Below are 57,671 nucleotides of genomic sequence, written 5' to 3' on the forward strand. Positions count from 1 at the left end.
CTTCGGAACCCTACGAGATTACTAAGGCATTGTCAGGTCGAGAGGCGCTAGCACTGCTTCATACGAAGCAATGGGATTTAATTGTTGCAGACGTGATGATGCCGCACATGTCTGGTTATGAATTCACCCGTTGTGTGCGGACTCGGTTCTCAGTAGCGGATCTACCTATCTTATTGTTGACAGCACGTAGTCAGGCGGAAGACGTATACTCGGGATTTATGTCAGGAGCCAACGACTATGTAACGAAGCCTGTGGACGCACTCGAATTGAAGTACCGAGTAAAGGCGTTAATTACGCTAAAGCAGTCGGTTAGTGATCGTCTGCGCATGGAGGCTGCTTATCTTCAAGCACAAATCCAACCTCACTTCTTATTCAACTCGTTAAATTCCATTATGGCGTTAAGCGAGATTGATACGGTTAAGATGCACAAACTGATCGAAGCATTTAGTGCCTACTTGCGGATCAGCTTTAACTTTTGGAACTCTGAGCAGTTAGTGCCGCTTGAACATGAGCTTAATCTAGTCCGATCCTATCTGTATATTGAAAAGGAGCGCTTTGACGAAAGATTGCATATCGTCTGGGAGGTGAACAGCGACATGGCGCTGCAGCTGCCTCCGCTGACGATTCAGCCCTTGGTAGAGAATGCTGTTAAGCACGGCATATTAAGCCGTTTTAAAGGGGGAACCGTGCATATACAAATTACGGATGTCGGTAACCATGTTACATTTACAATCAAAGACGATGGCATTGGCATGGATGAAGCGATTATAACAAATGTGTTAGACAGTGACAGAACGAACAAAAAAGGAATCGGACTTTACAACACGGATCGAAGACTAAAACAACTTTACGGACAAGGTTTATCTATCCAAAGCGAGCCAGACGTAGGAACCACGCTTTCTTTTGTGATCCCGCGGAACACGTAACGGTACTTATGTTAAGGATAAGATAATGTTCAGCGTTTAGTACACTGCATATGCGGGAGCCTTGCATCTTACTGGCATACATGATGAGAGTCAGACGGCGATGAAGCTAATCTAATAACACATTCCAACTTTATACAGAGGATGAATTGTCATGAAACCTATTACCATACTAATTGCGGACGATGATGTGGAAATTGCTGAGTTGATCGCGCTACATTTGCGTAAGGAAGGGTACCATTGTATTCAAGCGGCTGATGGTCAGGAAGCTATTCAGGCTGTACAGACGCAAGCTATTGATTTAGCTATATTGGATATTATGATGCCAAAGTGGGACGGCTATGAAGTAACTAGACGAATTAGAGAGCGGCATCGAATGCCTATCATTTTTTTGAGCGCCAAGACAAGCGATCTGGACAAGATTGAGGGATTGGTGAAAGGGGCGGATGACTATATGACCAAGCCCTTTAATCCGATGGAATTAGTTGCACGAGTGAATGCTCAATTGCGGCGTTATATGCAGCTCAGCCAGCCGGCAGCGGACGGTCATTCTGTCTTGGAGGTAGGTGGTTTAACCATTTATCCCGATCAAAGGATGGTACATATATATGGAAAGTCAATCGAACTGACGCCAAAAGAGTTTGATATTTTGTATTTACTGGCGAGTTACCCAAAGAAAGTATACAGTGCAGATCATATTTTCCACCAGGTATGGGGCGAGGCCTATTATGAAGGCGGAAATACGGTGATGGTTCATATTCGAACGCTGCGAAAAAAACTTGGGGCAGAAAAAAATAAATTTATTAAAACGATCTGGGGTGTGGGGTATACATTTAATGGTTAAGCTAGGGCGCAGCTTTCGAACTAAAATGATATTGTATTTAAGTCTGAGCATGTTTTTATCCGCTACTATTACTTTCGTGCTTTACAAGCTGCTTCAACTGTATTATACAACGCAAGTGAGATTAGAAAATCCACTCACCCCGATTCGTTATTTTATGAGGGAATTGGGTGATATCTACTTTTTCTTACTTATATTTATCCCACTCTCCATTCTGTTTTTCTTTATGTTTACGCGGCGTTATGTTGCCTATTTCCAAGAAATTTCTAAAGGGATACACTATCTGGCCAACGGGGACTTTAATAGCAGAATTAATCTTGTTTCCCGTGATGAGTTTGGTGATATTGCGAAAGACATGAATCTGGCAAGCGAGAAGCTGCAGCAGGCAGTAGAAAAAGGTGCTTTTGCGGAAAGCAGCAAGGATCAGCTTGTATTGAATCTGGCACACGATTTGCGGACGCCCCTTACATCGGTGTTAGGTTATTTGGATTTTATTTTAAAAGATGATCAACTGACCGCTGTACAAGTTCAGCATTATGCTACGATCGCATATACGAAATCCCAACGGTTGGAAAAGCTGGTTGATGAGCTATTCGAAATTACCAGAATGAGCTATGGGATGTCGGAAGTTGAGCATCATCCGATTGACTTGAGTGAACTGCTGATGCAGTTGCACGAAGAGTTATATCCGATGTTAGAAAAGAGTCAGCTGATCGCCAGACTAGATGTGAGGCCTCATTTGAACATTACAGGTGACGGGGAATTACTGGCTCGAGTATTTGAAAATTTGCTCATGAACGCGATTCGTTATGGCGCGGATGGACAGTTTATCGATATTTGTGCGGATCGGATGGAAGGGGAGGTAGTTGTTCAAGTGATTAATTACGGAAACTTCATTCCCCCAGAGCAATTGCCTCATCTCTTTGACATGTTCTATATTGGCGACAAGGCGCGCAGCCACCAGGGAGAGAGCACAGGTCTCGGGCTGTTTATCGCTAAAAATATAGTTACGCAGCACCAGGGCATAATTACAGCTCAAAGCAGTCTTATTCGTACGGTTTTTGAAGTACGATTGCCGCAGGCAAGCGAAATATTGGAATCACCTTTGAAACAAACACATCCCTAATTTAAGAAATACTTTATTTTTACCCCACTTCTTTTTTAATCAGTGATCTTTATCCTTTGTTTATCAGGATAAGCAGTCGCTGTGAGAAAAGAAGTTTTTTTATGTTCAGGCGACTCCATCTGTTTTCCCTCACCCAGTACGAGGGTCATATGAGAAGCTTGACTGAGCGAATATTAATTGAGTGAGGAAGTAATCAAGCTAATTTTTGAATAGAGCGCGACATAGTAAACAGAACATTCACAGAAAAGACGATGTTACTACCTATCGAAAGAATGGCATCTCATGGGATTTTGGTTTGATACTCACAATTAAAAGGAGTGAACAAAAAAATGAAAAATAAATGGATAGAAGTGGCTATATCGTGTGTGTGCTTGATGATGATTACGGCTTGTGGTACTGGTGGGGATAGGGATAATGACAAGAAGGAAAAATCAAGCACGAAAGAGGGAAAGGTAATCGTAACCTTATCAATAAGTGAGCCCGAGCCCTTTTACGAGGCTGCGGAACGTAAATTTGAAGCAAAGTATCCTCATATAGATTTGCAAATTAAATCGTTTAAAAAGCCTGGTGAGAAGTGGGAAGCAGGTGAAATGGATAAATATAAAAAATCTATTGACGTGGCAATGCTAGCCGGAACAAGCGCAGATCTGATCGAATTAAGTGGATTGCCTGCTGCCAAGTATGTGAGCAAAAAGCTGCTTCTAGACTTGAACGAGAAGCTTAAGCAGGATCAGACACTGTCTCAGCAGGATTTACAAATGAACATTGTCGATGCATTAAAAAAAGACGGCGGCTTGTATACACTACCTGCCTCATTTTCTTTAAGAACGTTTGTTGGAGATGAGGCATTTCTATTACAATCAGGTGTAACGATAGATGACGAGAACTGGACATGGCAGCAATTTGAGCAGACCGCAAGAAAGCTGGTAGAGCTATCAGGACAGGATGGAAAGGAACCTCGTTATGCGTTGACCGCACAGCCTGCTGATCTTACACTGGTGGAGCAGTTGTTTGATAGATACTCTCAGTTCGTCAATCGCAAGAACCAGACAGCTTCCTTTGATTCCCCCGTTTTTATAGACATGATGGAGCAGGTTCAGCAAATGTACAAAGATAAAGTAATCACGGATGAGTCAACTACTGAGAGCAGTCAACTATTTTATTCTGACATTCTGGCTTCGGCTGACGATTTCATAAAGATACCGTACATGTATTTCTCACAACCCAAGTTCTTACAAAAACCGCATGCTAAAGGTGAGACAGGCAAAGCACGTATTATTCTCCCACTGGAACTAGGCATACAAGCCAAGTCTGCAGTTAAAGAGGAAGCATGGACATTTATTGCATTCTTGCTGTCAGAAGATGCACAATTATTAAGCGAACGAGACGGCTTCTCGATGCTGCGATCTCTAAATGATAAAAAGCTGGAAGACATGAAGGCACAAGTTAAGAAAGGAGCGTACAAACTAGCAGATGGAAAAGTAGCCCAAGTAGCAGAAAAGCAGTTTGATCAGTTTAAAACGGTTATAAACACGGCAGATAACTTGCAAGAGTTGGATGCTAAAGTACTGTCTATTATATACACGGAAGCCCCATTTTTCTTCAGTGGACATAAGTCAGCTAAGGAAGTCGCACAATTAATACAGAACCGGGTTAACACTTACTTAAAAGAGTAAGGACGATAGAGCTATACATAAATAGTACAATATTATAGATGTTGCCGTATTTGAAGTATTTGAAGTATTGGAAGTATTGGGAGCATCTAAGCTTTGATCCAATCGAATGATATGAAAGAATGACAGATAAACATTAAAAAATTCATGGAAAATAATTACCCACTGGATAATTCCAATATGGATGTTAGATAACCAAAGGGATGACTGAAGTACATGGGGATTAAAATAAGGTCTATCAATCATATCGTATAGCTTCATCTGATAGAGGAAAATGAGAACTATGGGCATTACTGTTTAAATACTCAAAGATTTGAGTATTTTTTTTTTGTCCAAGGGGCATTAAGTTGGTAGTAGACGATGTTCTCACATTTTGGGCTGAATTCATCAAGAGCCCCCTTTTAACGACATCGTTAATCTTGTTTTCTAGTCATTGTTCAGCGGTATCAGACAGACAGAAATCTATCTATATTTTTAAAGTAAAAGCGCTTTTCAATTTGCCTGCGTTAATGAAGTGATGATGGAATTCGCATCGAAAGGATACTGCCTATGAATGACAACTTACGCCGCTCGGGTGTCCGTAAGGTCATGTCGCTGCTGCTTGCCAGCTTGTTGATGCCTATTCCTATTTCGTATGCCTCAGCTGACTTTTATGAACCTCGGCTGCTGCAAGCGGCATGGCTCGTCAAGACGGTTACCGTAATCATGATGGTTGCGGGGCTGTATATGTTGTTCAGAAATGTTGTAGATTACATCCGCTGGCGACGTAACGAAGTAGACAAAGAGTCAATCAGGGGGCGTTGGTGGTGGATCGTCATCACGGGCTGCATATGGATTGGCGCATCAACAATTCTTATTCCGTATTATGGAAGCGTTACCAACAATAATTGGAGTCAGTTTGTCGTAACCTTGCCTACCCAAGTAGCAGAAGCAGTTGGGTGGTGCGCTGCTGCAATAACGGTGTTTATCGCAAACAGTTTTTTTTCCAGTACACGTCCCACCCCTCACCTCAAGACCTACCTTCCACTCATTTTGTTGAGCATTACAAGTGGGCTGACGAACTCACTTATTATTTTTATCGTTAACCAAGCAGTAGTAGTCGAGGCCTCCGCCAAACAAGCTCTCTTTCTTTGTTTTGGACTGGCGCTTGCGTCTTATTTTTTAGCACAGCGGATCGTGCGAGCCTTAATGATTCGGCTAACAAACCGGATCGTTTACGAGAGACGAACCCGGATGCTGGCTCAGCTGGCACGAACACGTTATCAGCAATTTGAACAGATCAGCCGTGAAAAAATATTAACAAGTCTCAATAACGATGTTGAGGTCGTCAGCAATTTTGCGAATCTGATTGTGACGGTATCAACCAGCATGATGATCATATTGTTTGGCTTCGTATACTTGGGCTGGCTGGATATGTATGGTTTTTTGTTTTCACTTGGTGTTGTCGTGCTCAGCTCCCTATTGTACTTCGCAGTGGGACAAAGAGCTAACCGGTTATGGGAAGAAACAAGGGACCTGCAAAATGTATTTTTTCGTTTTGTGCAGGAACTGGTTTCCGGCTTCCGAGAGCTTTCACTTCACCGAGGCAAAAAACATCAATTTGAACAAGAATTAACGGCTTCGTGTCAAGCATACAGTGACAAGCGGACGACTAGCGGTCTTATGTATGCGAAAGTTATTTTGACAGGTGAGCTTATGTTCATGTTGGTAATCGGTTCAGTTGTATTTGTATTTCCATTGTTGTTTCCAGGTGGATCAGATGAAGTGCTGCGGGACTACGTATTTATTTTTCTGTATATGACAGGACATGTTTCATTTGTATTAAATACTATTCCAGAATTTATGCACTTTCGAGTCAGTTGGAGAAGGCTGCGTCTGCTAGAAGCAAGTATTACAGAGCTGGAAGAATCAGATGATGCAGGTGAAGTGGTGCGTGGCAATTACACACTTGAACTGGAAGGTGTTCGTTTCAGTTACCCTAGTCAACAGGCCGAACCATTCGCCGTTGGTCCGTTCAACTGTACTTTTAACAGCGGGGAGATCACCTTTATTACGGGAGGCAATGGCAGCGGCAAGTCCACTTTGGCAAAATTGATTCTAGGGCTGTATGCACCTGATGAAGGCAGAGTAGTCATGAATGGACAAGCGATAACACCCGATGAGCTTAGTCAAAGCTTCTCCGCCGTTTTTAGCGATTTCCATTTATTTGATCGTTTATATGGCTTGGATAAAGGGTGGGTTGCCGAACGGCTGCCTGAATATATTCGATTGCTTGGTCTGGAAGGCAAAGTGACGCTGGAAGCGGATCGCTTCAGTACAACCTTATTATCCACGGGGCAGCGGAAGCGTCTTGCCTTGCTAATCTGCTTATTGGAAGATCGCCCATTCTGCTTGTTGGACGAATGGGCTGCCGATCAGGATCCTGAATACCGGCAGTTCTTTTATGAAGTACTACTGCCTGATATGAAGCAGCATGGTACTTGTGTAATCTGTATTACGCATGATGATCGGTACTTTGACCATGCTGACCAATTAATCAAGCTGGAGCATGGCCTGATCACATCTCGTACTGGCAATGTGCGCGACAAGCGAGTGGAGTATTCCTTATAACTAAGTTGTACTGGGGGCGGTTAAGCATGGAACCGATACGTCATTTAGCAGAATTGCTTCTAAAGTGTGATACGAATTCAGCCGGAATCACCTTCTTACAGTCAGGTCAAGATCAGAGCTATACATACAGCGAATTGCACAACAGGGCCGCTGCGGTACTTGTCATGCTGCAGGAGCGCGGCATTCCTGTTGCTTGTCCGGTCATTATTCAGACCGAGGACAATGAAGCTTTTATCATCCTATTCTGGGCATGCGTGCTTGGGGGTTATGTGCCAGTTCCAGTAACGGCTGCTCATAACGATGAGCAGCGCAACAAGCTGCTCCAGATCTATAAGGAGCTCGGAGTTGCTTATGTTATCGCTGCTAGTGAAGCCATAAGCAGTCTGGGAACATATAGCAGCCGAATCGGGGCAGAAGAGCTGTATCGGTGCCTCGTAACAAGAACCGTGCTGTTGGAAGAAGTGCTGTCGGCAGATTTAACGTTAGCAGCTTGTGCCAAGCTGCACACCCCCCGGAGTGAGGATACGGCATTCATTCAATTCTCTTCCGGCTCGACAGGCAATCCCAAAGGCGTTGTACTAACACATGACAATTTACTTGCTAACATGTCCGCTATTCTTGCCGGCTCCAGAACGACGGAATCGGACAGCTCGCTAAGCTGGCTGCCGTTAACCCATGATATGGGGTTAATCGGTTTTCATTTGACCCCAATACTTGGACGGATTCATCAGTACCAAATGACAACGTCTGCGTTTGTTCTCCATCCGATGAACTGGCTCCGCACTGCGTCAGAGCGGCGCATTTCGTGCCTGGCATCGCCCAACTTTGGGTACTCTCATTTCTTGCAGCACTTTAAACCAGAGCAAGCAGTGGGGGAGCAATGGGATTTATCCTGTATCCGGTTAATATTTAACGGAGCTGAACCGATCTCTGAAGCCATATGTCGTCAATTTCTGGTGTCTCTTAAGCCATACGGGCTTCCTTCTAACAGTCTTTTTCCGGTCTATGGACTTGCTGAAGCGAGTCTTGCGGTAACCTTTCCCGACCCAGAAGAAGAGCTTCGAGTCTCCTATCTGGATCGTGAACAACTCGGCTTGGGATCTCCTGTATGTCTAGTCGAAGCGGAATCCAAACAAGCAGTCCCGATCTTGGATCTTGGGTATCCTGTGAAGGACTGCGCGGTATCGATTCGAGACGAGGATCAGATTCAGATGGATGAAGGTCGCATTGGACTTATTTACATTCAAGGCCGGAATGTGACAGCGGGTTATTATAACCTACCTGACGCCAACAAGCAGTTGATTACACCGGATGGCTGGCTGAATACGGGAGATCTAGGATACGTGGTGGGTGGACGTTTGTTTGTAACGGGACGGATGAAGGACATTTTGTTTGTAAATGGCCAGAATCTGTATCCACACGATTTGGAGCAGATTGCAAGCGAAGCCCAAAGCCTATCACTCGGTAAAATAGCAGTATGCGGCGTTCAAGATCCAGTTTCGAAGCAGGATGAGATTGTAGTATTCGTTCAGCATCGAGGCAAACTAGAATCTTTTACTGGTATACGGGCGGATGTTAAGAGTTTGCTGAATCGTGCAACTGGACTGGACGTGACGACCGTACTGCCGATACGACAAATTCCAAAGACGACTTCAGGTAAAATACAGCGTTATTTGCTGGCCGAGCGGTTTGCTAGTGGTGAATTTACGGAAGCTGCGACCAAGCTAACCATTTGGGAAATAGAGACATTGCTGCCTGCTGCCGGAGACAATTCAAGCCTTCAAGGGCAGGACATCGCAATGACGGACACCGAAATTCGCATCGCCGACTTTTGGAGCGAGGTGCTTGGCATCTCTCAGCCAAGTATGAATGCTCACTTTCTTGAGTTGGGCGGCAATTCGCTGAAAGCTGGGATGATAGCAAGCCGCTTGCAGGATACATGGGCAATTGAAGCAAGCCTAGGAGAGGTGCTGCAGCACGAAACAATCCGATCGCTTGCAGCATGGGTGGATTCCTGCAGTGGGAACAAGCAAGCAGAGCAAGCAATCCCAATTATTCCCGTCGGAGCAAGAGCATACTATCCGCTCACCTCGGCGCAGAACAGATTGTACGTACTTCAGCAGATCAATCCGTCGCTGACTCATTACAACTTGCCTTATGAGATCTCGCTAACAGGGGCCTGTGATCAAACCAAGCTTGCTGCGGCATGGCAAGACTTGACGAGAAGGCATGTAATGCTCCGTACCTCCATCAGCATGTTAGACGGAACAGCCGTTCAGTATGTAGCAGAGGAGGTGGAGCTGCCGCTCTTGTGGGTAGATGGGACAGATTGGACGGAGGAGCAGATTCGTCATTATTCAATCTCCTTTGTACGTCCATTTAAAATGGAACAGGCGCCATTATTCCGTGTTGAGATCGTCAAACTGGCTCACGACCGGCATCTCATGCTGTTGGATATGCATCATATCATTACGGATGGCAGCTCTATGGGAATATGGATACGCGAATTTGCTGCGCTATATGATGGGGTTGAATTGCCAGCCCAGCCATTACAATACACCGATATTGCATTGTGGCTGGACATGCAGCGCAATACGTCGGAGTGGGAGCGTTCCCGCCAGTATTGGCAGACGACTTTTACAGACGGCTGTCCGCGTCTGACACTGCCTTTAGACCAAACGCGTCCGCTTACGCCATCGTATAGTGGACGTGTAGAAAGCGTCCGGGTGGATGCTGCCCTAGTTAACAAGCTTAATAAATTGGCACATACTTCAGGATGCACGTTATATACGGTTTTGGTTTCCCTTTATTATGTTCTTCTTAGTCGTTACAGCGGTCAACAAGATATCGTCATCGGGACCGCTGCAGCAGGGCGTACGCGTACGGAAATGGAACAAGTGGCAGGCTTATTCGTTAATATGATACCGCTGCGTCTTCGCAGAACCGATGTTTCTCCGAAGATACAGGAGACGAATACCAGCCCGCTTGCTGTTATCGAGCAGAATGCAGATCAAACCCACATACACGAGTCAAGCTCAACTGTTGTCGATATAACGCTCAACGCATGGTTCCGAGCGGTACAGGAGCAGCTCTCCGAGGCTTTACGTCATCAAACACTGCCATTTGAAGAGATGATGGAGGCTGCCGGCCATATTAGCGAAATGGGGCGTCATCCTTTATTTGATACCGCGTTTACTTTGCAGAACATGGATCTTCCTGAATTGAGGACGAAGCAATTTACGTGCGAGATAGCACCACTTCACACGTCAACTTCAAAGTTTGACATGAGCTGGGAAGGATACGTGACAGCACAAGGATTGGACCTGCATGTTGAGTTCTCGCTTGAATTATTCCGCTCAGACAGCATAAGGCAAATGCTGCGCTGCTACACCTATCTTTTGGAGCAAGCAGTTGATAATTCCGTACAAACTCTGAATAAGTTGGAACTAATGAGTGAGCCGGAGCAAGCACAATTGATTATGGAGTGCAGCGAGATGACGGATTCCCGGCATCGGGATATGGCGCTGCACGAATGGTTTGAATGGCAGGTGGATGAGCAGCCGGAAGCAATCGCATTGGAGATGGGCGAGCACAAATGGCATTATGCCAAGCTCAACTCAGAAGCTAACCGTCTAGCCCGCTGGCTGATGGATAAGAGCACGGTTTCACAAGCAGCTGCAAATGCAAGAAGAGAAGGTGCACGTCCGTGTGTGGCACTAATTATGGATCGTTCTATGGAAATGATCGCTGCTATGTTGGCTGTCTTAAAGGCGGGAATGGCTTACGTGCCAATAGACCCATCATTTCCAACCGAACGGATACGATACATGTTCGAAGACGCACAGATCAGTGCCGCACTGGTCAACGGAGACAGATTACAACTACGGCGTGAGCTGGAGGAGTCAGGAGCATTGCCTTCTGTCTGGTTTCATGTTACCGAGCAGCAAATGGAATATATAAATTATGACGAAAGCAATCTGGCGGTTGCAACAAATGTAGACGATGTCGCTTATATGATGTACACCTCGGGAACGACGGGGCGGCCTAAAGGCATTTATACCACCCATGCAAATGTAACCCGGGTTGTCAGGCATACCAACTATTTGGAGCTGACTGCACATGACACATTGCTGCAGCTTTCCAATTATGCTTTTGACGGGTCCACGTTTGATATTTATGGAGCGCTGCTGAATGGCTCTAGATTAATAATGCTGCAAATGGACGAGATAGCAGATCCTTTCCGAATTATGGAGCAGATCGTTAATAAAGGTGTTACTGTCTTTTTTGCAACAACCGCCTTATTTAACATGCTGGTGGATCATGATCTAGCAGGGCTTATGCAAGTAAGGCATGTGCTGTTCGGAGGCGAACGTGCTTCCATGTCTCATGTTCGCAGAGCGTATGATGCTATGGGTCCAGGTAAGCTGCTTCATGTGTATGGGCCTACTGAGACCACCGTATTTGCATCCTGCTATCCTATTCTGTCTTGGAATTCAGAGCAGGTGACGATTCCAATTGGACAGCCGATTACACGTACTGAGCTCTATGTACTTGATGCTGAAGGACGCATGGCAGCAAAAGGGGCCGCAGGAGAGCTTTATATCGGGGGAGATGGACTTGCTCTTGGGTATGCAAATTTGCCTGCGATGACGGCAGAGCGCTTCGTGAAGCATTGTACAGATTCTACGCGCCGAATGTACAGAACCAGCGATCTTGTGCGATGGAATGCCGATGGGCAATTGGAATATTTGGACCGATTGGACAAACAGGTTAAGCTGCGGGGATATCGCATCGAACTTGGCGAAATCGAGAGTGCATGGCTCAGGCTGCCTGATGTTAGAGAAGCGTATATTACAACAAGAGAGCTTGGGGGCGACCTGGCACTATGTGCTTATATTGTAGCCGATAAGCCCATAGTGGTTGCCGAATATGTGCAGGAGCTACGTCGCGTGCTGCCTTATTATATGGTGCCTGCCGCAGTTATCCAACTGGATAAGCTCCCCTTGACATCGAATGGAAAAGTAGACATGCGGGCTTTACCTGCTCCTGAGGCAGCGTTTATGGTGTTGCAACCGGAGACAGAAACAGAGCGGGATCTGCAGCTATTGTGGCAAGAAGCGCTTAACGTTGATGAGATTGGGGTAACAGACCATTTCTTTGAACGCGGTGGGCACTCGTTAAAAGCTTCAAAACTGGCATCTTTGATTTATAAGCATTTTCATCTTCAAATGCCTATCCAGCAAATCTTTTCACTTCCAACGATTAGGGAACAGGCAGCGTGGATCGATGGGCATGACAAAGTAGACAGATCCGGTTATCGCTCTATTCCAGCGGCTGTACGTATGCCAGCATATCCAACGTCCCCTGCTCAACAGCGGATGTATCTGCTAGATCAGTTTGAGGGAGTTGGAACAACATATCATATGCCCATCCTTTTCGAAGTGGAGGGTGAGCTGACTCTAGATCTGGCCGAAGCAGCGTGGCAGAAAATGATAACGACACATGAGCCGTTTCGCACTTCATTTCGAATGTATGAAGGGCACATACAGCAGTTGATTCACGAATCTGCTGCATTTCAAATGAATCAGATTGTGCTGCCAGATAAGGTTGAGGGCTGGGACAAGAAAGAACTGACAACCTATTGTCTGCGCTACCTTCGTCCATTCTGTTTATCAGAAGCGCCGTTATTGCATGGATATTGGATTATCGCGCAGTCCAAACGCTATATGTTAATCGATATCCATCATATAGTGGCTGACGGCATTTCGCTCCAGACGCTGATCTCAGATTGGGCAAGATGCGTGGCTGGATATGTGAGTCAGCCGCCTGAAGTGCAATATAAGGATTATGCGGTCTGGTTAAATGGAGAGCAAGCTGTAACAGATCTTAAGCGCAGTGAAGCCTATTGGCAGCAGCAACTGCCGCAAGAGCTGCCTGTACTAGAGCTTCCGACTGACTTTAGCCGAGGCGATCAACGATCCTTTAGAGGTGGATTGGTGCCATTCGAGCTCTCATCACAGACGGGTAAACGAATGGCTGAACATTGCGAACGCCGCGGACTAACGATGAACAGCTTCTTATTTTCCCTGTATAGCTTGCTATTGCATCAGTTTACCGGACAGGATGAATGCATAATTGGCTCACTTGCATCTGGTCGAACACATCCGGATACAGAGCAAATGATTGGGATGTTTAACGCCTTTTTGCCCATCTTTATCGGTATAAATTCCGGGCGTACGGTGGATGAACATACAAAGTATGTGCAAGACCAGTTGTCTGGTGCTTATTCGCATCAGGAATTCTCTGTTGAAAGTTTAATAAATCTTGACCAACGACCAGTTCCTTATGATCGTTCACGGAATCCTTTATTTGATACAATGCTGATCGTCCACAACCAGATGGATGCAGAAGAGCAGGTATGTGGGCATGGCTTCAAGCTTAAGCCGCTCCCACTCCATACAGCCACTGCCAAGCTGGATGTGAAACTGGATATTTTCTTGTACGGGGATGGACGCATTAGCGGTGCGATGGAATACAATACAGATCTTTTTAAAGAGGAAACCATCAGCCGATTAGTCGCGCAGTGGCTTCATCTAATGGAGCAGGCCTTGCAGCAACCGGAGCAAGGATGCTGCGAATTACTCCGTGCATCAGAAGCGGACACGGTACTGCTTAGCGGCTTTAATGAGACATCTGCTCCGTTTCCATCCCACATGCTGCTTCACCAGTGGCTGGAAGAACAGGCTCGGGCTCATCCGGATCGTACCGCGGTACGCTGTGCCGAACAGGAGCTTACTTATCGTCAGTTAAATGAAAGAGCGAATCAGTTCGCTCGTGTTTTGCGGGGTTATGGTGTCAAGGCGGACACGGTAGTGCCTGTTGTGGCCGAACGATCATTAGAACTTTTTGTCGGGATATTTGCCATCTTAAAGGCAGGTGGAGCGTATCTGCCGATTAGTCCGGAATATCCAGAAGAACGTATTCGTTACTTCTTGGAAGACAGCCAATCTAAGCTGGTGTGCACACAGCACAAATGGAGGAAATCACTTCCGTTTTATGGGACTGTCATTGAGTTGGATGACGAAACATGCGGCAGAAGCAAAGATCGGCACGACCTTGTACCTGTATCAACCCCTCAGCATCTCGCATACGTCATTTATACATCAGGTTCGACGGGCATGCCAAAAGGAGTCATGGTGGAGCATTGTGCCATCGTCAATCGTATTCACTGGATGCAGCAGGCGTACCCCCTCACAGAAGCGGATATCATTTTACACAAGACGCCGATTACGTTTGATGTATCGGTATGGGAACTGTTCTGGTGGAGTGCGGCGGGCGCCACGGTGTATGTGCTGGAGCCTGGTGGAGAAAAAGATCCAGTAAGCCTTATTGAAACGATTGATTTGCAGCGTATTACGATTATGCACTTTGTACCTTCCATGTTGGGACTGTTTTTGCGTAGTGCAGATCAGCGATGTGGTGATGATGAGTATGGCATGCTGTCTAGTCTCCGCTTTGTATTTACAAGCGGAGAGGCACTTATGCCGCAGCATGTGGAGACGTTCCGCAAAATATTTAAGGATAAACGTACAGCAGCCTTGGTTAATTTGTACGGGCCAACGGAAGCAGCAGTAGATGTGACTGCCTATGCTTGTGATGCTTATTGTAAAGGATCTGTACCGATCGGAAGCCCGATCAGCAACATTCAGCTCTACATTGTGAATGAGGAGTTGGAGCAGCAGCCGATCGGTGTGCCTGGACAATTGTGTATTGCTGGAACAGGGCTAGCGAGAGGGTACTGGAACAAGCCAGCGTTAACAGCTGAACGGTTCGTCGAGCATCCGCATCAGCCCGCAACACGAATGTATTTAACAGGGGATCGCGCAAGATGGCTTCCAGACGGCAATATCGAATACCAAGGACGTATGGACCAGCAGGTCAAAATTCGCGGGATTCGCATCGAATGCGGGGAGATTGAGCATGTGCTGCTCCGACATTCGGGGATAGCTGAAGCTGTCGTTACAGCGGTAGAGGACAAGCTATTGGAACAGGTGCTCTGTGCTTATATCGTGCCTCAAGCAGCGGGCAAGGTTAGTCAACAGGGAGACCATCAACTGGAGCAGCTTGTTACTGATCCAGACACAGTATTCTCCAGCCAAGCAGATATGTTTGATGATGAAGAATTAATGACCTGGATGCAGCGCTTGCTGCCTGAGTATATGATACCCGTCTACATTATACGGCTTGACCAATTGCCATTAACGCCAAGCGGAAAGCTGGATCGACGAAACTTACCGCTGCCAAGTTGGAAGACTGGAGGCAGTGGTGAGGCACCGCAGACTTCCACAGAGCAGCAGCTAGCAGCAATTTGGCAGCAGGTGCTGGCAGTGACAGCACCTGCCCGAGACGATCATTTCTTCATGCTTGGAGGCCATTCATTACGCGCTGCTCAATTAGCTGGATTGGTCGAACAGCAGTTCCAAGTGCAATTTACGCTGCAGCACGTGTTTCAAGCACCTGTACTCCGACATATGGCGACCGTTATAGAAACAGCGGGTTGTATGACAAGTATGCCGCTAGAACCAGTGGAGAAAAGACCCAACTATCCGTTGTCACTGGCTCAGAATCGACTGTTTATTTTGCAGGAAATGGATCAGGAGCAGACTGCTTACAACTTGCCGTTTGCCGTACACATTAAGGGAGCGCTTGATACAGAGACACTCGAACGTGCGCTCATTCGACTGGTTGAGGAACATGAGCCGCTCCGTACTAGTTTTAAATGGTACGAAGGTGCACCTGTCCAATGTATCGTAGAGTCCGAGCATGTAGAAATGCGGCTGGAGCACTACAATCAGTCCAAGCGGCATCAATCGCTTGATGAAGCAATGCTTGAGGCTGCTAAGACGTTTATACGACCGTTCGACTTATCTAAAGCACCACTCATGCGGGCTTGTTTAATGGAGCGGGGCAGTGACGAGTTCACACTTATGATGGATATGCACCACATCGTATCGGATGGCATTTCCATGAACATTATGGCTGATCAATTGGTGCGCGAATATGAATATTTGCACGGCATGAACAATGGCACAAGTAAGGCGAATGACGATAGACATAGTCTGACTGCTGCGAAGCCGTTGCGGATTCAGTATAAGGACTATGCAGTATGGCAACAGCAATGGATGAGCAGTGAAGCACGTACGAAGGAAGAGACCTACTGGCGCGAAGCGTTAGAAGGTTCATTGCCACTGCTTCATCTGCCTTTAGATTATACACGTCCTGCGCTGCAGTCTTTTAAAGGCGAGTGTGTGTATGCTGAGCTGACACAATCACAGCTGGAATTGGTAAAGGCAGCTGCCTCTAAGTTGGACATGACACTTTTTATGTATGTGCTGACGGCTTTTCACGCACTGCTATTCAAAGTAAGCGGTCAAGAGGATATTATCGTCGGGACACCGATTGGAGGTCGGCTGCACACTGACACAGAACCACTAATCGGCATGTTTGTAAATACGCTCCCGATACGAACGCGCCCAACTGCTTCTATCACATTTTCTGCCTTTGCACATCAGGTGAAGCACCAGACAGTACAGGCTTTTGCGCATCAGACACTGCCATTTGAACAGATTGTGACTGCCTTGCAGGTTCCGCGGGATTTAAGCCGCAATCCTATATTTGATGTCCTGTTTGTCATGCAAAATATGGGGCTTCCTAGCACTGAAGTTGAGGGATTACAGTTTGATTCCCAATTGCTGAATGCAGGTGTGTCGAAGCTTGATTTAACCGTTGAAGTAACAGAAATAGAAGGCGGCCTGCACATACGAGCAGAATATGCAACTGCTTTGTTTGAACGAACGAGCGTACTTCGCCTGCTTGATTATTACATGCATGTGCTGACAAGCGCCGCGGCTCAACCTGATGCTGCGCTTGGTGAGCTGCGGCTTATGACTCATGCTGAAGAATGCAGTATGTACGGCTTATTTAATTGTACAAGGCATCTCTTCCCAGTCGATATGACATTGGGTGAAGCGGTAGAGCAGTACGCCAAAGATGAGCCTGCACGAACGGCACTGTTAGTTGGTGATCGGGAAGTAACTTACGGGGAGCTTCAACATCAGGCGGAGCATCTCGCACATCTGTTGCGCTCAAAAGGAGTTAAAACAGACAGTTTGGTTGCGATATGCATGGAACGCTCGCTTGCGATGATTGTGGCCATCTTAGGAATCTGGAAAGCTGGCGGAGCGTATGTTCCGATATCCCCGTCTCAGCCATTGGATAGGATGCGTTTTGTGCTTGAGGATTCGAATACTAGCCTTGTGCTTGTGGAGACCGGTAGTGAGATGCTGCAAGCAGATCTTGGAGATGTTGTCCTTGTGCCGGTATCCGCATGTATGTTTGCTTCCGATAGATTAGATGACATGGTGGCTATGAGCATGGGTGAAACTCAATGTTCTGAACAGACGATCCATTCTGATAATAGGCAGGCAATCACAGACAATGCCACTTCCAACGATGCGGCGTACGTTATTTATACTTCGGGCTCAACTGGGCAGCCAAAGGGTGTGCTGGTTGAGCACCAAGCAGCAGTAAATCGGATTCATTGGATGCAAGAAATGTACCCGCTTCATGCGGAAGACGTTATTTTACAAAAGACGCCGTATACATTCGATGTATCCGTTTGGGAGCTGATTTGGTGGGCATTTGGCGGGGCTAAAGTGGCTTTGCTGGAGCCTGGCGAGGAGAAGGACCCGAGTGCGATTGTGGCGGCGATAGCGCGATACCGTGTGACGACGATTCATTTTGTTCCCTCTATGCTGGAGTTGTTTTTAGCCCATTTGGAGCATAACCCGCACGCTAGACACGGTTTAAGCAGCTTGCGTTATGTCTTTACAAGCGGCGAAGCGCTCAAGGCTGAGCATGTGGAGCGATTTAAACAGTTGATGACGGATTATTCGAATGCAGCCCTCATTAATCTTTATGGACCAACCGAGGCAGCTATTGATGTAACCTATTATGATTGTAGTGAATGGCAGGGGACACTTGTTCCAATAGGAAAACCGATTTATAACACGGAGCTGTACGTTGTAAATGATCAGTTCCAGCGACAGCCGATTGGCATCCCAGGTGAATTATGCATTGCTGGTACATGTTTAGCACGCGGATATGTGAACAGAGAGGAGCTTACGGCGGAACGATTTATCGTGAATCCTTATGTTCCAGGCAGCAAAATGTACCGTACGGGTGATATGGCCAGATGGTTGCCTGACGGTAATATAGAGTATTTGGGGAGATTAGACAACCAAGTTAAAGTGCGCGGCTTCCGCATCGAGTGCGGGGAGATCGAGCATGCTCTGCTGAAGGAACCTTTTGTGCGGGATGCAATTGTTGTGAAGTTGGAGGACAGCACGAGAGCTGATTATTTATGCGCATATTTGGTCACAACAGCAACCGTAACAGCAGCTCAATTACGTGCCTCTTTACAACTGCGGCTGCCTGAGTATATGATACCTGCCGTTTATGTGGAACTGGAGAGCATGCCGCTTACATCCAACGGAAAGGTAGATCGACGGCGCCTGCCGCGACCGGAACATCGTGTAGATTCAGGTCAGGAATTCGTAGAGGCAAAAGATGGTACAGAAGAGGTAGTGGCTAGTGTATGGCGGGAGTTATTGGGGCGCGAGCGCATCGGTTCGCGAGACAACTTCTTTGACTGCGGAGGTGACTCCCTGCTTATCATTCGTATGCATCACATGCTGGACCGACGGTATCCGGGATTGCTTAAAGTGACGGATCTATTTAATTATCCGACGGTATCCGGCCTTGCAGCCTACATCGATGTGATGCAGACCGGTCATCTCAGTGCTGACTGGAGTGGGCTCCAAGTACCGGAGCAGCTGCTAAATCGAACTTCTTCAACAGAGTGGAATGGTTTGTACCGCTTTGAGGTCGATAAGATGTTGCTGGACGGCTTAAGGAAAGTGAGCCATGCAGAGGGAATCCGTGTGAATGAACTTATGCTTGCTGTGTTGGCTTGGTACTTTAAGCAGGCGACAGGTTCGCAGAATGTTCAAATGCTTCATATGAATGATGAGCGGGAGGCGCGGCTCATTAAGATTGATTTTACCCAGACGCAGGACTTTCACGAACTAGTCAGTGTCGTGACAGAAGGGGACCAGGTGCTTAAGCGACTAGAACAATGGCGTAAGCTTCCAACTGGAGAAGGATCCAAAAACCAGTCGATCGCTCCGTTGTTCTACGAAGGGGCACCGCATAAGCTCGCTGTCAACTATGAGTTGCTGCAAGCGTATGAACTGATCGTGTCCTTGCCGGTTGTAACTGTGGAACACGCCGTGTTAAAGGGCGAATGGGCGTTTAATGGGCAACGGATGGATAAGGAGAGAATGAGGCATTGGCTGCAAGGGTATGTGAAGCTGCTGAGACTGGTTGTACAGCAATTTGAGCATACCGTTCATTCAATCGGTGCAGAAACGGCCGCTTCCACAGATAAAGGATAACGTTAGTTAGACAAGTTAAGAAAGGAAGAATTGCTGATGAAAAAAGCAATCTGGATGATAGTAAACGTCGTCGTATGCATCGGATTATTTTTCCTTGTCCTGAATGTACACGGCTCCGCTTATAAAGTCCCTGCACTGCAAGCGTATACCGAGTTTATGATACGAAATCAGACGGTATTTATGGCAGTTACTTTTATACTTACCTTGCTTCTGTACGTGGTTTATTTTCGGATACAGGCAGGACTGCGCCGAGATCCGCAGCTCAAGCTGTTTAAATCCTTTCGTATGGATCGGCTCAGCAGCAAACAATTTCTGCTGTTATTGGCGATGGGGATCGCCGGCTGCACGTTTAGTATCGGACTTGTACTCATCGATTGGATTGAAGCTCATATGGCCGCGATTCCTGCGCTGGTCAGCAACTTGATGCATGCGGATTCGATTGTCTATGTCATTATAGGGGCAGGCGTGATCGCCCCTGCATTTGAAGAAATTTTGTTTCGAGGCATTGTATTTAACCAACTGCGTACGATGATGCATACAAGTCTGGCTCTGCTCATTCAGGCACTGCTGTATGCTGCGGTTCAGCCTGGATTAGAAGTGGCCCTGATTGGATTTGGCTCAGGCCTAATATACGGCATGTTATATGTACGCATGCAATCCATCTGGGCTCCGATTACAGTGCAGGTGGTGGCAATGAGCTCAATCTTCCTCGCTAAATATGCGGGACTGTTCGAGTGGGCAAATCGTTTAGGCCAAACAGCGCTTATCGTGATTACGCTGATTAGTCTGCTCTTCTTGTTTGGAGCTTCATGGCGAGTATGGGTACATGGTGCTAGAAGTGTGGAAACAGGGGCTGCAAAGCGTCCATCTGCTCCAACCGGCGCTTAGTGACATTGGAGGCTCCCGTTAGCGGGAGCCAGGTACCCCCATTTATAAGTCGAAAGGAGCATCATCTATGATTAAAAGAGTGGGGCTCATGTTAGTCTCCGTACTTCTGATCGTTGGTATTTACTTTGCTTGGTTTTATACCGTTAATCATCTATTTTTCACGTATTTGTATTCGCTGTCCCCTTGGTTTGAACGTAATACGCTGTTTATCATCATCTTAAACGATATCGTTGGATTTCCATTAATGGCCTTGGCATTATGGTTTTTGCTGCGCAAGTCTATATTCAAAGTAGCCCGCTATCAACGAATTGCGGCTGTGCCTGCTGTTTATGCGTGTATCATTGGGGCAGCGGCAGGAATATTCACGATTGCCTTCTCTATGCTGCCCGCTTTCCGGGGACCGGAGGGCAGTACGTTTATAGTGCTTCTGGATTATATCAACCGAGCAGAATGGTATGTCTTCCTTGCATTTTTACTGTTAGGAAATATTTATAAAGAGACTTTGTTCAGAGGCCTGCTGCTCAACGAATTTCGCACGGTGTTTCCAGTATGGATGGCGATCGTACTGCAAGGTATCATGTATGGTATTTTGTTTTTCCAAGGGGATCCGGTGTTATCCTTGTACGGCTTCCTTGGAGCTGTGATATTTGCTTTGTTGTATGTATGGTTTGATTCGATTTGGGCTCCTGTCATTGCGCAGATCGCTTGTCAGGGCGTGCAGTATGTCATGTGGAATTCGAATTTGGCGTTAAAAGGATTGCCTTTGCAAATCACTGTCATGGTTGTATCCATTCTGATTATTGGTGTATGTATGCGATACGCTCGGCGCCATCGCAAGGCGAGCCCGCCGAATATAAGTTATACGCAGCATAAAGGAGTGCAGGCAGTATGAAGCAGGTAGCGGCAGTGGCAAGAGTGCTAATGTTTGTCGTCCTGTACGTTGCTGTAATGTTTGCTGTCAATGCGGTCCTTTATCAAGGAGCCATTTATGCACCTTTGCATGCATTTGTACAACGTAATGCCACGATCGTGATGGCGGCCGCAGATCTAGTCGCCTTGCTGCTGTTTGCGGTATTACTGCCACTATTCGGTACAACGCTAGTTCGTATCGGTTCCTTTAATCGCTGGAACACATCACAGGTGCTGCCGGTTATTGGGCTAGGATTAAGTCTTGGCGTATTTATTCTTTCCTTTACGAGAATACCGCTTATTGCGGAAGTCGCTCCCTCGATTGCCAACTTGGTGACGTTTGTAGCTCAAGGAGAGCTCCTGTGGCTTGTGCTGCTTAACAGCGCTATTATCGGAACGTTATTCGAAGAATGGCTATTTAGAGGAATCATTTATAACAGCTTGCTTGAGAAGTTTAATAGCATGGTTGCAATTATAGGTCAGGCTTTATTGTTTGGTGTTGTATTTATGGATGTTGTCGTAGGAAGCTTTGCTGCGCTTGGCGCCATATTATATGCCCTTGTGCGGTATTTTACTGGGTCACTGTGGCCTGTTCTGATTACACATGCAGCCAGCACAACTACGATTATTGTGCTATCGCTACTTATAGATGGAACGGATTCGGGCGTAGCGATGAAAATGCTGATCGTAAGTGTGCTAATCCTTGTTGGCTGCATGGCCGCGATTTGGCGTAATGGAAGGAGGAGCTTGGATGTTTCAATTACAGCTGTTGGAAAATGAGACGTTAGAAAAGATGGAAGACGATAAGCTGGACGGATACATAGCAGAAGCTTCCTTACACGATATTGCCATCATTGGGATTTCGGCGAAGCTGCCTCTTTCCGCAACGTATGACCAGTTCTGGGAGTGTCTGCAGCAAGGGGTGGATGCTGTGGGTCCATTCCCTGACAGTCGTCGACTTCAAATGAAACCTTACCTAAACAAACTGCGGGTAAACGAGGAACGAGTCGTTTTTTTTGAGGGTGCTTATCTGGAGGACGTGTCCGAGTTTGATTATGCATTTTTCCGTCTATCGCCTCATGAAGCCGCTCTGATGAGCCCTAACCAGCGTATGTTTCTGCAGACTGCATGGCGGGCGATCGAGGATGCTGGTTATGGCGGCGATGGACTACGCGATACGAGAACAGGTGTATTTGTGGGTCATAATGCAGATACACTTCATGATTATAAACGTGTGCTGGAAACGTTGAGCCCACAATCGCTTTCTTTGGCGGCAGCAGGCAACTTGAGCCCGATGATTGCAAGCCGCATCTCTTATTTGCTTAATTTTAGAGGGCCGAGTCTCAGCATAGATACGGCATGTTCGTCATCTCTGGTCGCGATTCATCTTGCGTGCCAATCACTTAGAAACGGAGAATGTGACACGGCGCTTGCAGGAAGTGTCAAATTAAACCTGCTGCCGATGGATACGGGCATCCGGCTCGGCATTGAAGCGAGTGATTATCGGGCAAAGCCGTTTGACGAGGCTGCAGACGGAACGGGAATCGGTGAGGGTGTTGTGGCTTTTGTTCTAAAGCCGCTTCATAAAGCAGAGCAGGACAACGACTATATTTATGCTGTTATTAAGGGTAGTGCTATGAATCAGGATGGTGCGTCTGTCGGGATTACAGCGCCAAATGCGGTGGCGCAGGAAGACGTTATTATTCGGGCTTGGCAGGATGCGGGTATCGACCCTGAGACGGTCAGTTATATGGAGGCCCACGGCACGGGGACAGCACTTGGCGATCCGATTGAAATTGAAGGCATGACGCGGGCATTCCGCCGCTACACTGAGAAGCGGCAGTTGTGCGCTATCGGCTCAGTGAAAAGTAATGTGGGCCATTTGGATCATGCAGCAGGCATGGTCGGCATGCTGAAAGCGGTATTAGCGCTGCGGGCCAGGCAGTTACCGGCCACCTTGCATTTTCAGCAGCCGAATCGCAGTCTATCTTTGACAGAATCGCCCTTGTATGTCAATGACCGACTTTCAGCGTGGAAGCCGCATGAGGAGCATGCGGCAACACCTTTACGCTGTGGGGTGAGCGCATTTGGTATGAGCGGTACCAACTGCCACATCGTGTTGGAAGAGGCAACGCAGTTAGATGTATGCGCAGATCATCCCGCACTAAACACCAGCGAGAGTCGTTTCACAACACAATCAGCAGCTGCAAAAAAAGAGGGGCGTTGGCAGTTGTTTACGCTATCTGCCCAAACAAAAGCCGCATTAAGAAGGATGGCAGCAGAATATGCGCTGCGGATTGCATCAGCTCCAGCCAGTTGGAGTCTGGCCGACGTTTGTTACACTGCGCACATAGGACGCGGTCATTATGCATACCGCCTTGCCATTTTAGCCTGTGATCTGCAAGAGCTTGTCGTTAAGCTGCGATTGGCAGGTGAACAGTCGGATTTTATCGATAAAATGATGATGGTAGAGCAGGAATGTCCGTCAAGCTTCTCGTTTGCTGATATGTCTACTACGGCTATAACAGATCCCAAGCTTGAACAGGTGCATTCAACCTGTGGTGAAACCATCATGGATGGAATCTATGGCGGGCGGGTGTCCGAATTTCTATTTGCTGAGGCTGGGGCACAGAATTCGACTGTATCCGACCAACTGCTTCTAGCAGACAAGCTGACAAATGTGAGTCCTGATTGGCTGGAAGATAACCGTCTGGTACAGAAGTTAGCTCAGTCGTATATACAAGGGGCCTATATATCTTGGGATCGTTTATACGGCAACCAAGTTTACCGCAAGCTACCGCTGCCGGGATATTCCTTCGAACCGACGCAGTGCTGGGTGGAACCTGCTGCTGTGTCTTCTTGGGACTCACTTTTCTTGACAGGGGATCCTGGACAAGAGACGGAGCTGCCGCCAGAGCTGGCGGTGGAAATGAAAACAATTCTTGCTGACTGGCGGCGCAGATATGAGACTTGGCTTAGCACTCGTAATCCTGTTCTACCGCATGTTCGGCTCATTGCTTCACGGAGCTTGACAGGCAGTGATTATGACACAGCCCAAGTTCTGGTGATTGGCGAAGACTATAACTCGGTGGAGCAGCAGATTGCTGACTGGTGGGGAGATACGCTCGGTTATGAGGAGTTGGAACTGAACCGTTCCTTCTTTGAGCTTGGTGGCGACTCGATAATGGCACTTAAGGTGATGAACCTTATTTATGATAAATGGCAGATCCGACTTGAAGCTGCTCAATTATTTGCTTCGCCAACGATTAAGCTGCTGGCTCTCCTCGTTGCGGAACGAATAAATGAGTCGTTGCACGACGATCCCATTCCGCGGCTGCCTGAGCAGGAGACTTATGCTGTATCGCCAGCGCAACGCCGCCTATATCTGCAGCAGCAAGCAGCTCCTGCGGACAAGAGTTACAACTTGCCGGAAACGCTGCGATTAGAAGGAGCACTCGACGTTATCAAGCTGGAGCAGGCGCTGCAGACGTTAATCGCCAGACACGAAATGCTTCGAGGTTCATTCCTGATCGAAGACGGCGAGATTCGGCAGCGCATTTCAGACAAAGTGCCTTTTCATCTCCCTCTGATCGAGGCTAATGAGTCGGAAATGTCTGAGCTGCTCAGATCACACCATGCTCCTTTTCAGTTGGAGCAGGCTCCGTTGCTGCGGGCGGCGCTGTTCAGAATCTCTGAAGTTGTGTATGTACTATTTCTGGATATGCATCACATTGTATCAGATGGAACTTCAACAGGCTTGTTAATTAAAGAAATAATGACGTTATATACAGACGGTGAACTGCTGGAACAGAGTGTCTCTTACCGCGATTATGCCGCATGGCAGTTGGAGCGGAGCCATACGGAGGCGATGGAAGCACATCGCCGATTCTGGCTTAATCAAGGTCTCATGGACATGCCAGTGTTGGAACTTCCGACGGATTTCGCCAGACCTCCTGTGAAAAGTAATGTAGGCGAGACGTTTGACGTGTACGTATCGGCTGAATTAACGGCAAAGCTGCACCGTTTGGCACAAGCACAGCACTGCACCTTGTTTCCAGTACTTTTATCAGCTTATTATACGCTGCTCGCCAATTACTCCAATCAAACTGACATTGCGGTAGGAACGCCGATAGCAGGTCGATCGCGAACCGAACTGGAATCCGTGATTGGTATGTTTGTTAACACAGTTGTCCTGCGCAGCTATCCAGAATCAGACAAGACGTATCTCGAATATGTCAAAGAGGTTCAGGATACGATCCTGGCATGCATGGAACATCAGTATTATCCATTCGAAGAGCTGGTGTTAGGTCATGAGCGTTTTGATCCAAGCCGCAGCCCGTTGTTTGATACGATGTTTGTGATGCAAAATCTGGATATGCCGGAACTGAAGCTTGGAGAGGTACAATGCATCCATCAGCGATATGATCATCGGACGGCTAAATACGATCTAATGGTTCAGGCAGTTGAACGAGGGGAGCAACTGAGGCTAGTTGTGGAATACAGCGCAGCCTTGTTCCGACGCGAGACAGTACAGGTAATGATGAACCGTTATGTATATCTGCTTGAGCAGATGGTGGAGGCGCCACACTTAACATTAGGCAGTTATCGTATATTAACTGCTGAGGAAGAACTAGAATTAAGAACTTCGATCTGCTCCAACGTGGGGCCTTCGTTTGGTGAGATAGAGGGGATTCATCGGCGCATGGAGCGAATGACACAGCTTTATCCAGCGCGTACAGCGGTTGAATGTGGGCCAGACAAGCTCTCTTACCGGGAAGTGAATGAGCAGGCTAATCGTCTCGCTCGCGCACTGAGAACGAATGGGGTCAGTAAAGGGACTATTGTTGCCGTTATGGCTGAACGTTCCGTTAGACTAATTGTCGGTTTACTTGCTGTACTTAAAGCTGGAGGGGCATATATGCCGATTGATCCTTCTAATCCTGCAGATCGAAAAATGTATATGCTGCAAGATAGCGGGGCATCCGTTCTCTTAATAGAAGGGGAAAATCAGACGCTCCCATTTGCAGGAGTAAGTATCGATTTAGCAAGTGATCAATGGCTTGCAGGAGAGGCAAGTAATTTAGATTTGCCCACAGATCCGGATGATCTGATGTACGTCATTTATACGTCTGGATCCACGGGACGTCCGAAAGGGGTAATGATTGCTCACAGCAACTTTTATAACTTTGCCTACTCTATGAATGCTCTCTATGAAAATACGATCACACCTGAAGATCGGTTTTTGAGTTTGACCAATCTATCCTTTGATGTCAGTGTGTGCGAAATGTTCACACCGCTTATGTTTGGAGCAACACTTGTATTTTATCCGGATAGCGGTGTGCTGGATGTAAGAGCCATTGCTCGCAGCATCAGCGGATCAGGCATAACCTTTGCATATTTACCACCCACCTTACTGGGTGAGTTGGCTGCCTTACTTGAGAAACATTCGGATTCACTACGCTTGAACAAGCTGCTCGTCGGGGTAGAACCGATTAAAGACAGCACATTAGCCAAATTTAAGCGTTTAAATCCGGAAATGCGCATTATAAACGGGTATGGACCGACGGAATCTACCGTGTGCTCCAATATGTACGTATTCCAGGAACACGTAGTGGAAGGTCGCAATGTGCCAATTGGCAAGCCTATGCACAACGTTGAAGTGTACTTGCTCGGATATGGCAACAAGATCGTACCGACAGGCATTACTGGCGAATTGTGCATAGCCGGTGCTGGTCTTGCCCGTGGTTACTGGAACAAGCCGGAATTGACAGCGGAACGGTTTGTGCGTCATCCGTTGTTCCAAGACAAGACACTATACCGGACAGGTGATTTGGCCAAATGGCAGCCCGAAGGCAATGCTGTATTTATTGGTCGTATCGATCATCAGGTGAAAATACGAGGCTATCGCATTGAGCTGGGTGAGATCGAAGTTCATCTGTGTGAATACGAGGGCATACGACAGGTACTTGCGGTTACACGTGAAGAGGAGCAAGGACTGAAATATATTTGTGCATATATCGTCGGGGACCAAAATATTAGTAGGCTGATGCTAAGGAAATTTTTGGCTGCTCGCCTTCCTGAATATATGATTCCGTCATATTTTGTATCACTTCCAGCTATTCCACTCACGGCAAACGGCAAAGTTGACCGCCATGCGCTGCCAGAGCCGGACAAGCTTGCTGCATTAAGCGAGACAAGAGTGAAGCCGCGTACAGAAAAAGAAATGATGGTTGCAGAATTGTTCCGTGATATCCTCGGGATACCTGATGCAGGTATTCACGAACATTTCTTTGAATTAGGAGGTCACTCTCTTAAGGCGACGATGCTAGTGTCTCGATTAAGCCAAATGTTTAACGAGGAGATTCCTGTGTCAGTCGTATTTGAACGGCCTACAGTAGCGGAATTGGCGGAATATTTAGAAGAGAGAGAGCTTGTTCGGGGAGGCAGTACAGATAGAGATAACATACTTGACAGAGCGGAACAGGCAAGAGAAGTAATTGTGTCAACCGTACGTGCTGATCGTTATCCGACAACTGCAGCTCAACATCGTCTTTACTTGCTTGACCAGCTTCATAACGATAGTGTTGCGTACAATATGCCGGCTGCGGTAGAGGTCGTGGGAAATTTGGATTACAAGGCGCTAGCAGAGGCGCTGCAAGGTCTGGTAGATCGCCATGAATCACTACGAACTTCTTTTGCCGCAGATCACGACAAATCGGTACAAGTTGTACACGAAAAAGCAAGGATTGTACTGACAGAGCGGCAGGCAGTGGCAGGGGAAGAAAAGAAGATCATGGGCGAATTTGTCCGACCATTTGACCTCGCCACTTTTCCGCTGATCCGAGTGGAATTGGTTACGCTGGTAAGTAAGGAATCCGATTCTGAACAGCTGCAGACGAAAAATATGCTGTTGTTTGATATGCATCATATTATATCGGATGGATTCTCTATGGCTGTGCTGATGAAGGACTTGACAGCGTTATACGCAGGAATATCACTAGCTCCGTTGTCTATACAGATGAAGGATGTCGCAGTATGGCAAGAGCGGCAGCTTCAAGGCGCGGTTATGCTGGAGCAGGAACAATACTGGCTGGGGGTATTTCAGGGCGAACTGCCTATATTGAAGCTACCTGCTGATTATAAGCGACCTGAACTACAGAGCTATGAGGGAAGCCAGATATGGTTTGAAGTGGATCGTGAGTTAAGCGCACGAATTCGCACTAGCGCGAAGACGTGTGGTGTGACGTTGTACACGTATTTACTAGCGGGATACTTTACGCTGCTCAGCCGTTACAGTGGACAAGAGGACATCGTAGTGGGTACGCCGGTAGCTGGACGCACGCAAATCCAAATGGAACAAATTGTTGGCATGATGGTTAACACCGTGGCAATTCGAAGTGAGGCGAATCCCGATCTGACCATTAAGGAGTATGTCTCACGGTTGCAGCGCCGCATCATTGAAGCGATGGAGCGTCAGCATTACCCGTTTGAACGTTTGGTTGACAAGCTCTTTACGGCAAGAGATACAAGTCGAAATCCTTTGTTTGATACGATGTTTATTATGCAAAATATGGACAAAGCGGAACTGAAAGCAGCGGGCGTACAATTTAAGCCGATTCAATTGGAGCAGCAGATGAGCAAATTTGATCTGACGCTGGAAGCGGCAGAAGACAATCATATTCTGCGTTTCCATCTAGAGTATGCGACTCGACTCTTTGAACCTGCCACTGTCGCTCGTATGGCCCGTCATTATGTGAAGCTGTTAGCTGAAATGGCCGCAGATCCTGCTCGCCAATTAAAGGAGCTTGAACTGCTTGGTGCTGATGAGCTTGATCTGCTGCTGACAATCGATAACAAGAAGGAGCATGCTGACGAGCTGTGCGGAAGTGAACAAAGTCATGGGGAGCAGTTGTCGATTTCCGATAATCGGATGAAACGTGTCTACCAGTTAATTGATGAACAAGCAGCCAAGACCCCACAAGCAATTGCTATCATATGTGGGGGCGTATCGATAACTTATTACCAATTAAATGAGCGGGCAAATCAGCTTGCTTATACACTTCGGCAGCGTGGGGTAGGACCGGGTTGTATTGTTGCACTATTGGCTGGCAGATCTACTGAGCTGTTGATCGGATTGTTAGCGATTCTAAAGGCAGGAGGTGCATATGTTGCCATCGATCCATCATTCCCAAGGGAGCGCATTGAACTGATGCTGGAGGATTGTGGTACTAAGTTGGTATTGACTGAACGTGCATATGCAGGCTCGCTGCATGCTGCTGAAGAATGGCTGCTGGACGATCCGGATATGTACGCGGATAACAAGCTGGCTGCTCAATTGGAACAGGTTAACCATGAACATGATCTGGCCTACATTTTGTATACGTCAGGTTCAACGGGGCGGCCTAAAGGCGTCATGATTGAGCATAAAGGACTCAGTCACTTTATCGACGGCTTTGCGCAGCGGTTCGAGATGACGGAGGGACAGGCGATCCTGGGACTAGCTACAGTCTCCTTCGATATCTTTATCGTTGAGACGCTGCTTCCATTAACGCTTGGTATGAAAATCGTGCTTGCTAATGATGAAGAGAAGAGCGATACGACACAATTAAGCGAATTAATCCGCAAACACCACGTACAGGTGCTTCAGACCACGCCATCACGCACGAAGTGGTGGATTGCTCAGTCAGGTGATCTGAGTGCTTGGCAGAACTTGCATATTTTAATGATCGGTGCCGAGCCGCTGTCTCAACATTTGCTCTCTGAGCTGCAATCTAGCACAAAAGCACGCATTTATAATTTGTACGGCCCTACAGAAACGGCGGTATGGACAGCTGTTCAGGAAGTAACACATGTGGGACGTAGGTACGAAGAGCAAGAACAATCTCCACTGCAGTCAGACGAGCTTCTTGACCAGCAACCATTTAATCTACAGAGTCACCTTGAGCCTGCGGTTGAAATAACGATCGGAACACCAATTGCAGGCGCTGAGATGCTGGTGCTTAATGCAGACGGACGATTGCAGCCTATTGGTGTCTTAGGTGAAATCCACATTGGCGGGGACGGGCTTGGGCGCGGATATATGGCGCATGAAGATTGGACAATGCAAGCATTCGTAGATCATCCTTATCGGCAAGGTGAAAAATTGTATCGCACCGGGGATATCGGAAGACGCTTATCTAATGGACAATTTGCTTTTGCTGGGCGACGAGACCATCAAGTGAAAATTCGTGGCCACCGGATTGAATTAGGCGAGATCGAACACCAACTGTTGGCGCTGCAGTACGTGAAGGATGCCGTCATTCACGTGTGGCCAGCTCATCATGAAGAAGGTGATGTAGATGACTGTGAGTTATGTGCTTACATCGTCTGTTCGGATGAGATAACGACCGCTCAACTCCGCCAAGGCTTGCAGCGAAAGCTGCCGGAATATATGGTGCCTACTTACTATGTTAAGCTGGATGCCATTCCTTTGACGCCAACGGGGAAGGTCGATCGTAAAGCGCTGCCGCAGCCGGGGCAAGCGGATATCGCTGGGGAACGCATCTATGCCGAGCTGATTAGTGATACGGAGAAGTCGCTTGCCCTTATATGGCAAGACGTATTAAGCCTTGACCGGATAGGTGCGGAAGATCATTTCTTTGATCAAGGCGGTCATTCCTTGAAGGCAGCTATGCTGGTGAACCGTGTTCGTGAGCAATTCGGAGTGAATTTACTGTTAAGCGAAGTATTCCAGTACCCTACGTTAGCGGAAATGGCATCGAGAATCGATACGTTGGAGCCAGAGTCGTTCTTGGAAGGACAGCAGCAGAATCCGTTTGCGGACATACTGGAGCCGATACAGCCTATAGCCCCATACGATAATATGACTGTTCAAGGTAGTCAGCCATTGTCTATTGGGACGGATATGAAGAAAGATGACTCAGCAAATTTCCTAATGAACGCTGCATCTGCAGTTCAATCGGTCGCCGCGACTTCTGCTGACCGTGTCTTTAGGCCAGACACTGCTGAGGAACAGCAGCGCTCTGAGACCAATGATTCGCGCTCGCAAATCCAAGCACAGGAACATCAAACTATAAATGTGGAGACACGTGTCACCTACCCGCTGTCCAGCGCGCAAAAGCGGCAATTCATTTTGCAGCATCTCGGTGGCGACACCACGGCATACCATCTTCCTGTCGCGGTTGCAATCGAAGGTGAGATTGACTGCTCTAAGCTGGAACAAGCGCTAACAAGCTTGATTGAACGTCAATCGAGTTTGCGGACTTCTTTTGAAATGGTGGATGGGGAGCCTGTGCAGCGGGTTGAACCATTCGTTGCTTTTAAAATAGACAAGGCTGTTGTGGATGAAGAAGAGTTATATGACAACATGGGCTGGGATGACGAGGCATTAAGTGGTCTGATGAAAACGTTCATACGACCGTTTGACCTACAAGCAGCTCCGCTCTTACGTGTAAGACTAGTTACACTGGTCAAAAAGATAGGTTTGACTGGAGATCTCATCGTGTGCTCGGATGCCCAAGCGCAATCTCGATCAAATAAGCGCCATTTGCTGCTGATTGATATGCATCACATTATTTCCGACGGTATATCGTTGATGATACTGGTCCGCGAGTTGGCTGCATTGTACGGGCAGCAGCAGTTGGTGCCGCTTTCGGTATCGTATACGGACTATGCGAGTGTACAGCATTTGACACGGGAGAGCGATAGATACAAGCAGGATGAAGGTTATTGGCTTAGCACGATGAGTGGCGAGCTGCCTGTTCTTGAACTGCCGACGGACATGCCGCGGCCTCGAATGAAGAGTAATGATGGTAAATGTCATTATTTTCATTTGGATGCTAAACTTACATCTGCTGCTAAGCAGTTAGCGAGAGCTGAAGGGACTACGTTATATACGGTGATGCTTACAGCTTATACGACGCTGCTTCATCAATTGACTGGTCAAGACGACATTATTGTAGGTACTCCAGTAGCAGGCCGTGACAGAAGTGATTTGGAGCACGTCATCGGAATGTTTGTCAGCACCGTTCTCGTTCGCAGCAGAACAGCTGGCAGCGAGAGAATCAGACAACGCATTCAGCGCATGCACAGTGACTTGATGCAGGCGTTTGAGCATCAGGCCTATCCATTTGAGGACTTGGTGGACAAGTTGGCATGGAACCGAGACGCAGGACGGAACCCGTTGTTTGATACGCTATTTGCGCTTCAAAACATGGATGTCGCCCAAATGAGTACAGGTCAAGTTTCATTTCGTCCACTTCCGTTTGAGAGGCGTGCAAGCCAATTCGACCTTACCTTTGAAGCGGCAGAAGCAGAACATGGTATCCGCATTCGCTTAGAATATGCCACTGCACTGTTTAAGCATACAACAATTGAACGGATGGCGGAGCAATATCGATATATACTCCAACAAATGACGAGCAGTCCTGACACCGAATTGGATGCTCTTGCACTTCTTGACGATAAGCAGCAGCAGATACTGCTTGCTGAGTGGGATCTTATCCCCACACTTGCCATGAAATCGACAGCGATGCCAGTCTATCGTTTGATCGAGCAGCAGGCGGCAATGACGCCAGACAGGACAGCTATATGGCATGAAGGTAGAGAGGTAACCTATCGTGAACTAGACGATGGAGCCGCACAATTTGCAGTTAAGCTGCGCACGCTTGGCGTGGGACCTGATCGAATTGTAGGTATTCTAATGGGACGATCACCGGCATTGGTAACGGCAATCTTGGCAATTCACAAAGCAGGAGGAGCCTATATGCCGATAGATCCTGCCTATCCGCAGGATCGGATACAGTATATGCTGCGAGACAGTGGTACCACGCTAGTCCTGACCGATCACACAACTGTCGAGATCATCGAGGGCTGGGGCGAGCAGAAGGGATATAACCGATCGGTTATCAATGCAGATCCAGAAAAGACAATCGAACAACAAGCTGGTGAAGCTGAAATTGGATGGAATGGCTCTGTGCTGGATATAGAATCTTGGCTGCTGAATCTGAACAAATATGGAGCAGACCAATCCCTTGAGAGTAACAACTATAGCGCATTGAATGATGATCATTATCCGTCGGAATTAAATGCAGTTGCATGCACGGATGAATTATCACGTCTTGCTTATGTCATGTACACATCGGGTTCAACAGGTCGACCTAAGGGAGTAATGGTCGAACAGCGTGGGTTATCTCACTATATCGATTGGGCGCGAGGAGCATATGTTACACAAGCTGCCGAGACGTTTGCGCTTTATTCTTCAATTGCCTTTGATTTGACGATTACTTCATTATTCGTTCCCTTAACAGGAGGGCATCGCCTGATCATTTATGGAGATGATCTCACCATAGACGTTATATTGCAGCGAATCATGACAGAAGGTCAAGTCACAATTGCCAAGCTGACTCCTGCCCATCTGACGCTGCTTCCAGGTATGGATATCACAACAAGCACGGTACACTCATTAATCGTCGGCGGGGAGGAATTATCTACTTCAGTGGCAGCTCGGATCTCTAAAAATTGGCCAATACCACTTGCCATTTACAATGAATACGGTCCGACGGAAACTGTTGTAGGGTGTATGCTGCATCTGTTCGATGAGCTGGCTGACACAGGACCAGGGGTTCCCATTGGGAAACCGATTGCGGAAACGGCCATTTATGTACTAGACGCCAGCAGGCGGCTTGTGCCACCTGGCGTCATCGGTGAAATCTATATCGGAGGAGCCGGAGTAGCACGGGGGTATTGGCAGCGTGATGAGCTCACTTTAGAACGGTTTGTCCTGAACCCATTCCAATTAAATGAGCGGATGTACCGCACAGGTGATCTCGCTCGAATCACCTCACGCGGATTGATGGAGTATGTAGGGCGCGTCGACCATCAAGTGAAAATAAACGGATACCGAATCGAATTAGGAGAGATCGAAGCTTGTGTAACAGCTCACCCTTGCATCGATCAAGCAGTGGTTATTAATCGTTCTGATATGGGAGGGGCAATGCTTTGTTGTTACTATAGCATTCGGAACGAACATTCTCTTGAAGCCACTGCCATTAACGTGGCCGATGCGGGCTTACGTGAAGAAGAGCTTCGTGATTATTTAGCGGCTTCGCTTCCAGTCTATATGATACCCGCACATCTTATAGAGCTGCCTGCTTTGCCCCTTACGCAAAGCGGCAAGATTGATCGGCAATCACTGCCAAAGCCTATGCTGACTGTCAATGAGGATGATACCCAATCTTACATCCCAACAACGGATGCTGAAGCGACACTCGTGGGAATATGGCGTGAAGTATTGAGAATAGGACAAGTTGGTCTGCGTGATAACTTTTTCCGAGCAGGGGGCAACTCATTGCTGTTGATCCAGGTTTATCAGAAACTAGACCGACATTATCCTGATTTGCTGCGAGTAACCGACTTATTTGCCTATCCAACGATCAAGGATCTTGCTGAACAGATTACACGACGTCAAGGTGATAGTTCTGCAAGTGGACTGGCTTCTGTAGTACTGCTTGATGAGATGGTAGTGGAACGAGCAGGTGCATATGAGGAGACGACACTCCAAGCCAAAGTGGACCGCAACATGCAGCCAGAGTGGTTTGCTCCGAAAAATGACACGGCCGTTCAAAATGAACGCTGGTTGGAAGGTGTAATGGCAGCCTATGCATACGCACTGTATGAAGCAAGTGAAGGCGATCACGTACCAATTCATCTTGTGACGGCTTCTCGTGGAGCGGAAAGTAGGGCAGTGGTTATCCCGATTAATATGAATACCGTGTCCGATATTACGGAGTACGCTGAGCATGTATTACAAATGCATGCTGATGTTCGCACACGGGTTCAACTGGACTCTTACGAGATGCGCAATCTGATGAAGGAGACAACCCATCAGATTCGCAATGCAGTGTATCCATTGCTGGCGGTAGCCGGAAAGTGGGAGGGAAGCGGGTCTTGGCTGCGCAAGTACGGCTTACAACTTGTGGTGGATAAACAGGAATCCGAGATTACACTCTCGTTGACTTTCGACGCAGGCTTGCTGGACTGGGCTAAAATGCGCGAACTGCTGCAACTGATCGTAGAGCTCATGAATCAACTACGTTATGTCACACCGGATGTTGGTGTCATCTCACATTAGACACAAACAGGGATTGTATATGACTGAACAAATTCATAACTATGGAGGTTCGTTTATGAAAAAGAAATTGTTTGATCTGTCGATTCCTCCAAACGAATCAGCTCGTCCACCTGTTCAGGAAGTATCCAAACACGATATGGCTATTATTGGAATATCGCTTCGGATGCCAGGAGCCGACAACATCCGTGACTTCTGGCAGCTTATGCAGGAGGGAGCAGATTGCATTTGCAAGCTGCCGGAAGCAAGGGAACGTGATGTGCGAGGTCTTCAACAACTGGCAAACCGGTCTGAAGCGATTGAATTTGGCGAGGCAGGATATCTCACTGACATCGATGCGTTTGATTATGACTTTTTTGGAATATCACCAAAAGAGGCGGCGCTTATGGACCCACAGCAGCGCTTGTTTCTCCAAGTGGCTTGGGAATCGCTTGAACAGGCAGGTTATGGAGAAGCAAGAGTACGCAGCAGCAGCACAGGAGTCTATGTGGGCTTCAACAGCAATCACGCCGGCATATACCAGCAGATGGTACAGCATGCCGAACCAGAGGCTGTCAATATTGCGTTTGCAGGAAACATGGCGCCAATCATTCCGAGCAGAATAGCTCATTTGCTGGACTTAAAAGGACCTGCAATGTTGGTTGACACAGCTTGCTCATCTTCATTAGTAGCCGTACATCTTGCGTGTCAAGCGATCCGTGCTGGGGATTGTCAGATGGCGATTGCAGGCGGGGTACGAGTACAGCTGCTGCCAGTAAAAAGTGGATTTAAGATTGGAATCGAATCATCTGATGATCGAACGAAGACATTTGATGAGCGTTCTGACGGAACTGGGTGGGGAGAGGGGGTCGCAGCCATCGTGCTGAAGCCTTATTATAAGGCGAAACAAGATGGCGACCCCATCTACGCGATCATTAAAGGTAGTGCAATTAATCAAGACGGACAATCGGTTGGCATAACGGCGCCGAATCGCGAGGCTCAAGAAGAGGTGCTGATGCAGGCTTGGCGGCAGGCAGGCATTCGTCCAGATACACTTGGTTACTGGGAAGCGCACGGAACAGGGACGAAGCTTGGCGACCCGATTGAAATTGACGCAATCCGTAATGCTGTGGCTCGCTTCACTGATCGCAAGCAGTATTGTGCGATTGCTACAGTGAAATCCAATATCGGCCACCTGGATTCGTGTGCTGGTATTGCAGGCGTGATTCGCGCTGCATTGGCGCTTTATTATAAACAGCTGCCGCCGATGGTTCATTTTCAAACGCCGAACCGACAGATTAACTTTACAGATTCGCCTGTCTATGTGGAGACGGTATTGCAAACATGGGAGAGCACGCCAGACCACCCACGCCGATGCGGGGTTAGTTCCTTTGGTTTAAGCGGGACCAATGCACACCTTGTCATGGAAGAAGCACCGCAGCTTCAGTCTGCTTCAGGTGTGCAGCAACGGACTGGGTTCCATCTCTTTACGGCGTCTGCGCGCAATCAATCTCAGCTGCGCGTCCTGCTTAGACATTATCTGGAGCATCTTATGGCAGACGGTTCTGAATCAAGTCAATGTCTTGGTGATTGGTGTTACACCGTCAACACGAGTCGAGGTCATTATGCTTATCGTGCTGCCGTAGTTGTCGATACGTTGGAACAGCTTAAGCGAGTGCTGGAGCACATGGTTCTGGAAGGGACTGATCGAGTAGAACAATCAGATGGGATCTACTATGGTGACGGAGGGCTCGCGACAACTCAAGTCCATTCGTCCAGTGCAAATGAAGTTGATGATCATATGTATGATCGGTCGTTAGCTTTTGACTATAGCATGTGCGACGAGGCTTCACTTCATGTTCTTGCACAACGCTATGTAGACGGGGAAAGACTAGACTGGTCAGCCATGTATAACAATCAGATGTATCGCCGACTACACTTACCTGTTTATCCGTTTGCAAAACTGCGCTGCTGGATTAATCTGGGTCAGGACGTAAATGAAGGAGCTGATAATTGTGATGGTGCCGACTTGCCCGATCTTTATGTCCGCGCCTGGATCCCGTGTGCACCAACTTCATCTGAGGAGGATCATATAGCGGATTCAAGGCTGCCGGGTCAAACAGGAACCTCCCTGCATGCTTTTTCTGGAAGAAGGGTAATGCTTGTGCACCGTGGTCAGGTACGAGCACAGCAAGTAAAGGAATTGTTGTGCTCACGTGGTGTTCGTGTCACAGATCTGAAGCTAGGTACTGCATTTACAGCCCTATCGAAGGATGAATATGTTGTACGCGGCACACAGCATGATTACACGGAAGTGTTAACGCAAAGCGGTACAGACAATGAATATATAACACAAGTCATATTTGATATGACCCCTGATAACGAGGATGGAGATGCCAACGTGATGAACAGCAGGGCTCTGTTTACTCAGAGCCTGGAATGGGGGGTGTACACACAGTTTTCATGGATAAAAGCTTATTTAACTGCAGGTTGTTCACAGCCTTTAGACATGTTAACCATCGTGAGTCATGCCCATCTCGTCACACAGGAAGACAGACTCGTCAGACCGGAATATGGACCGGTTATCGGCTTTACCAAGTCTATTCCGCTTGAATATGGACACATCAGCACCCGGATTTTTGATTGCGACGCATTTACCACGGCTGAAGAGATTGCTGCTGAATTAGCTAACAGATTCGAGACTGCTGTAGTTGCACAGCGAAACAGCAAGCGATATCGAGAACAGATCCAAACGTTAGTATCATGGAATGATGTAAACACGGCATCTGAAGGGAGCGCTGAACTTCGATCACCTGCTATTCGCGTAGAGACGGATTTCTCTTGTGCCAATGGTCGGCAGCTTGAATCTGATGCGACTGCGGCCTCATACCAACAGTTTGATAGCAATCAGATCTTAAAGTCGGATGGTGTATATGTCATGACTGGTGGGACTGGTGGTATTGGACTCACGTTGGCGAGACACTTTGCAAGTCAGCATCACATCTCAATTGCATTAATTGGGAGAAATATACCCAGCCAGTTGTTGCAAAGGAATGATGCAGCTGAAGTTTATTTGACTGACGATGCTTCGTATCCACCTAAGCTCTTAGATAAGCTGCGCACAGCTGCACAGGACATCGAATCGCTTGGGTCGCAGGTATATTTCTACTCTGTTGATGTGTGCGATGAAGCAGCCGTGTCGGCGCTAATGGCGAGACTGCGGTCGAAATTCGGCCGAATAAATGGGATTGTGCATAGTGCCGGGGTGCCTGGCGAAGGATTTATTATTCGCAAAGACATGGAAGTGTTTCGTAACGTATTAGCGCCAAAAGTGCAAGGGACATGGAACTTGGAGCATGCGACTGCAGCTGATGAACTTGATTTCTTTATTCTTTGCTCTTCCATGACCAGTGCTTTCGGTGGGGCGGGCCAAAGCGATTATGCGGCAGCCAACGCTTTTCTCGATCACTTTGCTGCTTATCGAAGTCAAACTGGCAGTTCACGTACCATTTCCATACAGTGGCCGACTTGGCGCGAAACAGGGATGGCAGTTGAACGCGGCATCAATATGAATCATACGTGGTTTAAGCCAATTTCGAATCGTCAGGCCTGCATGATCTTGGATCATGTGCTTGCAGGAGGGCCTCCAGTTGTCATGGCAGGAGAATGGCAGCCCTCCGCTCTCCACGGCAGTACTGCGCTTACAGCAGCGCTGCCGCTATCCCCTGACATCCATCAGCGATTACAAGCAGCTGTTGCATCGTCTCAAAAGCAGGATGCAACTCCAGGGAGGCAGTTTAAGCCGGTTGTTGTTAAAGGGGAGTCAATCTCGGAAATGGCAGCCTATATTGCGCAGGTGTGGCGGGAAGTGCTTGGTTTTGAGGAATTTCATGCAGAGGCTAACTTCTTTGATATTGGTGGAGATTCGATCATGATTGTCAGCGTGCATCGCCTGCTTGAGGAGCGATACACAGGTGTGACGACAATGGTAGACCTGTTTATGCACCCTACAATCCAGTCTTTATCGATGTTCATCGACAAGCGGCTGCAAGAAATTGACGTTAAAGACTGCATGGAACAGCAAGTTGAAAAGCAGAAATCAGACACGCGAATTGGGGCAGGTCAGAATACGGATGTGAGTTCGTTAGATCAAGCTGAGTATGAAGCAGAGCTGCTTGCTTTATTTGATCAAGTAGAACAAGGGAAGCTATCACAGGGAGAAGCCTATCGTCAGTTGGACCGGAGGGAGGAGAAGCGCCAATGAGCAAATTACGCCAGACTATATTTGATTATACGGTTGCGGGAAAAATGGACAAGCGTGTCGGCGTTGAACTGCTTACTTTGCTTAAACAGGAGGAAACGGGCAGTCCACACGATATAGCGGTCATTGGAATGTCATTTGATCTACCTGGTGCTAACGGCGATGACGCCCTATGGGATGTCCTTGAAGGACGTCAGGACTGTATCCGCCCCTTTCCAGACGCACGTCTACAAGATGTGGCCGCTATGTTGGAGCAGCTTGGCATGACGGGGCTATCACTGTCTGAGTGTGGATATTTAGATGAAATTGACAAGTTCGACTATGATTTTTTCCGGCTTTCCCCTAAAGAGGCCAGTCTAATGGATCCGCACCAACGATTATTTCTAGAAACAGCATGGAAAACGATTGAGGATGCAGGATATGGGGGATCACGACTCAAAGGAAGTCGAACAGGTGTCTATGTTGGGTATAACGGCTGGCCTTTATACGAGCGTATGATTACCAGTACGATGCCAGGTCAGGCACAGATTGCGACTGCAGGCAACGTGTCCTCTATAATTGCAAGTCGAATTGCGTATTTGCTCGATCTGCATGGACCTAGTCTGCTTGTGGATACCGCATGCTCTTCATCGCTAGTGGCCGTTCATTTGGCGGTAAGAGCAATCCGCAGCGGAGAGTGTGACATGGCCATTGCAGGAGGGGTTAAGTTAAATCTGCTGCCTATGGTGCATGACAAAAACAATATCGGCATCCATTCCACTGACTTCCGAACGAAGTCATTTGACGCCAGTTCAGACGGAACAGGATGGGGCGAAGGTGTTGCTTCAGTCTTGCTAAAGCCGCTTGATCGTGCGCTGGCAGACGGAGATGTTATCCATGCGGTCATTAAAGGGAGCGCCACCAATCAGGATGGCAACTCCAATGGCATTACGGCGCCTAACGCAAGAGCACAGGAGGATTGCATCGTGCGTGCATGGGAGGATGCGGGTATTACGCCGGATACAATTCGATATGTGGAGGCGCACGGAACGGGAACCAAGCTTGGGGATCCGATTGAGATCGAAGGCATCAAGCGAGCATTTGGCCGCTACTCCGTGCAAGGGGAGCGAAGACCTATCGGCACGGTTAAGTCTAATATTGGACATTTGGACAGCGCTGCGGGCATTGCTGGTCTCGTCAAATCGATTGTCATGCTTAAACAGCGAAAGCTGCCGCCACTTCTTCATTACGTGAAGCCTAATTCACAAATCAACTTTGAAGACTCACCTGTTTTTGTGAATACAGAGACAAAGGTGTGGGAAGGAGATGGGCCGCTTCGCGTTGGGATCAGCTCATTTGGACTTAGTGGAACAAACTGCCACCTCATCTTAGAAGAAGCGCCGCTGCGCCGACCTCGACCGGGCTCGGATTTATCACGAGCCACGCCATACGTACTGACTTTATCAGCCAGAAGCCAACAATCATTAGAAGCAGTAGTCACTCAATACATAAATGCGTCCGGTTTATGGGATAAACAGTCGGCGAGTGACTATCATGATGAACCAAATACAGAATTTGAAAAGCTATCTTCTATCTGCTATATATCCAATACTGGCCGCGGCCATTACGAGTATCGGCTTGCATTAATTGTAAGCCACCTGACAGACGTGGCTGCACGACTGAACGAATGGCGACAGCAGCCTACAGGCAATCGTTATGTCTATTTCGGACAGCATAAGTTGACAACACGAAAGAAAGAAGACGGGATTGCGATTACTGAAGTAGAACAGCGCGAGTTAGGGCGACAAGCAAGTGAAGTTATATCGCATGCCTTGACGTATCAAACCAAAGAGCAGACTACAGTGTATATGGAACATCTGCAGCAGTTGGCTGTGTGGTATGTGCGAGGCGCGCAGGTGCCATGGGAAGAACTATATTCTGTACATTCTCCTGCTGCAATTAGACTGCCGGTCTATCCGTTTGAGCGCAAGCGGTGCTGGCTTGACGCTTCTTGGTTGGTAACAGCACCTCCCACGACTGGAAGGGAAGATGACGCAGCGGTTCATCCCTTGCTGGAGCGACTTGCTATACGTACATTTGACGAAGAGGTGTTTATTACCTCATTTCATCCTGACAGACACTGGGTACTAAGTGATCATCGAGTGCTGGCTTTTCCTACAATTCCGGGCACAACCTATATCGAGATGGCGCGTAAAGCCTGCTCTGCTTACGTTAACGATGATGTGTTGGAATTTAGCAATGTTTATTTTCACACGCCGATGGTGTTTAGGCAGAGCCAAGCGATTGAAACACATACCATTGTAAGGCGTGTTGGGAGCGGCTTCGAATTCCGTATCGTAAGTAAACAGGACAAACATACTCCAGAAGCACCGGAATGGCTTGTTCATGCAACTGGAGCCATAACCGTCAGGCCTAAGAAGATGGCGCCAGTGCTGGACGTTACGAGTGTTCGCTCACGTCTGGAGCAGCAGGATTGGGGAGCAAATTATGAAGTGCGCAATCCGGCTATTCAGTTTGGCCGTCATTGGACGGATATTCGCTTTGAAGAAGTGTACAAGGGTGAAAATGAACTGCTCTTACATTTATCATTGCCGGAGTGTTATGACATGGAAAGGCTGCAAATGCCCTTTCATCCCGCATTGATGGATGTGGCGATCACCTTTTGTGGCGACATGATTACAAGTGGCATGTATTTGCCTTTTATGTATGAAGGATTACGTGTATACGGTGAGGTGCCTTCCACCTTGTATTCTTACATCCGAATGGAGCCTTCTGCCGCCGAAGATCGCGCAAAGGAAGTTGTGCGTATGAAAGTGACGATCTGTGATGAAGCGGGAAATGTGGTCGTGGATGTGGATCATTTTACGCAAAAGAAAGTTCGTCAGATCGACACGCTTCGTCCAGACGAGCCGCATTTGTTTCGCAAAGAATGGGTAACCGATTCCTATCAGGGCAATGAAGCTGTTGAAGGCAATGAAGTCATAGAAAGTCTGAATCCGGGGGAGACAGTGCTGCTATTTACGGACCAATCGCGAATTGCTAAGGACGCGGCAGACGAACTGCGACATCAAGATATACAAGTGATTGAAGTCGAGATCGGAACATGCTTCTCACGCACAGCATCCGGATTTACGGTAGGTGCAGCGGCAGCTGATTATGAGGAACTGATTGCAGCCATCCGAGATCATCATGTGTCGTATGTACTGCATATGTTGCTTGCGGGTGAACAGGAACCTGTTGATACACTTCTGGACCTGCATAAGCGATTGGACGATGGTGTGTATAGTCTCTATCACTTGATTCGTAGTTTTGTCAAGTTGATGCCAGGTACCCCTGTTCACCTGGCCGAGGTCTTGAGATATGCCGATATCGTGACTGGAGACGAGCCTTATCTACAGCCGGACAGCTATTCGCTGACGAGTCTAATGAAAGTGATTAGCCAAGAGCATCATCATATTCACACGGCCTGCATTGATTTAGATGATTACACGCCGGCTTCTGTCTGGCTCCAAGAGCTTGCATCGGATAGTACAGGGCTCTATTGTGCTTATCGCAACGGCATCCGTTATGCCGAACGCTTCGGTGTTGTTCCTGCTGCTTCTTTGGACAGACAGCCACTTGAGTACCGTTCTGATGGGGTTTACGTAATAACTGGCGGAACAGGTGGTTTGGGCTTGGAGGTGGCTAATTATTTAGCTGGATGTGGTGCTCGTCACCTTGTTCTTCTAAATAGAAGCGGATGCCCAGAGCCTGCGCATTGGGAAGCAATCTTGAGTAGTTCAGATCAACCCAAAACGGCTCGTGTAGTAAGAGCACTTATGGAATTGAAGCAGCAAGAAGTAGAGGTAGCGGTGCAAAGTGTAGATTTGTCGAATATGGATGACCTGCGTACCTGTTTTCAGGACATACGCGAACGTTATGGAGCAATACACGGTTTGTTCCACTGTGCAGGTGTTGCAGGAGAAGGTGTAATTACTCGCAAGTCAGTGCAATCTTTTGCGGGCGTCATGTCACCAAAGGTAGAGGGGACTTGGCTGCTAGATCAGGTTACGTCTGAAGATCAGCTGGATATAATGGTTCTGTTTTCTTCCTTTTCCAGCATAGTGGGCGGTTACGGCCAGGCGGATTATGCGACAGCTAATGGATATATGGACGGATATGCAAAATTGAGAAGTCTGCGCGGGCGACGCACGTTATCTATTAATTGGCCTGCGTGGAGCGATGTCGGCATGGCGGTGGATTATAATGTGGACTTCCATAGCAATATACTTCATGCCGTTTCAACTAAGCAGGGATTAGCGATGCTGGAAGAATTGATGGATATGCCAATCACGAATGCAATAGCAGGGAATATCAATTGGTCTATTGCGCTATCGGCAGGTATTTCTGCCATGATGCCGCTATCCATCGAACTGGAAAGCTGGATGAAGGAAAGTGCCCTTCAATTGCGGTTTACGGACAAGCAGCAGGCTGTTCATGAACAGACCGGGACAGCATGTACCGTAAGTCTTCTGGGTACAACTGCTGCAAATGAGACCGAGCAGGGACTGGCACGCGTATGGGGAGAACTGTTTGGTAGACAAGAAATTGATATCGACGATAGTTTTTATGACCTCGGGGGAGATTCCATACTGGCGATCACGATGCTTCCCCAACTTGAACGTCTCTTCCCAGGCACAATAGATATTTCAGATTTATTTATGTACCCTACCATACGAGAACTTAGCAAGTATATTGAGGATCAAAGAGAACAGGCGAGGAATCAAGAAGCGGCAGCTGCTGATGAAAAACACATGATTGTCGGTACAGATGTGCTTGAGGAATTCGACTTGGATGAACTCTTGACGCAGGTTGAACAGGGAAGCGTGTCCGTGGATAGCGCTAGCGATCGTTTGCATACCGTCAACACGCATTCCAGCACTAATTCATAAGAGTGTCATTCATGGTTGCATAACTATCCCTATTAGAACCCCATTTACAAGGAGGAATTTCTATGTTTAGAGAAATGCACAAAGCCAAAATTCACCGCGCTACCGTCACTGAGGCTAACTTGAACTATGTCGGAAGTATTACCATTGACCAAAATATTTTAGATGCAGCGGATATTTTGGAAAATGAAAAGGTACAGGTCGTTAACATCAATAATGGAGCCAGATTAGAAACGTATGTCATTTCAGGCCCACGGGGCAGTCGGATGATTTGTCTGAATGGCGCAGCAGCACGGCTCGTGCAGCCTGGCGACAAGGTCATTATTATGTCTTATGCCTTAATGAGCAATGAGGAAGCAATGATGCACAAGCCAAGAGTCGTCCTTATGGGTGATGACAACGAGATGGTTGATGAATGTTATACGGAGCTACACTCTACGATGGCATAAACACATAGGAGGCCAGGCGCTAATGAACGAGCAGATGCAGCGGCTTATATTAGAACAACTAGCAGCCGGCAAGATTACAAGAGAGAGTGCTAAGGAGCAGTTGTCCAATCTCTTACGTCAAGATCCCTCGAAATTTGGGAATGCGGAGGGACAAAATAAACAATCCTTCGCAGCTTCAGAGACGCGATTGTATGATCTTTCCCATGCCCAGCGCGGGATGTGGCTGCAGCAGCAAATGGAGCCAGGACTTACTACGTACAATTGTCCCTTTTATGTCCATCTGCATACGGATTCCCGCTCTGATGATTCGTCAGAGGAAGATTATCGGATGAACCTTCCTGCCGCCGATTTAAATCGAGCGGCTTTGGAGAAAGCCCTTCAGCTTGTGGCTGAGCGGCATGAATCGTTGCGAACCGCATTTGAAGAAGTAGGGGGGGAGCCGAAGCAAAAGATATATTCTGATGTTAAGGTGAGGCTTCAATATGCAGATTTAAGAGTTCAAGCGAAGCCAGAGGAGGAGCTGGAGCGGCAGATTTGGATAGATAAGCAGACGCCATTTGATCTGTCAGTTCCTCCTGTCACTGCTAAGCTCTTCCAACTTTCCGCACATCATTATTGTTATTATGTGAACATGCACCATATCATTATGGACGGCTGGAGCACAAAGGTGATGGTAGATGAAATGTTTGCCTATTACCGGCAGGAAGCGTATGGCATCCCTGCTGGCTTGCCAAAGCTGCCCCTAAGATATGTAGATTATGTTCAGGATGAATTGTTGTGGGAGCGTTCAAATGAGGCGCGGATTATTGAGCAATACTGGTTGAACGAATTAAGTCACCCCTTGCCTACATTGCGTCTGATTGGTGACTATGAGCCGGTTCTACCCCGCACTCATCGTGGAGGCTATGTAACCTCTTCCTTCAGCGGTCATCTGGTAGAGCGGTTAACGCAGGCGGCCAAACACTCTAATGTTACCATGCATATGTTGTTTCTAGCTTGTTACGTTATGCTGCTGCACAAGTTGACGGGTGAGGATGACATCATTGTTGGTGTCCCGGTACTCCAACGCAGTAAACCCGAACTCCAGCACATGGTAGGTGTGCTAATTAACGTGACCTGTATCCGAGTTCAGTTCGATAAACGAACTTCGTTGGCTGAAATCGTTGCACAAGTGAAGGAGAAGACGCTGCTTAGTCTAAAAAACAGTAGGCTGCCATTTGAGCGCATTGTGTCCGAAGTGAATCCGAACCGGGTCATGGGTCAGAATCCGATCTTTTCGACATTGTTCCAATTTTTTGATTATATCCCACAAGCGAACGATGGAGTTTCGATGTTTGATTTAAGCTTACAGTGCAGACAGGCTAACGATTCGATATTACTCCGGATGGAGTATGCGAGCGATCTATTTGAACGGGATACGGTAGAGCGTTATCTTTGCTATTACATGAGAGTAATTGAACGATACGCTGCAGAGCCTTCACAGCAGCTATCCGAACTGCAGCTGCTCGAGCGAGGCGAGGAAGATGCATACATTACACGATTGATATCTAGCGATGAAAATAGGTCAGCGAGTGAGGTCTTGTCGTTTCATCAACAATTTGAGCGGCAAGCTGCCTTAACGCCTAATGCTGTAGCCCTCAAGTGCGGCGACCGCGAGCTGTCTTACAGCAGCTTGAATGCACGTGCCAATCAATTAGCCCATTCGCTGCGGTCGCGAGGAGTAGGTCCTGAGGGCATCGTAGGCCTGCTCACAAGACGTACGCCGGAACTAATAATTGGGATGCTGGGCATTTTAAAAGCTGGCGGAGCTTATGTGGCTATAGATCCGGCTTTCCCAGAAGAGCGGATTCGAACCTTGCTGCAGGATTGTGGAGAGCAGCATTTATTGACGGAGAAATCGCTTGCAGGGATGATTCCTTCAGTAGAAGAATGGTATTTAGATGATCCGGAATTATATGCGGATCTTTATGACAATCCCATCTGCTTAACACAAGCTGACCATCTCGCTTATGTATTGTATACCTCGGGATCTACGGGACGTCCGAAAGGGGTTATGATTACACATGGGTCCCTGGCTCGCTTTGTTACTAGTTTTAGTGAGCGGATTCCGTTTACAGCAGGCGCTAAAATGGCTGGTCTTGCTACAGTATCGTTTGATATTTTTGTTGTGGAGCACCTTATTCCGCTTACGTGTGGAATGACGGTTGTCCTGCTGCAAGAACGCGAACAGCAGGACCCACGTCTAATTAACGACACACTGCTGCGGGAGAAGGTGGATATCCTGCAAATTACACCTTCCCGCTTAAAAATGTGGCTGCGTGAAGAGAAGCATCTTGAAAGCTTGCTGCACCTGAAGATCCTTATGATTGGAGCGGAGGTATTAACTTCTAATCTGCTAGCTCAAGTGCAGGCCAGGACAAAGGCTCGTATATATAATTTGTACGGACCTACTGAAACGACAGTTTGGATGATGAGTAAAGAAGTAACATCAACTTGTGAGTCAACGTCCATTCCAATTGGAACGCCGCTGGCAGGCGTGGAAGCGTACGTGCTGGACGAGGAGCTGCGGCTGCAACCACCAGGCGTTGCTGGAGAGTTATGCATAGGTGGGTCTGGCGTAGGGCGCGGCTATATGAATGATGCAGAACTGACAGCTAGTAAATTCGTAGCTCATCCCTTTCAACCCGGTCAGCGTATGTATCGAACCGGTGACAGAGTGAGGCTCAGCAGAACCGGTGAATATATATACTTAGGCCGTGCAGATCATCAGGTAAAGGTAAGAGGTTACCGGATTGAGCTTGGAGAGATCGAACAAGTGTTGCTGGCTAATGCGGGAGTAAGCGAGGCGATCGTCCATCCGTGGACAAATGAAGCGGACGACCGTGTCTTGTGTGCGTACTGGGTCAGCCCCGATGCACTAGATGTTGAAAGTCTTCGTTCTGAGCTGGCAAGACGGCTGCCTGACTATATGATCCCTGCCTTCTTCTTGCGGTTGGTTGAGGTACCCTTAACCCCTACGGGAAAAGTTAATCGAAAGGCATTGCCAGATCCGTTTCAGCATGCTGATGCTCAAGTCGCCCCGATTACAGAACCAAAAACAGACGCTGAGCGGCAGCTGTTTGAAATTTGGAAGCCGTTTTTTCATCATCGCTCTTTTGGGGTCACTGATGATTTTTATACTCTAGGCGGCAATTCTATCATGGCTATACAAATGAGACATCAGCTGGAAGTACGTGGGTATACGATTGATGTCGCCAATTTGTTTCAATATCGAACTATTCGTGGATTAGCTCCACATATAAGCAAACTAGAGCAAGAGCAGGAACAGGAATGGGGAATTCTATCCGCAAATGTTGAAGGAACTGTTGTACTAACAGACCTTCAGCTACGCTATCTGCAGGCCAATTCCTTTTACACCGTTCAAGGCAGCTATTTTTCAGCCGTGCTCAGCCGTGAATCAGGTTATCAACTAGAGATGGTCAAGCTTGCCCTGAGTCGGCTTGTGGAGCATCATGATGGGTTGCGAATTATGTATTACGGAGGCGGAGAACTGCCAGCTGCATACAATCGGGGTATGTATGAACCTTTGTTCCGTGCTGAGAGATGTCAAGTATCAGATAGTACAGAGACAGCTTCGATTCCAGAGGAACACACGATTTGGGGAGCGGATACAGCAGTGAACATGAGTATATTCGAGCCGCTGATAGAAGCTAAAGTCATCATACCGCAAGAGCAGCAGGTTGACGCCCTAGATAACCAAGTTCTAGCTGAGGCAGGATCAGATGCCACACGTATGCCAGAGCCGTTGGCAGGTCCTTTTCTGGCACTGCGCATTCATCGACTGCTTGCAGATGAGCATTCGTGGAGTTTATTACTTAGCGATTTCTCAACCATTTATGAGCAGTTGTCGGCACATACGCAGGTACGTCTCCCGGCAAAAACAGTATCGCTGCGACAGTGTTCGAGATTCATTAAACGGGGATATGAGCAGACGAAGCTCACTATTTCGCCTAACCGAATCGGAGATAGCATGTCGATTAAACGCAGTATGGCGCGTTGGCAGCAAACGCTGATCGTACCGATATCTACTGATCGTAAGTATAAGACCTCGAGTATCAGTGTGCAGGTTTCAGGTGATACGACCATATCAAGACATGTTGATCTGGATCAAACAGTGCTATGCTTGCTGCTGGATGCGTTGCAGGATTGTAAGTTTATGCATAACCGGCTAGTCATTAGTCGATGGCTGAATTTGCGTGTACATGATCTATCAGCGTATGATACTTCTCGAACAGTAGGGTGGATGCAGCGGGAAGACTTGATAGCAGCGACTTATCATGCTGAATCGCGATCATGGGACTTTCATGCCGTAGAGCCAGTTGGGCGTGAGGAAGAGGCGAAAACGCGAGGGTGCGATGAAGCGATGAGCGAGGTTGGCTTCCGATTTAGCGATATGCCCGTTGATTCAGAGCAACAACGTCTAGTTCGTTGGACAGCTCCGATTGATGGGCTCCATAACTTGTTTGTAACCGTTCACAAGAGCCACACCTACTTAACTGTGCTAATTGACTATGATCAGAATTGTTGGCAGCAAAGTGTCATTGAACGACTGTATAGAAAGCTGGAAACCGGCTTTGATTTATGCCAACCAGGAATCAAAGTGGCCGCAACCAAATCATAAAAAAGGGTGTTCTCCCGCTGATTACGAGTGGGAGAACACCCTTTTTAGCATAATATGATGACTAATAGTTCATTTAGGCATACAACATGGAGTTATTGACCTGCTCTATTTCTTTGAGCAGCAGCTCCACATACATACTTTCCTGATCACGCAATGAATATAACTGCTCAATAATACGCTGATGCACATTGTCTACGCCTTTGAACACATGTTCTACGTACAAGTCGCGAGCGACTTGGGCCTGATCTGCAATCTGGATAAAACCTGCTAGCAGTTGTTGATTGACAGGAATGATCTCATTCCGCTGCAAGTAGGCGACTCGCTCCATCATCGTCTTCTTATGTTCCCAGAGCAAATGAAGCTGGCGGGGCGGATTAGCTCGTAGCAGAAAAGCCTCCCCTTGTTCAACAGCGCGCAAGAAATGGACCAGATGATCGTAACATTCGATTCCAAATGCGAGGCCGTCCGTCTTGAAATCACCACGACCTAAATCAGATCTGGACTGAAGATAGTCCTGCAATTGATGTTGAATCAGATGGACATCCAACTCAAAAGTTACAGCTGGTTTGAAATCATAAAAGAAGCTGTTCTGATCGATACGAAGCTTCTGATCCAATATATGAACGATGGATTGGAACGCTTGTTCTACCTCAAGGAATGAAGTGCGATGATGCCCAAGCTTTAAGTCATGACCAAACCCGTACGTATAAAATACGCGCTCATCCAAATCATAGCCATAGATGAGAATATGATGTGGAAATGCATAAGCTTGATAGGCGGTTGTGTAAGAGATATGCTGTTCGTCAACAAATAGAACGGGGTAATTACCGCTGTTGAGTTGCGTGATGATGATGTCGGTTATTCCGGCGTGTGCAGCATAATCATTTAACATGTTAGTAGTAATAGATGAGGTCATTAAGAAAGGATTATGCAGCATGTCATTCCAGTGCCCATGATAAAAATCAAAAAAAAGCTCTTCTTCCAGCTCGAGAAAGCGCTTATTACAATGAACCTGAATAAAGTTGCTGTAAAGCCATGCGTTGGTACTAGGGTGCTCTGCAGTAATACATAGGGTGTACGCCCAACGCAGCAAACCATAAATAGGCGGGTGATAGATAGGCAACTGCAATCTGGACAAGGATTCAGCCTCCAAAGTCAGGCACAGCCTGATAGTGATGTATCTACATGATAGAAAAGGCGCAGAGTATGGCATATACTCAATATACTGAGTATATGGAATTAGATATGAGCTCAGAGAGACGGTTGAATCGACAGCTATATTCTAAAAAATAGCCCAAAAAGCCGCCGCAATATCATCTCGATATAACGGCGGCTGTTGCTTTAGTTATTTTTAACTCACTTGTAATTCTTACACATATAAGATTCCAAGCAAATATTCATGTGCTGAATGCAAACACAAGTTACGCGGATGGGGAAGCAGCATTGTCATGCTGTTCACAGGAAGTGGAGCAGTAGCCTTTGAATTCACCCTCGCATTCCTCACAGCAAATATGCTGCAAATGACAGCTATCATCGGCACAATTGATGTACTGGTCAGCAGGCTTGCCGCAGTGATGACATTTGCCAACGATAACATGTTCATCGGTCTGGTTGATTCGCACAGAAATACGCTCATCGAATACGTAACAGTTCCCGTCAAATCCTCTGCCTTGTGTCTCCGGGTCTTGACCGTAGGTAACAATGCCACCATCCAATTGATACACGTCCTTAAAGCCTTCCTCCCGCAGAACCGCTGTCAGCATCTCACAGCGAATGCCACCTGTACAGTAGGTAAGAACCTGCTTGTCCTTATGCTCTGCTATGTTATCACGAATCCAGGTTGGGAAATCCCGAAAGGCATCAACTTCAGGCCGAATAGCCCCTTGAAAGTGGCCAAGATCATATTCATAACCCGTTCTGCCGTCCAATATGAGCACGTCGTCTCGCTGCATATAATTTTGGAACTCAACTGGACTCAGATGTTTACCACCATCTGTTTGTGGATTAAGCGCTTTGTGGTAACGCAAAGTAACAAGTTCTTGCTTGTGACGTACAAAGAGTTTCTTAAAGGCATGTTCGTTGCTTGGATCTATCTTAAAGACTATATCTGCAAATAAAGGGTTTTGCTGCATATGCTGCATATATTGTGTCGTTTGTTCGATCGTTCCAGACAACGTGCCGTTAATGCCTTCGTTTGCAATTAAGATCCGGCCCTTAACATCAAGATCCTTGCAATATTGGAGATGCTCGGAGGCAAATAATTGTGCGTCCGGGATAGGTACATATTTGTAAAATAGCAAAATTTGATATTGCGTCATGAAGTAGTGCTCACCTTTCCGTATCAGGTTGGAATAAGAAGAACGGAAGAGCAAGGAAACCTTTCTCTTCCGCAAGATTAGATAATAGCAGACATTCATACATGTCGATTTCAGTATATATTTTAGCGAACTACTAATAGTTAGTCAACAATTGGGTTTATAAAGTAATTTTCCAATCTGGCAAGTGTGTCTAAATGTATACTTTCTGAGGGACTCGTGAAGGTGACGGGGTCTATTTTCAAGCCCCATGAAGGTCTTGTTGAGGAAGTGCATATATTTGGATGCTTTGCTTTGTTGTTGGGCATAAAAAAGGTAATACTTTTTGAAGGTGAATGGGGGATTAATTTGTTTAAATGGATGCATCGTCAAAATCAGCATGTTTCCGCGCCGCGGCAGCAGCACTCCCCATCTCGAACAGTTGAGCAAAGCTACGACAATGCTTTGGAGGAAATACAGGCCCGATTGCAGCACATTGCTGACATTAGCTATCAACAGCTCCATCCAGACAAGAATTCGGCATACACACTAATTTATATTGAATCCATTATCGATATGACTATCCTGTACGACCAAATCATTGCTCCACTACAAGCTGTTGGTCAAGCAGCTGCTGAGGGAGATAAGATGTCGGCAGCTCTTGCCGGGTCTCTAACTTCTGTGCAAAGTGTTACTGTTCTCGACGTCAAGCAGGTGGTTGCAGGTATCCTTGATGGAAGCGCAGCCCTAATCGTGGATAATCAGACTGAGATGTGCTTGTTTCCCATCTCTAAATACAGCCAACGCTCCATAAGTGAGGCACAAAATGAAGTGCTTATTACCGGCCCTCAAGAAGCTTTTGTAGAGAGCATAAACGCTAATGTGTCCCTGGTCAGACATAAACTTAAGCATCCTGATTTTAAAATGATCAAGTATTCACTGGGTGAATATACACAAACGACTACTTACCTGATGTATATAGAAGGTTTGTGTGATTCAGATACGCTTCAACAGATAGGGAGCAAACTAAGTGAGATTCAGATCGATAGTATTCTTGGTTCCAATTATGTCGCCGAGTTTATTGACCACGAGCCCTTGTCTCCCTTTCCGATCATTCAATTCACAGAACGGCCGGATACATTGGTGGCTTCTTTGCTCGAAGGTAGAATTGGAATTATGGTGGATGGTGCACCGCAGACGTTGATTGTACCTGTTACCTTTTTCTCTTTGATGCAGTCACCTGAGGATTACTTTCAACAATACGTCGCCTCAACCTGGATTCGCTGGATTCGCTTTTTCTTTGTGATGGCTTCTTTTTTGGTTCCTTCCATATACATTGCGATTACGACTTTCCACCCGGAGATGCTTCCATCTGATCTGTTGACGACAATAGCAGCAGCAAGAGAGAAGATTCCTTTTCCCGCGCTAGCAGAAGTACTTATCATGGAGCTGACTTTTGAGGGATTGAGAGAGGCCGGCATCCGGATCCCGAGGCCGCTTGGTCAGACCGTTTCCATCATTGGTGCAATTGTAATTGGACAAGCAGCAGTGCAGGCTGGAGTTGTATCAGCGCCGACTGTCATCGTCGTATCCATAACAGGGATCGCCTCTTTTATTATTCCGCACTTTGAGCTAGGACTCGCTTTTCGACTGCTGCGGTTTCCACTGCTAATTATGGGCGGAGCACTAGGGCTGTACGGTATTATAATCGGGATGTTCATTATGTATTGGCATCTGGTCACATTACGGTCTTTTGGAGTGCCCTATTTGTACCCCTTGGCGCCGTTGGTGCTTCAAGATTGGAAAGATGTATTTTGGCGTGTCAGATGGCCTAAGATGAACAAACGACCGTATTCGTTTGGCTCTAGCCGTGAACAAAGGCAGCAAATTGAAGATGAATAGATCATGGCTGCTTATCACGGTTATGTCACTCGTCACACTAGGCATTACAGGTTGCTGGTCCAAAATGGAAATCAATGATCGATCATTTGTTAGTGGATTATTTATTGACGTTACAGACATACCGGGAGAGGTTGAACTTACTATGGTGACACCCTTGCCGAACCGATTCGCATCGATGGGACAATCTTCAGGCACAGAATCTGCTTCACCAGTAGCCATCATTTCAGAAAAAGCAGATTCACTGCCGGAAGCTTTTCGCAAAATTCAGGGGAGCTTGACACGCAAGCTGACCTGGGGGCAGACAAAAGTGATCGTGCTTGGTCGAAAATATGCTGAGAAGGGGATCGAGGACTTAGTGGAGTGGGGAGCTAGACAACAGTCCTTTCAACTGAAATCGTATCTTTTTGTAGCAGAAGGCAAAGCCAAAGATATCACGAGATTGTCGCCCATATATGAACAATCCCCAAGTGAAGTGCTGCGAGAGTTTGCGAATCGCCGTACGCTGTTGAATACCAGACTCAAGGACGTTCTTCAATCCATTAGTGACCATCAAGGACTGGCAGTCAATTTGCTGCAAATGAAGTTCAAAACGATGATTAGTGAACCTGAGAAGCAATCACTTTGGGTAGTCATGAATGGTGCAGCGATGCTTCAGTCCACTAAAATGATAGGCACCTTATCCGAGTCCGAAACAAGAGGTGTGGGATGGGTTTATCGCTCACTAAAAGATCCTCAGTATACAGTAAAGCTGCGTGAAGGCAAGTGCTCTTTAAATATTCATCACAATAAAGCATTGATCAAACCGATTTTGCAAGAAGGGAGCCAGTTGTTTCGAATTAAGATGACTGCGGGGGCGGATATCATAGCAGCTGATACCAGAGTTGACATTACAAAAGCGGAGGTCTTGCATAGTATTGAGCAAGCTATTAATGACAAACTGATCGCTGATCTGCGCAGTGCACTCTCAAAGTCTCAGCAGGTGAAGGCAGACGTGCTGCAATTAGGCTCATATCTGGAATGGTGGTACCCCGCGAAATGGAGCCGATTAAAGCCGATGTGGCCTGATTATTATAAGGATAAAGTACGCTTTGACATACAGGCGCACGTAGAAATAAAACATTACAACGGTGAGTTAAAGCCAATCTGGAACTTGAAATAAGGGGCACTTATGATCGTAATGATATTGGTTTTTGCAGCGATTGCGGGTATTGAATGGAAATATGTACGCCAGCATCATGCATATCTCAAGCGCGTGTTTATCATATTATGGAGCTTATGTTTGCTTTTCGAAACTGCCGCTATGTTATGGCATTGGATGCCGCTTCCGTATATAGTGGTACATTTTCTGCTGGGGTGGCTTGATCCGGTGATTCAATTTAACTAGACAGTAGGTGGCAGTTATGTGGACATTTACGCCGTACCAGATGGTCCGTTTATGGATGATCTATTTAATATCAACGCCGCTCGCGTTCCTTCTGGGTCAGTTGTTACTGATTGCAGAATATGAGGGATGGATAACGATTTTGCTATCGTGCTGCTGCAGTGTGTTCATCGTATCTTTTGCTGTCAAGTTGGCCTCATATGATCCACAAGTGGAATGGGGTGTATTCGGTGAGCGCATCATCGGCAAGTGGCTGCATAAAATGATTATGATGCTGATTGTGTTTTATTGCATGATGCTCCTCACCGTCGTGTTAACAGCTTATCGCGACTTCTTTGGATCTACTTACTTGCCCGGAACGCCGGACTGGGTTGTGACTGGAGGCTTTTTAGTATGTGTTGCTGTTGTGTCGAGGAGTGGTTTACAAACGATAGTATTTATGGCTGATGGTATGTTCATTCTTATATTCGGTGTTTCCTTATTAACGCTTTTCTTCTTGCCTGGAAGTGTCTGGCCAGATATGAGTATTGCGCTGGTCACACACTGGAATGGGACAACGATTTGGAAATCAGTCTTGTTTGTTACACCCTGGTTTGCGGAAATGATGCTGGTCCTCATCATGCTGCCTCATTTTCAGCTTCACAACAAAGCTATGAAGTATGTCATTATTACGAAGATTAGCTCTTGTGTGCTCATCATGCTGTATTGGCTGATCACGCTGTTTGTGTTTGGTCCACATCTAGGAGGGCATCTACGGTTCCCGCTTATGGAATTAATTCGCTTCGTTGAAATAGGCAACATCATTGAGAATTTAGATCCAATTATGATCTCACTCTGGTCGTCTTCTTTGTTTATAAAATGCGTGCTGCTGCTGTACATGGCTGCTCATTTATTGGCACAGGTGTTTAAGCTGCCCAGTCATCGTCCATTTACGTTCCTACTTGCGACGCTTGTTTATGTGTTTGCAAATGGGTTTATTAAGCATCCAGCTGAGTTTGGGGCGTTTGTAGGCTCCTCCTCATTTGCGATATTTTTATTAGGGGTCCAATTGGTTCCATTGTTATATCTTATCATAAACAAAGTACGCTCCTGTTTGGTGACGGGAGACAAAAGTTAACGTGTGTTATGATGCAGCAGAGGAGAAGCCAACATTGAAAAGATTAACAATATGGTGGATGATGGCGGTGTTGGTCTTATTGTTATGGATAGGAGGGTGTGGCACAAGTCCTAATGGAACAACATCGGACCATGTGTTGCCCGGCAAGGTGCCAATTCAAATTGATCCGAATAAGATGAAAGATCAGCAAGGTCAAGTTATCTTTATTTTTCAAGATGATCACAACAATAAATTAACCTGGAAGAAAAAAATAATTTTAAAATAACCGGTTTATTAAGAGGCGTGGAGAATGTATTTCCAATGCTCTATTGGTAAAGGGAAGTAACCGCTTAATTGAACAGTTCTTATTTGGTAAAGAACGCGAGATAGCAAGAAGCTGTTCCGCGTTCTTTGGTTTGGACAGAGATAAACATGAGGTATCACGACTGTATAATGCTGCTCAAATTAATATTTGCAGCATTGCTCCATGGATAAAGATTTTCTCATAAGTGAGGTAAATTAGGGAACAACAACCGTAATCGATTGAGAGAAAGCTGTTCCATAGGCATTACTTAGCTTGATTACATATTGATAAGTACCACTTGCTTTGTCATAAAATGTACGGGAAGCATGCTGAGGTTCCTGTCCATTTTCAAGTAGAAATCCTTGGAACAGATTAACTAGTACACCGTTTTCATAGAGTTCCCATATATCGGCGTTGTTGCCTGATGTGATATTAAAACCGATGATATAAGTGCGAGGTGTTGTAGAGGTAGTATAGATCTCTGGAGTAGCAGGAGCTCCTGTATAGTTATGAATGTCTACTAGTGTATTGCCAGATTGGTTGCTGATTTCTCGGCCATCAGCCAGTTTGGCTTTGACAATATAACGGAATTGCCCCTTCTCGACGCTTACGCCCTCGCAACTTATTGTAGTCAAGTTTGTGCATCCTTGCACAGGTTCGCCGCCCCATGGATAAAGTGTCGGGTAGCGATAGACGTTATAGTATTGGGCGGCGTCACCAAGATTGTCCCATGAAATCTGAACATGATGCAAGCCATTGGTGTCTTTGCCTATGTAAGACGCG

Annotated in this window: 22 protein-coding genes (2 of these 22 running past the window's edge); 19 read left to right on the forward strand and 3 right to left on the reverse strand. The window is 47.0% G+C overall.

Features of this window, described 5'->3' with window-relative positions; genetic code table 11:
- The 14 genes from QP775_RS02950 to QP775_RS03015 form a co-directional block, all read left to right on the forward strand.
- Positions 1-926, forward strand: the final stretch of a protein-coding gene (locus QP775_RS02950; protein ID WP_285103459.1) for a hybrid sensor histidine kinase/response regulator. The gene continues 2,176 nt to the left of window position 1, outside the view; the window shows 926 of its 3,102 coding nt (coding positions 2,177-3,102); its start codon lies off the left edge, out of view; the stop codon is at positions 924-926.
- Positions 927-1,077: 151 nt separating this feature from the next.
- Positions 1,078-1,767: a response regulator transcription factor gene (locus QP775_RS02955; protein WP_239327623.1), complete on the forward strand. Its 690-nt coding sequence runs from the start codon at positions 1,078-1,080 to the stop codon at positions 1,765-1,767.
- Positions 1,760-2,890 (forward strand): sensor histidine kinase, encoded by a 1,131-nt coding sequence (locus tag QP775_RS02960; RefSeq protein ID WP_285103461.1) that lies wholly within the window; start codon positions 1,760-1,762, stop codon positions 2,888-2,890. The genes QP775_RS02955 and QP775_RS02960 overlap by 8 nt, the downstream gene beginning before the upstream one ends.
- Positions 2,891-3,219: 329 nt before the next feature.
- The gene (locus QP775_RS02965) at positions 3,220-4,566 is read left to right on the forward strand and encodes an ABC transporter substrate-binding protein (RefSeq protein WP_285103463.1); all 1,347 of its coding nucleotides are present in this window, start codon (positions 3,220-3,222) and stop codon (positions 4,564-4,566) included.
- Positions 4,567-5,112: 546 nt separating this feature from the next.
- Positions 5,113-7,173 carry a cyclic peptide export ABC transporter gene (locus QP775_RS02970; RefSeq protein ID WP_285103465.1) on the forward strand — a complete coding sequence of 687 codons (2,061 nt, stop codon included), beginning with the start codon at positions 5,113-5,115 and terminating at the stop codon, positions 7,171-7,173.
- Positions 7,174-7,199: 26 nt separating this feature from the next.
- Complete coding sequence (locus QP775_RS02975; RefSeq protein ID WP_285103468.1) at positions 7,200-19,688, forward strand: non-ribosomal peptide synthetase; 12,489 nt, start codon at positions 7,200-7,202, stop codon at positions 19,686-19,688.
- A gap of 36 nt (positions 19,689-19,724) precedes the next feature.
- On the forward strand, positions 19,725-20,576 hold the full coding sequence (locus QP775_RS02980) for a CPBP family intramembrane glutamic endopeptidase (RefSeq protein ID WP_285103470.1): 852 nt from the start codon (positions 19,725-19,727) through the stop codon (positions 20,574-20,576).
- A 67-nt stretch (positions 20,577-20,643) separates the two neighbouring features.
- The gene (locus QP775_RS02985) at positions 20,644-21,468 is read left to right on the forward strand and encodes a CPBP family intramembrane glutamic endopeptidase (protein WP_285103472.1); all 825 of its coding nucleotides are present in this window, start codon (positions 20,644-20,646) and stop codon (positions 21,466-21,468) included.
- Entirely contained in the window at positions 21,465-22,265 is an 801-nt protein-coding gene (locus tag QP775_RS02990; RefSeq protein ID WP_285103474.1) for a CPBP family intramembrane glutamic endopeptidase, read from the forward strand. Before QP775_RS02985 ends, QP775_RS02990 begins: the two co-directional genes overlap by 4 nt.
- Positions 22,237-35,616, forward strand: a complete 13,380-nt coding sequence (locus tag QP775_RS02995; RefSeq protein WP_285103476.1) for a non-ribosomal peptide synthetase — start codon at positions 22,237-22,239, stop codon at positions 35,614-35,616. Before QP775_RS02990 ends, QP775_RS02995 begins: the two co-directional genes overlap by 29 nt.
- A gap of 55 nt (positions 35,617-35,671) precedes the next feature.
- The gene (locus tag QP775_RS03000; RefSeq protein ID WP_285103478.1) at positions 35,672-39,856 is read left to right on the forward strand and encodes a type I polyketide synthase; all 4,185 of its coding nucleotides are present in this window, start codon (positions 35,672-35,674) and stop codon (positions 39,854-39,856) included.
- Positions 39,853-44,784 carry a type I polyketide synthase gene (locus tag QP775_RS03005; protein WP_285103481.1) on the forward strand — a complete coding sequence of 1,644 codons (4,932 nt, stop codon included), beginning with the start codon at positions 39,853-39,855 and terminating at the stop codon, positions 44,782-44,784. Before QP775_RS03000 ends, QP775_RS03005 begins: the two co-directional genes overlap by 4 nt.
- Before the next feature lie 62 nt (positions 44,785-44,846).
- Positions 44,847-45,230, forward strand: coding sequence for an aspartate 1-decarboxylase (gene panD / locus QP775_RS03010; RefSeq protein ID WP_239327634.1), 384 nt, complete (start codon positions 44,847-44,849; stop codon positions 45,228-45,230).
- Between the two features lie 22 nt (positions 45,231-45,252).
- Positions 45,253-49,911, forward strand: a complete 4,659-nt coding sequence (locus QP775_RS03015) for a non-ribosomal peptide synthetase (RefSeq protein WP_285103484.1) — start codon at positions 45,253-45,255, stop codon at positions 49,909-49,911.
- 73 nt (positions 49,912-49,984) lie between these two features.
- On the opposite strand, the gene QP775_RS03020 is transcribed toward QP775_RS03015, so the two are convergent.
- Positions 49,985-51,049, reverse strand: coding sequence for a BtrH N-terminal domain-containing protein (locus QP775_RS03020; protein WP_239327636.1), 1,065 nt, complete (start codon positions 51,047-51,049; stop codon positions 49,985-49,987).
- Positions 51,050-51,332: 283 nt separating this feature from the next.
- Complete coding sequence (trhO, locus tag QP775_RS03025; RefSeq protein WP_285103486.1) at positions 51,333-52,229, reverse strand: oxygen-dependent tRNA uridine(34) hydroxylase TrhO; 897 nt, start codon at positions 52,227-52,229, stop codon at positions 51,333-51,335.
- Positions 52,230-52,574: 345 nt separating this feature from the next.
- On the opposite strand from trhO, the gene QP775_RS03030 reads away from it, so the two are divergent.
- From QP775_RS03030 to QP775_RS03050, 5 genes are read left to right on the forward strand one after another with little or no spacing between them, the layout of a single operon-like run.
- Entirely contained in the window at positions 52,575-54,107 is a 1,533-nt protein-coding gene (locus tag QP775_RS03030) for a spore germination protein (protein ID WP_285103488.1), read from the forward strand.
- Positions 54,100-55,266 carry a Ger(x)C family spore germination protein gene (locus QP775_RS03035; protein WP_285103490.1) on the forward strand — a complete coding sequence of 389 codons (1,167 nt, stop codon included), beginning with the start codon at positions 54,100-54,102 and terminating at the stop codon, positions 55,264-55,266. Before QP775_RS03030 ends, QP775_RS03035 begins: the two co-directional genes overlap by 8 nt.
- 9 nt (positions 55,267-55,275) lie before the next feature.
- Complete coding sequence (locus QP775_RS03040; protein ID WP_239327640.1) at positions 55,276-55,491, forward strand: hypothetical protein; 216 nt, start codon at positions 55,276-55,278, stop codon at positions 55,489-55,491.
- Positions 55,492-55,507: 16 nt separating this feature from the next.
- Entirely contained in the window at positions 55,508-56,605 is a 1,098-nt protein-coding gene (locus QP775_RS03045) for a GerAB/ArcD/ProY family transporter (RefSeq protein WP_285103492.1), read from the forward strand.
- Positions 56,606-56,639: 34 nt separating this feature from the next.
- A complete protein-coding gene (locus QP775_RS03050; RefSeq protein ID WP_285103494.1) occupies positions 56,640-56,870 on the forward strand; it encodes a hypothetical protein in 231 nt (76 codons plus the stop codon).
- A 233-nt stretch (positions 56,871-57,103) separates the two neighbouring features.
- On the opposite strand, the gene QP775_RS03055 is transcribed toward QP775_RS03050, so the two are convergent.
- Positions 57,104-57,671: the 3' portion of a chitinase N-terminal domain-containing protein gene (locus QP775_RS03055; protein WP_285103496.1), read on the reverse strand. 119 nt of this gene lie beyond the right edge of the window; 568 of the gene's 687 nt are visible here — the last part of the coding sequence; the start codon falls outside the window, past its right edge; its stop codon occupies positions 57,104-57,106.

The sequence above is a fragment of the Paenibacillus sp. UMB4589-SE434 genome (assembly GCF_030226685.1).
GTDB lineage: Bacteria > Bacillota > Bacilli > Paenibacillales > Paenibacillaceae > Paenibacillus_B.

What these genes read in the sequence shown, in the direction of transcription:
- QP775_RS02955 (WP_239327623.1), top strand. Translation starts at nt 1,078, where the DNA reads ATGAAACCTATTACCATACTAATTGCGGACGATGATGTGGAAATTGCT.
- QP775_RS02960 (WP_285103461.1), top strand. Translation starts at nt 1,760, where the DNA reads ATGGTTAAGCTAGGGCGCAGCTTTCGAACTAAAATGATATTGTATTTA.
- QP775_RS02965 (WP_285103463.1), top strand. Translation starts at nt 3,220, where the DNA reads ATGAAAAATAAATGGATAGAAGTGGCTATATCGTGTGTGTGCTTGATG.
- QP775_RS02970 (WP_285103465.1), top strand. Translation starts at nt 5,113, where the DNA reads ATGAATGACAACTTACGCCGCTCGGGTGTCCGTAAGGTCATGTCGCTG.
- QP775_RS02975 (WP_285103468.1), top strand. Translation starts at nt 7,200, where the DNA reads ATGGAACCGATACGTCATTTAGCAGAATTGCTTCTAAAGTGTGATACG.
- QP775_RS02980 (WP_285103470.1), top strand. Translation starts at nt 19,725, where the DNA reads ATGAAAAAAGCAATCTGGATGATAGTAAACGTCGTCGTATGCATCGGA.
- QP775_RS02985 (WP_285103472.1), top strand. Translation starts at nt 20,644, where the DNA reads ATGATTAAAAGAGTGGGGCTCATGTTAGTCTCCGTACTTCTGATCGTT.
- QP775_RS02990 (WP_285103474.1), top strand. Translation starts at nt 21,465, where the DNA reads ATGAAGCAGGTAGCGGCAGTGGCAAGAGTGCTAATGTTTGTCGTCCTG.
- QP775_RS02995 (WP_285103476.1), top strand. Translation starts at nt 22,237, where the DNA reads ATGTTTCAATTACAGCTGTTGGAAAATGAGACGTTAGAAAAGATGGAA.
- QP775_RS03000 (WP_285103478.1), top strand. Translation starts at nt 35,672, where the DNA reads ATGAAAAAGAAATTGTTTGATCTGTCGATTCCTCCAAACGAATCAGCT.
- QP775_RS03005 (WP_285103481.1), top strand. Translation starts at nt 39,853, where the DNA reads ATGAGCAAATTACGCCAGACTATATTTGATTATACGGTTGCGGGAAAA.
- panD (WP_239327634.1), top strand. Translation starts at nt 44,847, where the DNA reads ATGTTTAGAGAAATGCACAAAGCCAAAATTCACCGCGCTACCGTCACT.
- QP775_RS03015 (WP_285103484.1), top strand. Translation starts at nt 45,253, where the DNA reads ATGAACGAGCAGATGCAGCGGCTTATATTAGAACAACTAGCAGCCGGC.
- trhO (WP_285103486.1), bottom strand. Translation starts at nt 52,229, where the DNA reads ATGACGCAATATCAAATTTTGCTATTTTACAAATATGTACCTATCCCG.
- QP775_RS03035 (WP_285103490.1), top strand. Translation starts at nt 54,100, where the DNA reads ATGAATAGATCATGGCTGCTTATCACGGTTATGTCACTCGTCACACTA.
- QP775_RS03040 (WP_239327640.1), top strand. Translation starts at nt 55,276, where the DNA reads ATGATCGTAATGATATTGGTTTTTGCAGCGATTGCGGGTATTGAATGG.
- QP775_RS03045 (WP_285103492.1), top strand. Translation starts at nt 55,508, where the DNA reads ATGTGGACATTTACGCCGTACCAGATGGTCCGTTTATGGATGATCTAT.